This is a genomic window from Curtobacterium sp. MCBD17_030 (assembly GCF_003224255.1).
Lineage (GTDB): Bacteria > Actinomycetota > Actinomycetes > Actinomycetales > Microbacteriaceae > Curtobacterium.
The window spans coordinates 1-51,502 of record NZ_QKLI01000022.1 but is presented as its reverse complement, the minus strand read 5'-3'; the positions used below and the strand labels follow the sequence as shown (position 1 = coordinate 51,502).

Below are 51,502 nucleotides of genomic sequence, written 5' to 3'. Positions count from 1 at the left end.
CGCCGTGACGTCCGAGGGGCCACCGAGCGCCGGGTGCAGGTACGAGTACGGCTGCGCGCCCGCGGACCGCGGCAGCGACACGGGCAGCCGACCCGAGGGGTTCACCGCACCGGTGACGACGTCGGCGATCGCGAGTCCGCCGCCCTCGCCGGGGAAGAACGCCTGCAGGACGCCAGCCGGCCGCGGGCCTTCGCCGTCGAGCGCCCAGCTGATGGCGTACGGACGGCCGGTGAGGAGCACCAGGACGACGGGCGTGCCGGTGGCGACCACCGCCTCCACCAGTTCGCGCTGCACGCCGGGCAGGTCGAGCGACTCGGAGTCGTTGCCCTCGCCGACGGTGCCGCGGCCGAACAGGCCGGCCTGGTCGCCGACGACGACGACGGCGAGCTCGGCGTCGGTGGCGGCGGAGACGGCAGCGGCGATGCCGGTCCGGTCCTCCCCCTCGACCGCGCAGCCCTCGACGACCCGGACCGATGCTCCGGCGAAGGCGTCGGTCAGTGCCTCGGCGACCGTCGGGATCGAGAACCCGAGCGGCAGCCCGGGGTGGGCGGCCAGGACGTGGTTCGCGAACGAGTAGCAGCCCTGCAGCGCCTCGGCGCGGTCCGCGTTCGGGCCGATGACCGCGACGGTGCCGGGGGTCCGTCGGACCGGCAGGACGCCGTCGTTGCCGAGCAGCACGATCGACTCCTCCGCGAGGCGACGGGCGAGCGCCTGGTGTCGGGGCGAGTCGAGGTCGACGCCGGTGGGCGGTTCGTCCTCGTACGCCTCGGGGTCGAGCAGACCGAGTGCTTCCTTCTGCGCGAGTGCACGGAGGACGGCCCGGTCGACGTACGCCTCGTCGAGCTGCCCCGAGCGCACCCGCTCCACGAGCGGGCGCAGGTACGCGTCCCCGGTCGGCAGTTCGACGTCGATGCCGGCCTCGAGCGCCAGTGCAGCGGCCTCGCCGCGGTCGGCGGCGACGGCGTGCATCACCTCGAGGAACGCGATCGCGAAGTAGTCGGCCACGACGACGCCGTCGAACCCGAGCTGCTCGCGGAGCACCCCGGTCAGGTACTCGGGGCTGGCGGCCATCGGGACGCCGTCGGTCTCGGTGTAGGAGTTCATGACCGAGCGGGCGTTGCCGTCGAGTAGCGCCATCTCGAACGGTGGCAGGAACACGTCCCGGATCTCACGCGGCCCGGCCGAGACGGGCGCGTGGTTGCGTCCGGCGCGGGAGGCCGAGTAGCCGAGGAAGTGCTTCAGCGTGGCGTGCACGCCGGCGTCCTGCAGCCCCCGCACGTAGGCGGTGCCGACGGTGCCGACCAAGTACGGGTCCTCACCGATGCACTCGTCGACCCGGCCCCAACGGGGGTCGCGGACGACGTCGAGCACCGGCGCGAGCCCCTGGTGGATCCCGAGCTCACGCATCGAGTCGCCGATCGCGCGGCCGACCTGTTCGACGAGCTCCGGGTCGAACGAGGCGCCCCACGCGAGCGGGGTCGGGAAGGTCGCGGCCTTCCAGGCGGCCAGTCCGGTGAGGCACTCCTCGTGCACGAGCGCGGGGATGCCCAGCCGGGTCTCCCGCTTGAGGCGACGCTGCTCCTGCCAGAGCCACGCGGCTCGCTCCTCGGCGTCGACCGGGCGGGTGCCGTAGACGCGGGTGTAGTGCCCGATGCCGTCGCGGGTGACGTCTGGCAGGGTCGCCTGGGCGTCCTGCCCGGCCGCCATCTCGCCCTGCATGGGTGCCACGACGCCGTTCTGGTCGAGCCAGTAGCCGACGATCTGCGCCGCCTTCTCCTCGAGCGTCATCCGGGCGAGCAGGTCGCGGACGCGGTCGCTCACCTCGGGCACGGCCGGGAGGCCCGGGGCCGGGTCCGACAGGTCGGTGCGGACGGTGTCCACTGCCTGTCTCGGTTCGTTGGTGATCGTCATCCCTTGACCGCCCCGGTGAGGCCGCCGACGATCCGGCGCTGGAAGATCGTGAAGAAGATCAGCGCGGGGATCATCGACATCGACGTGAAGGCGAGCACCTTGGCGGTGTCGACGGAGTACTGCGACGAGAACGCCTGCACGCCGAGCGGCAGCGTGTAGCTGCCCTCGTTGTTGAGGATGAACAGCGGCAGGATGTAGCTGTTCCAGCTGGCGATGAACGCCAGGATCCCGACGGTGACGACGCCCGGCAGGGACAGCGGCACGATCATCCGGAAGAAGAACCCGAGGCGGCTGGCACCGTCGATGGACGCTGCCTCCTCGAGCTCGTCGGGGATGGCCCGGAGGAACGGCACCAGGATGATGACCGTCGTGGGCAGGGCGAAGGCGATCTGCGGCAGGATCACGCCGGCCAGGCTGTTCGTCAGACCGAGGTCCTTGATGAGCAGGTACAGCGGCGTGATCGCGACGGTGATCGGGAACATCAGGCCTGCGGCGAACAGGGCGTACAGGGCGCCGCGGCCCGCGAACCGGTAGCGGGCCAGGATGTAGCTGACCATCAGACCGAGCACGACGACACCGACGGTCGTCGCGATCGCACTGATCGCCGAGTTGCCGAGCTCCTGCCAGAAGATCGAACTGCCGAGGACCGAGCCGTAGTTGCCGAGCTCGAACGGGGCCGGCAAGCCGGCGGGGCTGGTGGTGATCTGCGAGTTCGTCCGGAAGCCGCCCAGCACGATGTACAGCACCGGGGCGAGGTTCGCGGCGACGAACAGGATCGCCACGACGTAGGTGAGCGGGTTGGCGCGACCGATGGCCGCGCTCGACCGGCGCTCCCGTGTCGCACGACGCCCGGGGGCGACGATGCTCGTGGTGGCCATCACTTCTTCCCTTCGGTGATCGCGCCCGCGGTGTCCCGGCGGAGCACGAATCGTTGGTAGATGAGCGCGACGGCCAGGGAGATGACGAACATCACGACGGCGACGGCGCTGCCGAAGCCGTAGTTCCCGGAGTTGCGGCCGTTGCCCACCATGTAGGTCGCCATGGTCGAGGTACCTGCGGTGGAGGCGATGTACTGCCCCCAGATGATGTAGACGAGGTCGAACAGCTGCAGCGACCCGATGATCGACAGGAACGCCCAGATGCGGATGGTCGGGCCGAGCAGCGGCAGCGTGATGCGCCGCTGGATCTGCCAGTAGCCGGCACCGTCGATCGCGGCGGCCTCGAAGAGCTCCTCGGGGATGCTCTGCAGGCCGGCGAGGAACAGGATCACCGCGAAGCCGATGTACTTCCACGAGATGATCAGCAGCAGCGTCCAGATCGCGATGTCCGGGTTGGACAGCCAGTCGGCACGCAGACCGCCGAGTCCGCTGGACTGGAGCATGTCGTTGACAGCGCCGTTCGACTGCAGCAGCAGGCTCCAGCCGGTGCCGACGATGACCTCGGAGATCACGTACGGCACGAAGACCAGGACGCGGATGAGTCCGCGGCCGTGCATCTTCTGGTTGAGGAGCAGCGCGAGGACGATCGCGATCGGGCCCTGCAGCACCAGCGACAGGACGACGATGAAGCCGTTGTGCATGAGGACCGACCGGAAGGCCTGGTCCTGGAAGATGATGACGTAGTTCTGCAGCCCGACGAAGTCGGTGGGCGGGCCGTAGCCCTGCCACTTGAAGAACCCGTAGTACGCGGCCATGCCGACGGGCAGGATCACGAACGTGACGAAGACGATGACGGCGGGTCCGGCGAGGACGGCGATCTCGGCGCGCTTCCGCCAGTCCGCGAGCCGCTTGGCGGGCCGACGCCCGGCGGGGCGCGGTGCGCTGGACGCACCGCTCCCCGCCGTCGTTGACCCCGAGGCGCGGTCCGACCCGGTGGTCGGGTTCGTGCCGAGCGAGGTGTCGAGGGTCATGGTCAGCCCTTGGCCGCAGCCTGGTTGGTGGTGGTGACGATGTCCTTGGCGGTGCCCTTGTCGGCGAGGACGTCGACGACGCTGGTGTTCAGCGCGTTGCCGACGTTCTGGCCGTAGAGGGTGTCGAGGTACTGCGACACGAACGGGGCGTCCTTGTACGCGGCGAGAGCGGACTTCAGGTACGACTCCGACACGACGGACTGAGCGTCCTGGTTGACGGGGATCGCCTGGAAGGCCTTGTAGTAGCCCTCCTGGTTGTCCTTCTCCACGATGAAGTTGAGGAAGTCGGTGCACGCCTTCTTCGGGGCCTGCGCGGTGCAGGAGTAGCCGTCGACGCCGCCCATCATCGACTTCGGGTCACCCTTGCCACCCTCGACCGCGGGGAACGGGAACCAGCCGAGGTCCGGCAGCGGCTTGGCGTCCGGGGTCAGCGAGGAGATCACACCCGGGTCCCACGCGCCCATGAGTTCCATGGCCGCCTTGTGGTTGGCGAGGAGACCGGCGGAGCTGCCGGCGCCCTGCTGTGCGGCGGTGGTGAGGAAGCCCTTGTTGAACGGCTTGGTGTCGTTGAAGGCCTCGAGGTCCTTGCCGGCCTTGGTCCAGCAGGCGTTGTCGAACTCCAGCGACTCCGCAGCGCCGGTCAGGGTCTTCTCGCTGCAGGCGCGGAGGGCGAAGTTGTAGTACCAGTGCGCGGCCGGCCAGGCGTCCTTCGCGCCGACGGCGACCGGGTCGACCCCGGAGTCCTTGAGCTTGGCGATGTCGTCGTTCAGCTCGTCCATCGTGGTGGGCGTGCCGTCGATGCCGGCCTTCTCGAACAGGTCCTTCGAGTACCAGATGCCCTCGGGCAGCACGGCGACGGGCATGGCGTAGGTGCCGTCCTTCGCGTCGTAGCCCGAGAAGGTGCCGGCGCTGATGGACTTCTTGGCGTCCGCGCTGATCGAGTCCTTGATGTCGAGCAGCTGCCCGGCGTTGATCATCGCGTTGAGCTTGCCGCCACCGCGCTGCAGGAACACGTCGGGGCCGTCGCCGGAGTTGAGCGCGGTCTGGAGCTTGCCGTCCAGGTCCTCGTTCTGGATGGCCTGGATCTTGATCGTGACGTTCGGGTTCTTCGCCTCGAACGCCTTGACCGTGTCCGCCCAGTAGGCCTTGCCCGGCCCGGTGGTGGAGTTGTGCCAGAAGGTCATCGTGACCTTGCCGTTGCCGTTGCCGTCGTCTGCGGCTCCGCCGCTCGAGCAGCCCGTGGCGAGCAGTGCGGTGCCGGCTGCGATGGCGATGGCCGCCGCGAACCTGTTCTTCCTCGTCATTGTGGAGTCCCTCGGTAGTCGTCGTTGACATGCGACCGCGAGGCCGCACGGAGAGCATGCCCGGCGCTCGATCGGCTTGTCAATCGATTTCGATAACGATTTCTGTCGGGTGCGCCACGCGGCACGAAGTTGGTTCATCGGGACGGAACCGGGCCCGGGGACGAGTACGGTGTCGTCGTGGATGCCATCGCCCGTCCTGCTCCCCTCCCGGGGCGGACCACCATCAGCGATGTCGCGCGAGCCGCCGGTGTCTCCGTCCCGACCGTGTCGAAGGTGATCAACGGCCGCGATGGTGTCGCCGCCGCCACGTCGCAGCGGGTGATGGCCGTGATCGAGTCCCTCGGGTACGAGAGTTCCCTGGTCGCACGCAGCCTGCGCCGCAGCCGTACCGACGTGATCGGCATCCTGGTCACCGAGTTCGAGCCGTTCTCCACCGAGTTGCTCAAGGGCATCTCGTCCGCTGCCGACGGCACCGGGTACGAGCTCCTCGCCTACGCCGGACTCGTCAGCGGAGAGGCCCGACCGGGCTGGGAGCGCCGGTCCCTGTCCCGCCTGGCCGGCACACTGATCGACGGCGCGATCGTCGTCACCCCCACCACCCTGATGGCGAGCACCCCCATCCCCGTCGTCTCGATCGACCCGCACACCGGCCCCGAGGGCCACGCCGCGATCGACTCGGACAACGTCGGCGGCGCCCGGGCCGCCACGGAGCACCTCATCGCGTTGGGTCACCGCCGGATCGCCCACATCCGCGGGCGTGCCGACCTGGCGTCGGCCGAACTCCGCGAGATCGGGTACCGCCAGTCGCTCGAGGCCGCGGGCATCCCCTTCGACCCCGACCTGGTGCGGGTCGGCGACTACCAGACCGCTGCCACCGCCGAGGTCGCCCGCGGACTGCTCGCACGCCACGACCGGCCGACCGCGGTCTTCGCGGCGAACGACAGCTCGGCCATCGGGGTGCTGCAGGTCGCCGGGGAACTCGGGCTCCGGGTGCCGCAGGACCTGTCCGTCGTGGGCTTCGACGACGTCCCCCAGGCTGCGAACGCCACTCCCCCGCTGACCACGGTCGCGCAGCCGCTGCACGACCTCGGCGCCGAGGCGCTCCGGATGCTGCTCGAGCTCCTCGGCGGCCGCGACGTCCCGGCGCACGTGCAGCTGCCGGCGTCGCTCGTGGTCCGGGCGAGCACGGCTGCGCCCCCACCCGGTTCCTGAGGCGCGAGGCGCTGGCGTCTCCGGAGACGCCGGCGTCTGCGCGAGACGCCGCCAACCGTCGGAGACGCCGCCGAACTCCGCGGCGTCTCGCGCACTCGGCGGCGTCTCGCGCAGACGGGGGCGTCTCGCACACCCGGCCACGCAGCCACCCTCGCGCGCGACCGCGGGACCTGATAAGTTCCCGCTCACAACAAATACGGGAGGCCGTCGATGGCGACGCACCAGGACACAGCACACCGGACCGGCGAGGCCCTCGTCACCGTGCTCGACGCAGACGGCACACCCCGGGCGGGAACCGAGGTCGTCGTGGAACAGCAGCGGCACGCGTTCGGGTTCGGCAACATCGGGTTCGACTTCGTCGGCCTCGCGAACGGTGACGCGCCCGACGAACACGACCCGGACGACGACCCCGGTACGCCCGAGCTCGCCGACCTCTGGCTCGACGTGTTCAACACCGCGACGCTGCCCTTCTACTGGGGCCGCTTCGAGCCGGAGCGCGGCCGCCCCGACACCGAGCGACTGCAGCGGACCGCCGCTTGGTTCCGAGACCGCGGTGTCGCGACGAAGGGACACCCGCTGGTTTGGCACACCGTGCAGCCGGACTGGTTGCTCGGGTTGGACACGGACGAGGTCGAGCGTCTCCAGCGGGAGCGGATCCGCCGCGAGGTGCGCGACTTCACCGGCCTCGTCGACACCTGGGACGCGATCAACGAGGTCGTGATCATGCCGCACTTCGCGAACGGCGACAACGGCATCACGCCCCTCGCCCTGGCCCGCGGCCGGCTCGCGATGATCCGGATGGCCGTCGACGAGGCCCGCGCCACCAACCCCGCCGTCACACTGCTGCTCAACGACTTCGACCTGTCGGACGCGTACGAGTGCCTGATCGAGGGCGTCCTCGAGGCCGGCATCCGCATCGACGCCATCGGGCTGCAGACCCACATGCACCAGGGGTACTGGGGCGAGGACACCATGCTCGCGATGGTCGACCGCTTCGCCCGGTACGCTCTGCCGCTGCACCTGACCGAGACCTCCCTCGTGTCCGGCGACCTGATGCCGGCGCACATCGTCGACCTCAACGACCACCGGGTGGACTCGTGGCCGTCGACGCCCGAGGGGGAAGCACGTCAGGCCGACGAACTCGAACGGCACTACCGCAGCCTGGTCGGGCACCCCGCCGTCGAGGCGATCACCTACTGGGGCATCACCGACCAGGGCGCCTGGCTCAACGCGCCGATCGGGCTCGTGCGGGCGGACGGCACGCCGAAGCCCGCCTACGACACACTCCGTCGGCTGGTGAAGGGCGAGTGGTGGACCGGGCCGACGACTCTTCGTACCGACGACCTCGGACGGGCGACGTTCCGCGGGTTCCGTGGCGACTACGCGGTCCGTGTCGGCAGCGCGGAGTCGACGCTGACGATCGGTCGGGACACGCCGACGGAGCTCCGGCTGACGAGGGGCTGACCGTCCCGCCGTGCGGGCGCGACCGCCGTCGGACGGGAGGCGCGTGAACGGTCGGGACGCGCCTCCCGTCCGGCAGATGGCCGGGTCTGACGCGCGACGACCCGCCGACTGCATGCGCCCCGCGCGCTACGGTGCTGTCATGCGCGCCACCGTGCGGGACGTGGCCGCCCTCGCCGGGGTGTCCCCCAAGACCGTCTCCAACGTCGTCAACGGCGGGGTCGTCGTGCGCCCGGAGACCCGTGCCCGGGTCGAAGCCGCGGTCATCGAACTCGGATACGTGCCGAACCTGTCCGCGCGGGGCCTGCGGAACGGCCGGACCGGCGCGATCGCCGTGACACTGCCGGAGCTCGCGAGTGCCTACTCGGCGGACCTCGCGCGGTGGTTCGTGGTCCTGGCGCACGACCGCGGCCTGGTCGTGCAGCTCGAACAGACCGCGACCGACCCGGAACGGGAACGCGACCTGGTCTCGCGGGCGCGGGCGCACCTGGTCGACGGTCTCGTCCTCAACCCGGTGTCGCTCGACGCCAGCACCCTCGCGAACACGGACGGCCTGCCGCCGACCGTCGTGATCGGCGAGGTCGAACCGGAGCACGTCGACCAGGTGCACGTCGACAGCCGGGCGGCTGCGCGCGAGGTCACGACGATGCTCCTCGACCGTGGGCACCGGCGGATCGCGATCGTCGGCGCCGAGCGTGGCGACGTCGTCACCGCCACCGCACGAACGCGGCAGCTCGGGCACGAGGACGCGCTGGCGGCACGGCGTGTCCCAGTCGACCCGGCGTTCCGGGTCCCGCTGCCGGAGTGGACGACGCCGGCCGCGGCACGGACGTTCGGCGAGTGGCTGGACCGGAACCCGCTGCCCGACGCGGTGTTCGCGTTCACGGACTCGATCGCGTTCGGGGTGCTGCACGTCCTGGCCAGCCGGGGCGTCCGGGTGCCGGAGCAGGTGAGCGTCGTCGGGTTCGACGACGTCGACCAGGCCGCCTTCGCGGTCCCCGCGCTGACGACGGTGTCGTTCGACAGGCGGGACTTCGCGGCGGCGGCACTCGACCTGCTCGAGCGCCGGATCGAGGACCGGGAGGCACCGGTCCGGACCGTCGTCGTGCCGCACCGGATCGTCGAGCGCGCGAGCGTCGCGACGCGGTGAGGACGGTCGCCGACGTCCGGACGGCAGGTGGCGCGGCGGGGTGCGGCCCGGCGAGGTGCCGCGATCCGCGCATCTCGGCGCTCGAGATGCGCGGATCGCGGCACCTCGGCGGAACGCGGGCAGCGAGTCGCGGCACCTCGGCGGAACGCGGCTGACGCCTACGTCCGCGTCACGGTCCGCCTCGGCTTCAACCGCTCGGGCGCGTCCGTCGCCGGCACCCACTCGCAGGTGAACGACCCGCGGTACCCGAAGAGGAACCCGAACAGCCGGTTGTGCACCTCGAGGTCGACGTGGAACGACCGGTCCTCGTCCGACCACCACTCGTGCAGGGTCGCCCGGCCGCTGAACAGCATCGGGAACCGGAACGAGAACGGCCCCTCGTGGAACCGTTGCGCATCGGAGGTCAGGACCAGCCCACCACGCTCGTCGACGGCCAGGTCGAGGTCGACCGCCAGGTGTTGGTGCGAGCCGAGGTAGTCGAGCACCCGACCGTCGACGAGCACCATCGTCGCGTCGAACCGTGCCGTGCGCCCGGACCGCACGGTGTAGGTCCGGACGAACGTGACGGTCTCACGGCCGAGGACGTCGCGGTAGGGGTAGTTCTCGATGGTGAACGGGACGTCGTTTCCGACGTCGGGTACCAGGATGTTCCGGAGCCGGCCGATCTGCAGGAACGGCACCGTCCACCACGGACCTCGGCGGATCGACTGCATGGTGCCGTGGCCGACGCAGGCCTCAGCGGCGTCGAGTCCGACACCGAACCGTCGCTGCATCATCGGGTGGAGCCGGTCGAAGTCGGCTCCGAGCGCTTCCTGGAACACCGAGGTCATGACGTTCCTCCGGGTCGGGCCAGCGTCACCAGGGTCTCCGGGGCGTCCCGCAGGGGGTCGGCTCGACGGGTCCCGCCGACCGGTGCGCGGCGCGTCCGGGAGGCCCGTGGCCGGTCCCTGCGCCACACCTGGAGGGCGCTGGTGGGCGGCCAGGCCTCCGGTTCGGCCCGCCCTCGAGCCAGACGCGGAGCCGGTCGAAACTCCACGCGGTCGCCCACCCGAGGAGCGGTCGGACGACGAGGTCGAGCGGTCCCCACCCGGAGTCGTAGTCGTACCCGGTGATGAACCGCGTCCGGCCGTCATCGGTCGGCACGTACCGCCAGTAGCCCCGCCCTGTGCGGATCGGGGAGAGTCGGTCGTCGGTGGCGAAGCGCAGCGCCGAGGTGCGCGTGCCGTCGTCACGCAGTCGCTCGCCGATGGAGATGCCAGTGCCGTGCACGTCGTGGAGGGCCGAGCGTCGGACGTAGGTGAAGCGAGCGGCTCCGTCCGTGTCGGCCGGCTCTGGCACGATCTCCGAGAACCGGACGTCCCAGCGGACGTGCTGCCGGGTGTCCTGCGTGGCGGCCCACACCGCGTCGACGTCGGCGTCGATCAGCGTCTCGAGGGAGATGCTCCGGCTGGCCACGGGGCTGAGCGTAGTGCCGGCCCGAGTGCCATCACCAGCGGCAGCGACGCCGTCAGTCGCCGTCCGCCGCCCGCAGCACGGCGGCCGCGGTGCGCCGGTCGGCGAGGATCCGGAAGTGGCCGCCGAGGTCCAGCCGCACGTTCTCCGCCCCGGCGAGCTCACTGCCGCCGGGGATGAGCGTGTCGAAGACCGCGTAGACCGAGGTGATCCGGGTGTTCGCGTCGAGCTCCCGCGCCAGGCCCGCGAGCACCGGGTCGGCGGCGCGGAACACCCGGAGGTGTCGGACGGGTGCCAGGACGGCGTACTTCGACCCGGCGAACGGCGTCGACACCGCCACCATCCGGTCGATGCGGCCGTGCGGGTCCAGTCGGGTCATGGCGTACTTGCCGATCAGGCCGCCCTTGCTGTGCGCGAGGACGAGCACCCGGTGCAGGTCGTGCTCGTCGAGGTAGGCCATCACCTCCTCCGCCGAGACGGGCACCGGCTTGAGGTTGTGCCGGAGGACGGTGAGCACGTGCACCGGGTGGCCGCGGTCGTGGAGCACGTCCATCAGGGGGCGCATGAAGTGCCACGTCTCGTAGACGCCGGGGATCACGACGACGGCCTGCCGGTCGCCGGAGCGGTAGTCGTCGGCGGTGGTGGGCCCGAGACTCCTGACCTGCCACACCGCGGCGTACGCCCAGTCGAGGAGCGCCCATCGCGCACGACGCACCAGTCCGACCCGGGCCGGGCTGGTCCCGGCGGTCGCGCCGGTCACAGCGGGACGCCGTCCCGGGTCGCTTCCAGGGTCTGGACGCGACGGAACTCGTCGACGAGACGGGCCACGGCGACGGGCTGGTGTTCCTGCACGTGGTGCGGCCCGGGGAGCTCGACGAGCGCGCCCGCGTCCGCGGCGGCCACGAGCCGCTCCACCCAGTCGTGCTTGGCGATGGGGTCCTGCTCGCCGCGGATCACGAGCACCGGCACGGTCAGGGCCCGGACGCTGTCGAGCATCCGGAAGTCGCGCATGGGCAGGAGTTCCCGGGCGTACTGCGGGATGCTCCGGACGTAGTCACCGAAGACGATGACGTTCATCCGGAGGCCCTCGATCGCGCAGTCGAGCAGGAGCTGCGCACCCAGACGCGGCAGCGAGCGCCGCCGGTCGTCGACGACCGGCCCGACCAGGACCACGGAGTTGACGACGTCGGGGTGGCGGAGCGCGGCGGCGACGGCGATCTGCGTGCCCATCGACTGCCCCATCACGACCAGGTCGCTGATGCCACGAGCGGTGACGGCCCGGACGACGAGGTCGGCGTACTCGTCCACCTGGAACCTGCGCCCGGCACGGGACAGTCCACCGAACCCGGGCAGGTCGACCGAGACGGTCCGGTGCGTCTGCGAGAGCAGTGCCTGCACCCGGAGGAACGACCGGTGGGACATGCCGATGCCGTGCACCATGACGATGGTCGGAGCGAGGGCGTCCCGGACACGTCCTGCCGGGGCGAGGGTGCGCAGACGCACGGGGTGTCCGTCGATCCGGACGGTCTCGACGAGAGCGTGCATCCCCTGAGACTAGGCGGCTCACCACCCGCTGCCTGTGAACGATCCGCAGCGGTGAGTCAGCACCGTCTTCGACTCCTGCAAGGTCGACGCGGTGCACTGCTCCCATGACCGACACGAACCCCTCCGGACGGCGCCCCGACGACTGGTCGGCTGCCCCGGCACCCCCGCTCCGGCACCGGCCGGACGGACCGCACCGCGACCGCCGTGGTTCTGGCCGATCGTGGCGGTGGCCGTCGGTCTCGCAGCACTGCTCGTCGGCGGCGGCGTCGGCTTCGCGGTCGGCCACGCGGTCGGCGGAGCGCACGGCGGCGCATCGTTCTCCGGCCCCGGCTTCGGCCCCCGCGGCCAGGACGGCCGCAACAGCCAGGACGACGACGGCAGCCAGAGCAACGGCAGCGGCCAAAGCAACGGCAGCGGCCAGACCAACGGCGACGACAGTGGGACGGACGGCAGCGGCAACTGACTCGGGCGCGGGCGCGGGCGCAGGCCCTGGTGCTCCGACTCCGGCCAGCGCGACGCTCGCGCCCATGCGCCTGCAGCTGATGATCCACCCGGCCGTGGCCGGCCATGGTCGGAGGCTGTTCGAGCCGACCGCCCCGCCCACGCGCCTCCGGCTGGTCGCGAACTCCGTGACGAGCAAGGGCAACGTCCTGAGCACCGACGGGCGGTACGCCGAGTCGGCGGACCGAGCCGCGCCTCCCGGCCGTCAGCCACAGGGGTGGACGGCAGGTGCGCGCGATCGGCGTACCCTTCTGGGTGGCCCAGACCGCACGAAACCGGAGCTCACCATGCCGCAGGACACCCGCCCACACGTCGTCATCGTCGGCGGTGGATTCGCCGGGATCGCCGCCATGCGTGAGCTGAAGGACGCTCCGGTCCGGGTCACGCTCGTCGACCGCCACGTCTACAACATGTTCCAGCCGCTCATGTACCAGGTGGCGACCGGCGGCCTGAACGCGGGCGACGTGACGTACTTCCTGCGCAGCCTGCGTGCCCGGCAGTCGAACGCCGACTTCCGCCACGGTCTGCTCACCGGGATCCGGCACGACGAGCGCATCGCCGAGATGTCCGACGGCGAGCACCTGCACTACGACTACCTGATCCTGGCCAACGGCGTGAACACGAGCTACTTCGGGACGCCCGGCGCCTACGAGTACGCGTACTCGATGTACTCCCGCTCGCAGGCACTCCGCATCCGCGACGAGCTGTTCACGCGCCTGGAGCAGGCCGCAGCGAAGCAGGGTCCGGACGAGATCCGCGTCGTCATCGTCGGGGGCGGTGCGACCGGTGTCGAGATGGCGGGGGCACTCGCGGAACTCCGCGACCAGGCGCTGGTCGGTGCGTACCCGGAGATCGAGCGCGGCAACATCTCGATCACGCTCGTGCACCGCAGTGGCGAGCTCCTCAAGCCGTTCGCCCCGCGACTGCGTCGGTACGCGGCGAAGATCCTGCTGAAGCGCGGCGTCGTCCTGCGGCTGAACTCCGGCGTCGAGGAGGTCATGCCCGACGGCGTCCGCCTGGCCGGCGGCGAGGTCATCCCCGCCTCGCAGGTGATCTGGGCGACGGGTGTGTCGGCACACAAGGAGGTCGGCAACTGGGGGCTGCCGCAGACCCACGGCGGCCGCATCCAGGTGAACGACGACCTCAGCGTCAAGGGCGTGGACCGTGTCTTCTCTGCCGGCGACATCGCCGCGCAGGACGACGCGCTCGCGCAGCTCGCGCAGCCGGCGCTGCAGGGCGGCAAGCACGTCGCCGAGCAGATCAAGCGCCGCCTGGCCGGCAAGCCGACCGAACGGTTCAAGTACTTCGACAAGGGCACGATGGCGACGATCGGCACGAACGCCGCGGTCGCCCAGCTGCGTGGCGGCATCACGATGGTCGGGCCCGTCGCCTGGGCGGCGTGGGTGTTCGTCCACATCACCAGCCTGCTCGGCAACGGCAACCGCATGTCGACGCTGACCCACTTCTTCGTCCGCTACGTGTGGTTCATGCGGAAGCGCTCGATCCCGATCGTCGGCGACGTCCGCCCGGTCCGCCCGAACGGCGACCGCGAGCCGGAGCCCTGGCAACTGCAGAAGGCCGAGTAGCCGCCACGAGGTGACAGACGTCACCACTGACAGACGGGAGGCTCCCCACCGGTCCGGTGGGGAGCCTCCCGTCTGTCGCGTGGTCCGGACGAGCCGCCTGACCCGTCAGGCCCCCGCTGCCGTGTACGCGCCCGCGGCGATGTCCTCGAGCAGCGTCGGCCCGGTCGGCTGCCAGCCGAGACGCTCCCGCGTGACGGCCGACGTCGCGGCCAGCTGCATGCCCAAGAAGGTGCCGACGAAGCCGAGACGGGCCGCTGCCTCGTCGGGGAGGATCGAGGTCACCGGCACGCCGAGGACGTCCCCGATGGCCTGCGCGATGTCGCGTGTCGGCACGGCATCCTCCGCGGTCACGTGCATCCGGGTGCCGGCGGGCGCGCTCTCCAGACCCAGCCGGACCAAGCGGGCCGCGTCGGTCCGGTGCACCGCCGCCCAGCCGTTCGAGCCGTCGCCGACCATGGCGGCGACACCGTGTCGGCGGGCCGCCTCGGCGAGCATCGCGATGAACCCGCGATCGCCGTCGCCGTGCACGGTCGGGGCGAAGCGGGCGATGACGGTGCGGACGCCCTGGTCGACGAAGTCGAGGGCGCGGTTCTCGCTGCCACCGCGCATCGACTTCGGACCGACGGCTGGGTTGGGGTCGGCCTCGGTCGCGGCCCGGTCACCGGCGAGTCGAGCGACGCCGGATGCGACGACGAGGGGCCGGTCGCTACCCACGAGGGCTCCGCCGAGGGTCTCGACAGCGGCTCGCTCCGCGGCGTCGGTCTCTTCGGGGTGCGCCCAGTCGTGCTTGTTGGCGAGGTGGACGACCCCGTCGGCGGCCTCGGCTCCGCGCCGGAGGGCCGCGAGGTCGTCGAGGTCGCCGCGCAGGACCTCGGCGCCCTTCGCCGCGACGGATGCGGCAGCAGCGTCGGACCGGACGAGCCCGGTGACGCGGTGACCGGCGGTGAGGAGCTCGTCGACGGTGGCGGAGCCGATCCATCCGGAGGCTCCAGTGACGAACACGTGCATGGTGATGCCCTTCTTGTTGATGTCAGTTGCTGACATCGGGAAACGGTACACCCGATGTCAGCGGCTGTCATCACCGTCATTGCTCGGTAGACTCCCGGCATGGCGAGATGGCAACCGGGGACGCGGGAGCGACTGCAGGCGACGGCGTTGCAGCTGTTCCTCGATCGCGGCTTCGAGACCACCACGGTCGCCGACATCGCCCGTGCCGCCGCGGTCACCGAGCGCACCTTCTTCCGGCACTTCGCCGACAAGCGCGAGGTCCTGTTCGCCGGACAGGACGACTTCCTGCAGATGTTCGTCGGCCCGATCCAGGAGGCCTCGGCCGACACTCCCCTGCTCGAACTCGTGGCGCGGGCGCTGGCGGGTGCCGGAGCGTTCTTCCCCGAGGACCGCCGCGAGTGGTCCCGCACACGCCAGCGGGTGATCGACGCCGAACCAGCGCTCGGCGAACGGGAGCTCGCGAAGCTGTCCGGCCTCGGCACCCGGCTCGCCGAGCTCCTCCGCGACCGCGGCGTCCCGGAGCCCGCCGCGACCCTCGTGGCCCAGTCCGGCGTGACCGTGTTCCACCTGGCGTTCGCGCAGTGGATCTCCCCGGACGAGACGCGGACGATGCCCGATCTGGCGACCGAACGGCTCGAGGCCCTGGCGAGCGCGTTGGGTCGACAGCACGCCTGAGCGCTGGGTGACCGGAGCGCACTGAGCCCGTTCTTGGACTCCCGGAGGACACTGGCGGGATGACCCGGACCGCAGCCCCGGCTCCGACCCAGACGACCGTCACCGAGGCGGGGACCCCGGCCGTCCCGACCCGGACGGCCCCACCCGCGCCGGTCGCCCACCGCGCCCTGGCCCTCGACGGCCTGCGCACGGTCGCGATCGTCATCGTGGTCCTCTACCACCTGCACGTGCCGCAGTTCGAGGGCGGGTGGATCGGCGTGACCGTCTTCTTCGTGCTCTCCGGCTACCTGATCACCACGCTGCTCCTCCGTGAACGTCGGAAGACCGGCACGGTGCGGCTCGGTGTGTTCTGGTGGAAGCGGCTGCTCCGGCTCTACCCGGCGCTCCTCGCACTCGTGGTCGCCGGGCTGCTGCTCTGGAACTGGGTCGGGGACTACAAGGGTGCTTCGTTCTCGGCGGGCGAGGCCGCGTTCATCGCCCTGACCTACACCGGCAACCTCTACCGGTCGTTCTGGGACACCACGCAGGGCGTCTTCGCGCACACGTGGAGCCTGTCGATGGAGGAGCAGTTCTACCTGGTCTGGCCGCCGGTGCTCGTGCTCCTGCTCGCCCTGGGACGACGCCGGCGCACGCTGCTCACCGGGCTGTCCGCCGTGGTCGTCGGCGCCTCGGCAGCGGCCTGGCTGAGCTACCGCACGCCCTCCGGTGGGTCCACCCCGAACGTGTACTTCTCGCCCGTGCTCGGCGTCGTCCCGCTCGCCACGGGGTGCCTGCTCGCACTGCTGCTCGACGACGAGCGCTTCCGTTCGTTCGCCTCGGGCCTCGCCGGACACGTCGGCACCTGGGCCGGTGCGACCATGGTCCTCGGCGTGCAGTTCTGGATCGACGACGACTGGACCGAGCACGCCTGGACCTTCGGGCTGCTCATGCCGGTCGCCGGGCTCTTCGCCGCGGTGCTCATCGGCGGACTGGTCTCGGTCCGCACCCCGGTGTCCGCGGTGCTCTCCTGGACCCCGGTCGCCTGGTTCGGCCGCCGGGTCTCGTACTCCGCGTACCTCTGGCACCCGCTCGTCATCGCGCTGCTCGGCACCTTCGCGATCGGCTGGTTCGGCGACGTCTGGCTCTTCGCCGCGGCGGTCGTGGTGTCGATCGGCGCGGCCTACGCGGTCGAGGTCCCGGTCGAGAAGCTCCGCGCCCGCACCCGGGAGGCCCGACGCCTGGTCACCGAGGACCGGGCCGCGCGGAGCGCCACCACGAGCTAACGCCGGCGACCGGCCTGGCGTCGGGTGTGGTCGTGCTCGATCGCCCGACGGACGAGCGCCTGCAACGCCGGGACGTCGACGGCGTCACCGGCGAAGTACTTGATCGCGCGGCGCTGGTTGCCGCCGAGCTCGTCGTTGAAGAGACCATCCGGGTCGTCCAGGGACGCGCCGTACATGAAGCCGAGCTTCACGGCCTCCTTGAAGACGTTGCCGACGACGAGGATGCCGTCGAGCTCCCACACCGGGGCACCGCGCCACTTCCACGTCTCCTCGATCGCCGGGTCGACGGCCAGCACCGCGGCACGGGCGTCGGCGAGGACCGCGCCGCGCCAGTCCGGGTGCGCCGCGATCATCGCGTCGATGTGCTGCGCGGGCGTCGAGCCGCCCGCGGGCGGCTCATCGGTCTGGGGCTCATCCGTGTCGGCCATGCGCACACGGTAGTGCCCCGGACGGATCGGTGACCGCGTCGTGCGTCCCGGTGGAACCACGGACGGGAGGCTCCCCACCGGACACGGCCGTCCCGCCGGGGACGCGGCGGGACGAACCGCCCCGCCGGGGACGCGGCGGGACGGCACTGCCCGGAGGGGGCCCAGGTGCCGACCGGCACCGGGCCTCCCGTCCGGTCGTGGTCCGGACCACAGCGGTCCGGACGGTTCAGCGGCGGGTGTCGCCGTCCTGGTCGAGCTCGATCTCCTCGTGCGCGACGTCCTCGGACACCTGCTGCTGCTCGGTGACCGTCTCGGTGCCGAGGCGGACGCGCTCGACCGGGACGGTCTCCTTGTCGACGACGACGCGCTCCTCGCTGAGCGTCACCTCGTGCTCCTCCTCGGACAGGTCCGGGCCGTCGGTCGCAGCACCGACGTTGCCGTCGGTGATCGGCTCGGTCTCGACGCGCAGTTCCTCGTGCTGCACCGGCACGGTGACGTTCTGCTGCTCCGTCACGACGTGCTTGCGGAGACGGGCGCGGCCCGTCTGGACGCGCTGCGTGCCGACGTCGAGGCGCTGCTCCGACCGGGTCATCGCGTCGTCCGTGTCCGGCCCCGACGTGTCGTGCCCCGCGGACGCGGTCGTGTCGTGTCCGGCGGACGCGGTCGTGTCGTTTCCGGCGGACTCGGTCGTGTCGGTCACGCCACGGTCGGTGTCCACGGTGTCGCGGCCGGTGACCGTGTCGCTGTCGGCGACGCCCGCCGCGTCCGCGGTGGTGTCGTACCCGGCCGCTCCGGCCACACGGTCATCGGTGGCGGGGAGGTCGCGACCGGCGGTGTCACCGGTGTGGTGCCCGCCAGCTGCGGCCGGGTCGGTCGGGGTCAGATCGGGGTCGACGCCGATCGTGCCGTCGTCCGCGCCGGTGCCGGTGCCGGTGCCGGTCGTGCCCGCGGCACCGCTGCCGAGGCCGTAGTGGTCGAAGATCCGGTCCTGCTCGCCGTCGCTCAGGTCGCCGTCGGCGTCGATGCGCGGGGCGTCCTTGATGCGGTCCTTGTCGTAGGCGACACGGAGTTCGTCGCCGGTCAGGTCGGCGCCCTCGAGGGGGACGAAGGACTCGGACGTGCCGAACAGCCCCGTCGAGACGCTGGCGAAGAGCGGGTGCCCGTCCTCGTTGTCGACGTAGACCTGCTTGACAGTGCCGACCTTCTGGCCGTCCGGGTCGATGACCTTGGCGCCGAAGACGCTGTTGATGGTGTTCGTGTCGATCATGGTCGTTCCTTCCGTTCGTGCTGTGGGGTTGCGGGCGTGTGAGTTCGTGGGGTGGTCGGAGCCGGACGTCAGCGACCGAGGCCGACGCGGTCCACCTTGCGGTGGTACCGCATGCCGGCCAGGCCACCGAGGACGGCGCCGACCAGGCTGATCACCGCGACCAGGACGACCGTGATGATGCCCGTGACGGTCAGGGTGCCCTCGTCGACGGGGATGCGCGGGAAGCTGTTGAGGTTCCCGAGCACGTTGAACTGGCTGCCGGCGACGGCGGTGACGATCGCCACCACGATCGCGATGACGACCGCCCAGATCCACACCGCGACACCCTGCTTGGCGCCGGAGAACCGTGCCATCCGGCCGGCGACGTATCCGCCTGCGACGTAGGCGACGAAGAGGATCACGGCGAGGGCGATGGCGCCGACGATGCCGACGACGTCGCCGTTCTTCGTGACGTCCTTCGCGGCACTGTCGACGTCACCGGCGTTCTGGCCGAGGCCGACGCCGGCGCCGACCGCGGTGAGGATCGCCGTGAGGATGACGGCGGTACCGGTGGCGGTGAGCCAGCCGAAGAACGCCGAGCCCCACTTGAAGCCGGCGAACTCGTCCTTCTCGCGCTCCAGGACGCTCTCTCGCTGGGTCGGTCCGCGGTCGGCGCGGGCGGCGCCGCCGACGGCCGTCGCCGCTGCCCCGTCGCGGGTCCCGTGGTTCCGGGCCCCGTCCGGTCCGTCCTGGTCGTGTGCCGGGACGGCGTGCGAGGCCTCGCCGTCGCGGTGCGCTCCCTCCGGGCCGGTGCCGTCGCTCGCTCCGGCGTGACGGACGGGCCGGGTGTCGTCGTCGGGTGTGCTCATGGCTGCCTCCTGGCGTGGTGCTCGTGCTGGTGTTCGATCCGCCCGGTACGGAACACCGGTGCGGGTGGGAGCGCGGGCAGACGAGGACGGCCGTGCGGTTCGCGGACAGTCCCGCGGATCAGGCCGGAGGAGCCTCCTGGACCGTGACGCCGCGGACGCTCGGGGTGACGGCCGCGACCACGGTGGCGACGACGATGAGCACCGCGCAGCCGAGCAGGGTCGGTGTGGTCCCGACGGTGTGCGCGACTGGTCCGACGAGCGCCTCGCCGAACGGCACGGCGACGACCGACCCGACGGCGTCGTACGAGTAGACCCGGGCCAGGACGTCCCGCGGCACGTTCGTCTGCAGGGACTGGTCCCAGGCGATCGAGAAGACCTCGATGGCGGCCCCGGCGACGGCGAACGACACGATCAACGCCGGGACGGAGGGGCGGAGCGCCAGGGCGAGGACCGGTACCGCCGCGACGACCATCAGCGCCACACCGATGCCGAGCGCGTGTCGGGGGTGCCACCGGAGGGCGATCACCGCGCCGACCGCCAGTCCGACCGACAGCGCGGCGACGACGAGCCCCCAGGCCGCCCGGCCGAACGAGGCGTCCGCGACGACGGGTCCGAGCACCGCGGTCGCCCCGACGAAGGCGGCGTTGAGCACGGCGAACTGCAGGACGACGATCCAGACCCAGCGGCGGCCGACGAACTCACGCCATCCTTCGCGGAGGTCCGCGACGACCGAGGTGCGCTCGGGCCGGTCGGCCACGGCACGCTCGCGCGGCAGTCGCATGCGCGCGAAGAGGACCCCGGCGACGGCGAAGCCCGCTGCGTCGACGGCGAGCCCCCACCCCGGTCCGACCACCGCGACGAGTCCGGCACCGGCCGAAGCTCCGAGGATGCTCCCGCCGTTGAGCCCGAGCCGGAGCAGGGCGTTCGCCGGCCGGAGCTGCGCTTCGGGCACCGTGTCCGGCACGAGCGCGCCCGCGGCGGGCAGGCTGACGGCCGCGACCGCCCCGTTCAGGACGCTCAGCACCACCAGTGACGGGATGCTCGCCGACCCGGTGATGACGAGCACGGCCACTGCGGCCTGCGTGACGGCGGCCGCGCACGACGTTCCGACCAGGACCATTTCGCGGGGCAACCGGTCCGCGATCACCCCGCCGAAGAGCAGGACCGCGACGTTCGCGACCGACCGCGCCGCCACGACGAGGCCCAGGTCCGCGGCGGACCCGGTGAGGTCGAGCACCGCGAACGCCAGGGCGATCGGGGCGACCGCGTTGCCGAGGATGCTCGTCGTCCGCGCTGCCAGGAGCCACCGGAAGGGCGCGGAACGCAGCGGACCGAACTTGTCGACCGTGGTGCTCACGAGCGGCGGAGGGGGAACAGGGCGGCCGTGACCGACACCGGACGCGTGCCGGGTGTCCGCGGCGGACGGGCAGCGGCGTGCAGGATCGCGGACGCCTGGCCGATGTGCTGCACCACACGACGCCAGGTCTCCGGGTCGACCCACAGTTCGGCGTCGGTCGAGACGCCGGGACCGTCGACCTGGTCGCGGGCGCGTCGGCGGAGCTCCTCGGCCACGGCGTCGAGGTACACCAGCCGGTCCTCGGCCGCCTCGGGGTCGAGCGGATGCACCTCGTGGGCGTCGAACGGCACCGAGGAGGCCTCGTGTCGGTAGCGCTTCGCCTCACCACCCCGCAGTCGGACGACCTCGACGACCCGGACGAGCCCGGCCCGCTCCAGGACCCGGAGGTGGTAGCTCGCGGTCGCCTGGGACAGCCCGAGCTCCCGTCCGGCCTCGGCGGCGCTCATCGCGACGCCCGTCAGCAGGGACAGCAGTCGCAGGCGGATGGGGTGCGCGGTCGCGCGGAGTTCGTCGATCGTGGACACGGAGGCATCGTGGCAGTCGGGGGTCGGCACCGTCAAAGGGCCCTTTGGGGGTCGGGATCCGCACTCCTGCCGGCGGCGGTCACGGTCGTGCGTAGGCTCACCCCGTGACCACGGACACCACGGACGTCCTCGTCGTCGGCGGCGGACCGGTCGGCCTGTTCCTCGGCGCGCTCCTCGCAGCACGCGGCACCGCGGTCCAGGTCTGGGAACGCCGGACCACCGACCCCGTCGGCTCCCGCGCCATCGGGATCCACCCGCCGTCCCTCGACACGTTCGCCGCGGTCGGCCTGGCCGGCCCCGTGCTCGAGGAGGCCGTCCTCGTCCGCACCGGTGTCGCCCGCAGTCGCGGTCGGGTCCTCGGCGCGCTGCCGTTCGCCCGCGTCTCGGACACGCACCCCTACGTGGCGACGCTCGACCAGCACCGCACCGAGACCCTGCTGCGCGGACGTCTCGACGCCAGCGCACCCGAGGCCCTCCGCACCGGCACCACGCTCGTCGACCTCGCCCGGCACGCCGACCACGTGGACGCGACCGGGACCGACCAGGACGGCCGCACCGTCACCGTCCGGGCCTCGTTCGTCGTCGGTGCCGACGGCGCCCGGAGCGTCGTCCGCGACCTGCTCGGCATCGGCACGACCGGTCGGGACTACCCGGATCGGTACGTGATGGGCGACTTCGCCGACCCCGAGGACCCGGACGCCCGCGCCACGGCGCTCGTCGACGTCGGGCCGGCCGGGGTCGTCGAGTCCTTCCCCCTGCCCCACGGTCGCCGGCGCTACGTCGCCCTGCTGCACGCCGACGACCCGCTCGTCGACCCGGCCGCCCCGGCAGCCGCAGCGGACGCACCGGAGGCGGGACAGGCCTCCCGGCTGGCGGCGATCGTCCGCGAACGGACCGGCGTCGCACCGGACCCGACCACCTGCTCGATGCTCAGCGCGTTCCGTGTGCGGCGCCGTACCGCGGAGCGTGTCGGCGTCGGCCGAGTGGTCCTGGTCGGCGACGCGGCCCACGAGATCAGCCCGATCGGCGGGCAGGGCATGAACCTCGGCTGGCTGGACGCCGCGGAACTCGCACCGTTGCTCGCCGACGCGGTGCGGACCGGCGAGGCCGGCCCGTGGCCGTCATACGCGCGCCGCCGCCAGGCCGCCGCCCGTCGAGCGGGTCGGCAGGCCGAGGCGAACATGGCCCTCGGACGTGCCGTCCCGGACGCGATCGGCATCGGCCGGGAGGCGCTGCTCCGGTCCGTCCTGGCCCTCCCGACCTCCGGTGCTCTCGCCCGGTTGTACGCGATGGCGTGGGCGTAGCCGGTCGGGTCGCCCGTGCCGTCGCTCAGCGGGCGGTGCGGTGCCGTCCGTACCGCTGGAACAGGGCCGCCCACCGAGGCAGGGTGCGCTGCTGGCCGGACACCACTGCCACCGCGGTGGGAGAGGGCGCGAACGCGAACCAGGGGCACACGGGGCACACGTGCAGCCACTCGTGGACGGCGAGACCGACGCCGTAGTACTGGTTCCGCGCGACGCGCAGCGGGCGGGAACACCGGGGACAGGACAGCTGCGCGCCGTCCCGTCCGAGCGCGGGGGTGGTCGTTCGTGTCACGTCGACAACTGGCATGGCCGGTCCTCTTCGATGTCCCGTCACGCACCGTTGCGTGACCGTGCGGTGAGCATACGACCGGACCCGCGGCGGTGCACGCCGGGGCGCGGTCCTGTCCGCAGAACGCGAGCGCCGGGCGCGCGCCGAGTCGGCCGCCCGGTCCGACCAGGGACGGACCGGGCTGGGCGCGACCGGGGTCAGGCGGTCACGGCGTGCGGGTACTCGGCCGCACGACCCTGGAACGCCAGGATCGCGTCGTTGCGGACCCGCCCGTCCTCGATCTCCACTGCACGACGGATGGTGTCGGACTCCGCCCAGGCCGACGGACCGGACATCACGGTCCGGAGGAACGGCATCAGCGCCTCGCTGATCTCCCACGTCGACGAGTTCCAGAGCAGCGACGGGCTGTGGTCCACGGCGTAGTAGTTCGTCGAGTCACCCACCGTGATCATCGGCTCGGCGAAGGAAGTGGAGCGAGCCCAGCTGAAGCCCATGCCCTCGTCGATCGACACGTCGACGATGAGACTCCCCGGCCGGAAGGCGTCGAGGTCCTCGGTGCGCAGGTACGTGAGCGGGGCGTTGGGGTCCTGGAGCGTGCAGTTCACGACGATGTCGTTCTCCGCCAGGTACGGCGCCAGCGGCACCGGGCCGTCGGGCGTCCGCACCGTGCTCGCGAAGGGCGTGTGGTCGTCGTGCTCGAACTGCAGGATGTCGACCGACGGGATCGGCGACCCGACCGCCGCGATGTCCCGGTTGGTCAGGACGCGGACGTCGTGGACGCCGTGCGCGTTCAGCGCGGTGACGGCTCCCCGCGCGGTGGCCCCGAACCCGATCACGACGGCGGTGAGACGTCGGCCGTAGTCCCCCGTGGAGCCGCAGAGCTGCAGGGCGTGGAGCACCGAGCAGTACCCGGCGAGCTCGTTGTTCTTGTGGAAGACGTGCAGGCCGAAGCCGCCGTCCTCCCGCCAGTGGTTCATCGCCTCCCAGGCGATCAGGGTCAGACGCTTGTCGATCGCGAGCTGCGTCAGGGCCTGGTCCTGCACACAGTGCGGCCAGCCCCAGAGCACCTGGCCGTCGCGGAGGTCGGCGAGGTCGGCGGCCAGGGGCTTCGGCAGGAGCACCACGTCGGACGTGGCGATGATCTCGTCACGGGTGGCCATCCCGGCGACGAGTGGCTCGAGGTCACGGTCGGGGACACCGAACCGGTCCCCGTACCCCCGCTCCAGCACCATCCGTGCGCGCAGGTCCGGGTCGATGCGGCCGAGGTGGGCAGGGTGGATCGGCAGGCGACGTTCGTCGGCCTTCCGGGAGACAGCCAGCACCCCGAGCCGGAGCAGGTGGGGGGTCGGCGTGGTTTCGGTCATGGTGCACTGTACGGCGCGCCCGGCCTGCGACTCACGCGACGAGTGCGGCGCCCGCGATCCCGAGTTCGACCACGAGCACGAGTGACGACGCGATGACGAGCCGGAACAGGGCGCGGGTCGGCGGACCGGTGAGCACGAGCCGCACCCCGACCGCCGCGAGCACGACCACGACGACGGCACCGATGACCGCGAGCAACGCACCGGCTCCGCGGACCGGGTCGTCCCCGCCGAGCTGCCCGAGCAGCACCAGGACGGCAGCGACGACGAGCGAACCGAACGCCACGATCCCGGACGCGTGCAGCCCCAGGCGATGCGGGAACCCCCGGACACCGGTGGCCGCGTCGTCGACCAGGTCGGGCAGGACGTTCGTGCAGTGGATCGCGACGCCGAACACCGCCCCGGTGGCGATCGCCCACGTCGCCGGCCACCCACCGTCGGGTCCGGCAGCGACCGCGACGACCGGCAGCAGCCCGAACGCGACGACGAACGGCGCGACCGAGGCCGCCGTCCGCTTCAGCCCCGCGTCGTAGGCCCACCCGGCCGCGACGAGGACCACGTGAGCGACGGCGGCGACCGGACCGAGGAACAGCGAGAGCACGACGGCGACACCGGCGGTCGCGAACGCGGCGGTCCGGACCGTGGTGACGGCGACGAGCCCGCGGGCGACGGGTTTGTCACTCCGCCCGACGGCCCGGTCGCGGTCGGCGTCGATCCAGTCGTTGGCGAGCCCGATCGACAGCTGCCCGGCGACCACGGCGAGCGCCACCAGGACGACGACCCGGAACGGGTTCCCGACCGCGGTGGCGATGACCGCCGCCAGGACGGTGACGGTGACGGTGGGACCCGGGTGCGAGGACGCGAACAGCAGGCGGATGGTGGAGGGCCTGCGCGGAGAGGTCACCCGGCCAGCGTACGGAAGCGGTGGACGGCCGGTCCCGCTCCGTGGACATCCTGGATGGTGTCCGGCCCGACGCGGCCTAGGTTCCGAGCAGCGTCGACCCCGGCGCGGGAGGAACGACCATGACCACCACCACGAACACCCCGCCCGGCCGCACGGGCTTCCTGCGTCGGATGACGTTCGCCTGCGCCTGGGGTGAGGGCCTGGACGGCTTCGACCTCGGTGTCATCAGCGTCGCGCTCCCCGCGATCACCGTCGCGCTCGGGCTGGACCCCGTGCTCGCCGGGCTGATCGGGGCCAGCTCGCTGATCGGGATCTTCATCGGGGCGCCCCTCGCCGGGTGGCTGACCGACCGGTTCGGGCGGAGGCGGGTCTTCACGATCGACGTGCTCGCGTTCATCGTGCTCGGACTCGCGCAGGCGTTCGTCGCCGACGGGTGGCAACTGTTCGTCGTCCGGGTGCTGCTCGGGGTCGCGATCGGTGCCGAGTACGCGATCGGGGCCGCGATGCTCGCCGAGTTCGCGCCGGCGGCGGACCGCGGGCGACGTCTCTCCGGGCTGCTCGTCTGCTGGTACGGCGGGTACCTGATCGCCGTCGTCACCGCGTACGTGATGATCGACGCGTTCGACCTCAGCTGGCGGTGGGTGCTCGTCACGAGCGCCCTGCCCGCGGTGGTCACCGCGATCGCCCGGATCGGGTTCCCGGAGTCGCCGCGGTGGCTGCTGTCCCGCGGCCGGGTGGACGAGGCACGCGCGATCGTCACGGCGCACCTGGGCGGTGAGGCGTACTTCCGCGAGGAGCAGTACGCGGCCGAGGAGCAGCGCGCGGGCGGCTACCGGGTGCTGTTCTCGAAGGACAACCGGCAGCGGCTGGCGTTCATCTCGCTGTTCTGGGCGTGCAACGTCGCCCCGTACTTCGCGATCTTCACGTTCGCGCCGACGGTGCTCGACGCCCTGCGCCTGCAGAACGAGGCCGCGGGCACCATCACGGTCAACGCGATGGCTGCGGTCGGTGCGTTCGTCGGCATGCTCACGATCGAACGGCTCGGCCGTCGTCGCCAGCTCATCCCGCCGTTCTGGATCATGGCGGTCGCCCTGGCCGTGGTCGGGGTCTGGGGGTCGGCACCGGCCGTCGTGGTGGTGCTCTGCTTCGCGGTGTTCTCCTTCATGAACGCCGCCCAGGGCAACCTGACGGCGGTCTACCCGATCGAGGTGCTGCCGACCGAGGTCCGCTCCACCGGGGTCGGTTTCGCCGCCGCCTGCAGTCGGATCGGTGCTGCTGCCGGCACGTTCCTGCTGCCGGTTGGGATCTCGTCGATCGGCATCGGCGCGTGCATGCTCATCGCGGCGGCGGTGTGCGTCGCCGGCGGGATCCTGTCGCAGCTCATGGCACCGGAGACGACGGGTCGCGGTCTGCACGAGACGAGTACGCAGCCGCTGCGCCAGCAGGTGCCGACGGGTCGGTGACGGTCGGCTCGGTGACGGACGGCTCGGCGGCCGCGACCGGGGCTGCGACCGCCCCGGTGCGGCGGCGACGCCGTGCCCCGAGCAGACCGGAGGCCAGCGCGATCCCGGCGAGCACGACGAGCCCGCCGACCGGTTCGTTCCACCGCAGCGGCTCGCCGAGCACCAGGACGCCGAGCGCGACGCCGACGACCGGTGTCAGGTAGGTCACGGTGGAGGCGCGCCCCGCGCCCCATGCGCCGACCAACCGGGTGTTCCATGCGTAGGCCAGCCCGGTGCCGACGGCACCGAGCGCGACCATGGCGCCCACGACCCTCCAGTCCAGTTGCACCGGACCCGTGGCGACGACGGGCGCGACGACGAGCATCAGCCCGGCGGCCAGGGTGAGCTGCACCGTCGCGACAGTGGTCGGGTCGTACCCGCCGCCGACGCCGAAGCGGCGGAGCCACGCCAGGCCGACGCCGTAGGAGGCGGTCATGCCGAGCAACGCGACCTGCCCGGGGACACTCGCCAGCACCTGCGGATCGCCGAGGACGTCCCACGGTCCGACCAGGACCAGCACCCCGACGATGCCCAGGAGGATCCCGCCGACCTGCCGGCGGGTGAGCCGCTCGGTGGGGACCAGCACGGCCAACGCCAGCAGCGTCATGATCGGCGTCGTCGCGTTGTAGATGCTCGCGAGTCCCGACGGCACGGTCTGCTCCGCCCACGCCATCAGCGACGACGGCACCGCGTTGAGGAACACCGCGACGACGAGCAGGTGCCCCCAGACGCGCTTCTCGCGCGGCCAACGACGGCGTGTGACCAGGAGCACCACGACGAGCGTCAACGCACCGAGCACGGTGCGGACGGTGGCCACCTGCTGCGGTGCCAGACCGTCGAGCCCGATCTTCGCGAAGAAGAAGCTCGAGCCCCAGGTCAGGGCGACGAGCACGTAGAGGAGGGCGTTCATGTGGACTAGTCTCGGCACAGCACGCACATGCGGCAAACGCATGGACCTCATGTCGACATGAAGGACACGCATGACCGTCTCGCTCCCGCAACTCCGCGCCTTCGTCGCCACCGTGGACGCCGGCTCGTTCACCACGGCGGCCGTGGTGCTCGGGGTCGGCCAGTCCGCCGTCTCCCACGCCGTGGCCGGGTTGGAACGCGAGGTCGGCGGTCCCGTGGTCCGCCGCGGCACGGCCGCCGTCCCGACCCCGCTGGGCGACCGTCTGCTGGCCCACGCCCGCAGCGTGCTCGCCTCCGTCGACGCCCTGGAGGCAGTGGTCCGGCCCGCCACGGCCCGCGGCACCGTGCGCCTGGCCGCCGTGCCGACCGTGTGCCAGGGACTGCTCCCACGGCTCCGGGAACTCTGGTCGGTGACGCTGCCGGACGTCGACGTGCAGGTCTACGAGGGCGACGACGACGAAATGCCGGAGTGGCTCGAGGCCGGCACCGTCGACGCTGCCGTGCTCGTCGACCCGGTCACCGTCCCCGATGGCGGGGTCGTCGTGGCGACGGACGAGATGGCCGCCGTGGTCCGGCGCGACCACCCGCTCGCCGGAGCCGAGGCGCTGACGCTCGACGACCTCCACGACGACGGCCTGGTCGCCGGCGGCGGGGGTTGCGAGCACCAGATCCAGCGGATGCACGAGATCGCCGGGCAGCCTTTCCGGTACGCCCACCGCGTCCGGGAGATGAGCACCATGTTCGGGATGATCGAGCGCGGCGAAGGGGTGTCGATCGTGCCGACGCTCGGCCGCGTGATGCTGCCCGCCGGGCTCGTGATGCTGCCGGTGGCACCGCGGTACGAGCGGACCCTGGTGCTGTCCGGACCGTCGTCCCGGCCGTGGCACCCCTTGGCGCGGGCGCTCGTCGACGCGGTGTGAGCGGCATCCACGTCGACCCCGTCACCAGGCGCGCTCGGCAGGATGGGGTGATGTCGGAGACCTACGTCAAGACCTTCACCAGCCCGGACGAGGCCGCTGCCGAGGCGGCCGGACTGGAGTGGCTCGCCGAGGCGGAGGACGCCGGCGGCACCCGCGTCGCCCGGGTCCTGGCTCGTCCGCGCCCGACGGTGCTCGAACTCGAGTTCGTCTCCGACACGGCACCGTCGACCGCCCAGGCGGAGCGCTTCGGCCGCTCACTCGCCCACACCCACGCTGCCGGCGCGTCACACTGGGGAGCACCGTCACCCGGGTTCCCGGCGAACGGGCCGCTGCGGATGGGCCGCTCGCGGACACCGTTCGTCCCCGCGTCCGAGGCACCGGAGCGCTGGGGCGAGTTCTTCGCCGAGTACCGGATCCGTGACTACGTGCAGCGCATCGTCGACGCGGGCGGCTACGACCGGTCCGAGGCCGCGGTGTTCGAGCGCGTGTGCGACCGCCTGGAGGACGGCACGCTCGGCTCGCCGCAGCCCGCGCTGGTCGGGGACGGGCCCGCCCGGCTGCACGGTGACCTGTGGGCCGGGAACGTGCTGTGGCCGCGGGATGCGTCCGAGCCGACGGGCGCGGTGCTCATCGACGCGAACCCGCACGGCGGGCACGCCGAGACGGACCTGGCGTTGCTCGCACTGTTCGGGTTGCCCCGGCTGCAGACCGTCCTGGCCGCGTACGACGCCGAGTCGCGCCTGGCGCCCGGGTGGCAGGAGCGCGTCGAGCTGCACCAGCTCGCACCCCTGCTGTTGCACGTCCTGCTGTTCGGCGGCTCCTACACGGACGCGGCGCTTCGGGCAGCTCGCCGCTACGCCTGACACCGCGGTCGTCGGGCTCGCCGTCGTCGGGCTCGCCGTCGATCTCGCCTACGCTGGTCGGCGGTACCTCGCTGCAGGAGTCCTCGCGGCGACCGAACGGCCCCCTCGCGCTCACCAGCGACGCGAACGGCGGAGCCGCCCATGACCCGCGTGTTCCGCTGCGCGACCGAGCCACACCGATGAAAGGCACATCGCCGCCATGCCCGCTCCCCAGCACGCCCTCGACCTCAAGCAACCCGCACCGCTCAAGCGCGGAGCCCTGCGCGTCACTCCGCTCGGCGGACTCGGTGACGTCGGTCGGAACATGACGCTCTTCGAACACCGCGGCAAGTTGCTCGTCGTGGACTGCGGTGTGCTGTTCCCGGAAGAGACGCAGCCGGGCATCGACGTGATCCTCCCGGACTTCACCGCCGTGCGGGACCGCCTCGACCAGGTGGACGGCATCGTCCTCACGCACGGGCACGAGGACCACATCGGTGGGGTGCCGTACCTGCTGAAGGAACGCCCGGACATCCCGGTGATCGGCTCCAAGCTCACCCTCGCGTTCATCACCGCGAAGCTGCAGGAGCACGGCATCACCCCGGTGACGCACGAGGTCGCGGCGGGCGACCGGCACGCCGCCGGACCGTTCGACCTGGAGTTCGTCGCCGTCAACCACTCCATCCCGGACGGCCTGGCGGTCGCCATCCGCACCAGTGCCGGCACGGTGCTGCACACGGGTGACTTCAAGATGGACCAGTTCCCGCTGGACCACCGTCTGACCGACCTCAACGCCTTCGCCCGCCTCGGGGACGAAGGGGTCGACCTGTTCATGACGGACTCGACCAACGCCGAGGTCCCCGGCTTCACGACGGCCGAGCAGGAGATCGGTCCGGCGATCGACCGCGTGTTCCGCGAAGCACCGAAGCGCATCGTCGTGTCGAGCTTCGCCAGCCACGTGCACCGGATCCAGCAGGTCCTCGACGCCGCGAAGCGCCACGGCCGGAAGGTCGCCTTCGTCGGCCGGTCCATGGTCCGGAACATGGGCATCGCCGCCGACCTCGGCTACCTGCACATCCCGGACGGCCTGGTGGTCGACCTCAAGCAGCTCGGGAAGCTCCCCGACCACAAGAGCGTCCTGATCTGCACCGGTTCCCAGGGCGAGCCGATGGCCGCGCTGTCGCGGATGGCACGTCGCGAGCACATCATCAAGGTCGGCGAGGGCGACACGATCCTGCTGGCGAGCTCCCTGATCCCGGGCAACGAGAACGCGATCTACGGCGTCATCAACGGCCTCATCCGCTGGGGTGCCACGGTCGTGCACAAGGGCAACGCGAAGGTGCACGTGTCCGGTCACGCCAGCGCCGGCGAGCTGGTGTACTGCTACAACCTCGTCAAGCCGAAGAACGTCCTGCCCGTGCACGGCGAGTGGCGTCACCTCGTGGCGAACGCCGAGCTGGCGGTGCGGACCGGTGTCCCGGAGGACCGTGTCCTCGTCGTCGAGGACGGCGTCGTGGTCGACCTCGATCGTGGCAAGGCCCGCATCGCGGGGCGCATCCCGGCCCCGTACGTCTTCGTCGACGGATCGACCATCGGCGTGGCGACCGAGGCGGCGCTGAAGGACCGCCTGTCGCTCGCGGAAGAGGGCCACATCACGGTGCTCGGCATCTTCGACGAGGGCACGCAGCGGCTCGTCGACCCGGTCGAGTTCCTGCCGAAGGGCTTCGTCGAGGAAGCCGGCTGGATGACCCACGCCGAGCAGGTCGCGTCGAAGGCGATCGCCGAAGCCACCCGGCGCGGACACATCGACGGCGCCGCGGCGGAACACGCCATCGCCGAGGGGCTCGAGCGGTGGTTCCTCCGTCGACACCGCCGCACTCCGGTCATCACGGCGGTCGTCGTCGACGCCGACTGAGGTCGCTGGCCGGACGGCCCACGGCTGACAACACCGGACCCCGTCGAGCGGTTGCGCCGCCGGGGTCCGGTGCCGACCCGACTCCGCTCACCGGGGCTCTCACCGGTGGCGGGTCGGGTCGTTGACTTTCGGTTTACAGCGCTGTAAACATGGGCTGGCGCAATGGAGCGCGAGAGGGAGTGACCATGGTCATGAGCAGCACAACGGCACGGACGGCGCTGAGCCGCCGCGGGTTCCTGGCGGGCGCGGTCGGCGGACTCGGCCTCGGGACACTGGCGCTCGCCGGGTGTTCGGCCCCTTCCGCCGCCGGCACCGCTGCGGGTGGGACGACCCTGCGCTTCTACGAGCAGAAGCAGGAGGTCATCGCCTACTTCGACGACCTGCTCCGCCGCTTCGAGCGGGAGAACTCCGGCGTGCGCGTCGTGCACGACAGCACCGGCGCCATCGCCCCACAGTTCGTCCGCGGGGAGCCGGCAGACGTCGGATGCTTCAACGACAACCTCGAACTCGCGCGCTACATCGAGCGTGGCGTGCTCCGTGACCTGAGCGACCTGCCGTCGGCGGGCCGGGTCCGGGAGAGCATCGACGGCCTGACGAACCAGTACGCGAAGTACGAGGACCGCACGAGCGTGCTGCCGTTCTCGCTCGCGGCGGCCGGGGTCATCTACAACAAGCGGATCTTCGCCGAGCAGGGCCTGCCCGTGCCGACCACCTGGGACGAGTTCGTGGACGTCTGCACGGCGCTGCAGAAGGCCGACATCACCCCGGTGTACGCGACCGACCGGGACACCTGGACCCTCTGGCAGGGCCTGTTCGACTACTCGGTCGGGAGCCTCGTCGACACCGGCTCGTTCTTCCGGAAGATGAAGGCTCTCGGGACCGACGTCGGGCCGGATGCCGAGGTGTCGTTCGAGAAGGACTTCGCCCTGCCCATGGAGCGCGCGAAGACGATCTCGTCGTTCTTCAACCCCGACCACGCCACCCGCTCCTACGCGGATGGCAACCTCGCCTTCGGGCAGGGCAAGGCCGCGATGTACCTGCAGGGACCGTGGGCCCTCGGTCAGATCGCCCTGGTGGACGAGGAACTGCCGGTCGGCACGTTCGCCCTGCCCGTCTCGAACGACCCGGGCGACCGCAAGGCCCGGGTCAACATCGACCTCGGATTGTGGATCCCCACCACGACCCCGCACCTCGACCTGGCGCAGGAGCTCGTCGAGTTCCTCATGCAGCCGGACGTCATCAACGCCTACAACCGCGACAACCTGGCGTTCTCGACCACCGAGAACGCTCCCCCGCAGACCGACGAGCGACTCGAGGGGCTCCAGCAGTACGTCGACGACGGCGCCTTCTACCAGGGTGCCGGCACCTTCATCCCCACCTCCATCCCGCTCGGCAACTACCTGCAGACGGCCATCCGCGGCGGGGACTTCGACTCGATGCTGCGGCGGCTCGACACCGACTGGCGACGCCTCGCCGGACGCTCGGCGACGGTCTGACCGGCGCGACCAGCACCCGTCGGACCGAACCCGGAACCCAGGAGCGATCATGACCATGCAGACCCCACTGACCCCCGAGACGCAGGACCCGCGTCCCGGTCCCGCCACGGCAGCGACCCGGGTGCACCGACGCGTCGGCTCGCTGCACCGCACCGAGGGCATGTACTACCTGTTCCTCGTCCCCGCGCTCGTGCTGTTCACGGCGTTCGTCGTCGCCCCGGCGTGCGTGGGCATCTTCTACAGCTTCACCGACTACCTCGGGTTCGGGCAGTGGCACTTCCTGGGTCTGGCGAACTACCGCGCACTCGTGTCCGACCCGGCGATCCTCGGGTCCTACGGGTTCACGCTCGGCTTCGCGGTCGTGACGGTCATCGTCACCCAGGTGATCGCACTGACGCTCGCCGTCGCCCTGTCGAAGCGCGTCCGCTTCGCCGCCGGCCTGCGGTCGGTGTTCGTCATCCCGATGGTGGTGTCCGGGATCGTCGTCGCCTACGTCTTCAACTACATGTTCTCGAACACGCTGCCGGCGTTCGCCACCTCCGTCGGCTTCGGCCCGCTCGAGCAGAGCATCCTCGGTGACCCGAACCTGGCGTGGCTCGCCATCGTCGTGGTCTCCGCCTGGCAGACGATCCCCGGCGCCCTGCTCATCTACACGGCGGGACTGACCTCGATCCCGTCGGACGTCTACGAGGCCAGCTCGCTCGACGGCGCCGGCACGTGGAAGCAGCTGCGGTCGATCACCCTGCCGCTCATCAGCGGGTTCATCGTGATCAACACGGTGCTCGGCGTGAAGGGCTACCTCGGCGCCTACGACGTCATCGTCGGCCTGACCAACGGCGGACCCGGTTCCGCGACGAGCAGTGTCGCGATGACGATCTTCACCGGCTTCACCAGCGGCGACTACGCCTACCAGATGGCCAACGCGACCGTCTTCTTCATCATCACCGTCCTCATCTCGGTCCTGCAGCTCGCAGTGACGCGCGGAAGGAACCTCCGACTCGCATGAGCGCCATCGACACCCGGTCCCCCGCGACCGCAGCCGCCCGCACCACCCCCGGTCAACCGCGTCGCCGCCGGCTCGACCGGGTGAACTGGCCGCTGACGGTCATCCTGGCGATCGCCTCGCTGAGCGTCCTCATCCCGCTGTACGTCACCGTCGCGATGGCGTTCAAGACGAGCGCGCAGGCCGTGGACGGGAACGCCCTGTCCCTGCCGCTGCCGTTCAACCCGGCGAGCTTCGCCGAGGCGTGGCAGCTCACGCGCTTCCCGATCTCGTTCTCGGTGTCGCTCGGCGTCGCCGCGCTCACCGTCGTCGCGACCCTGCTGCTCAGCTCGTTCGCGTCGTACGCGATCGTGCGGAACTGGCACCGCCGGTTCTTCCGCTGGTCGTTCGTCTACCTGCTCGCCGCGATGTTCCTGCCGTTCCCGGTGGTCGCCCTGCCGCAGATCAAGCTCACCGCGATGATCTCGCTGGACAACCCCGTCGGCGTCGCGATCCTGCACGCCATGTTCCAACTGTCGTTCAGTGTGCTGCTGTACTCGGCGTTCCTCCGGTCCATCCCCGTCGAGCTGGAGGAGAGCGCCCGCATCGACGGCGCCTCCACGTGGCAGATCTTCTGGCGCGTCATCCTGCCGCTGCTCGGGCCGATGAACGCCACCGTCGGCATCTTCGCGTTCCTCGCCAGCTGGAACGACTTCATGATGCCGTCGCTCATCACCGCCGACCCCGGACTGCAGACGTTGCCCGTCGTGCAGAACATCTTCCAGAGCCAGTTCGGCACGAACTACAACGTCGCCTTCGCCTCGTACCTGATGGCGATGGCACCGACGATCGTCGTCTACCTGTTCGCGCAGCGCTGGGTGATCAGCGGCGTGACGCAGGGCGCCGTCAAGAGCTGAGCCGAGCCTCCAGACCGACCCCGGCCCGACCGGCCGAGACAGGACCACCACCCGTGACCACGTCGCCACTGCCCACCATCCGCCCGTTCCCCGGTTCCGACCCGGTCGCGTCCCCGGACGCGACCGTCACCGGCGACCACTGGCGGGTCACCGTCCTCCGCGACGGGCTGTTCCGGGTCGAGTGGAGCGAGGACGGCGGGTTCGAGGACCGCGCCTCGACCTTCGCGATCCGGCGACGGCTGGACGTCCCCGAGTACACCGTCATCCGCCGCGGCGAGGGGGTCGAGGTGACGACCGACCGCGCCACCCTGCGCTACGACGGTCGGCCCTTCTCCTCGGCCGGCCTGGTCGTCGAGACCTCCGGCCCCGACGCCAACCGGTGGCGGTACGGACAGGAGGCCCGTGACCTGGGTGGCACCGGACGCACCCTCGACGACGTGGACGGGCGGATGCCGCTCGAGTCCGGCATCCTGGCGCGCGACGGCATCGTCATGCTCGACGACAGCGAGTCGTTCCTGTTCGAGGACGACGGCTGGGTCGGCAGCCGGATCCCCGGCCGCCGGGACGTCAGCGTGTTCGCGTACGGGCGCGACTACGGCGAGGCACTGCGTGCCTTCCACGCCGTCTCCGGTGCGCCGACGCTGATGCCACGCTGGGCGCTCGGCAACTGGTGGAGCCGGTACCACCCGTACTCGGACAGCTCCTACCTGGCGCTGCTCGACCGGTTCGACGAGGAACGCCTGCCGTTCTCCGTCGCGGTGATCGACATGGACTGGCACCGGGTCGACTCCGTGCCGGCGCGCTTCGGCAACGGCTGGACCGGGTACTCGTGGGAGCCGTCGCTGTTCCCCGATCCGCAGGGCTTCCTCGCCGAACTCCACCGGCGTGGGATGCGCACCACGCTGAACCTGCACCCCGCCGACGGGGTCCGGGCCTTCGAGGACGCCTACCCCGCGATGGCCGAGGCGCTCGGCGTCGACCCCGACACCGAGCAGACGATCGGCTTCGACCCCACCGACCCGGACTTCCTCCGGGCGTACTTCGAGGTCCTGCACCGTCCGCTCGAGGAACAGGGCGTCGACTTCTGGTGGATCGACTGGCAGCAGGGCCGGACGTCCTCCGTCCCGGGGGTGGACCCGCTCTGGGTGCTCAACCACTTCCACCTGTTGGACTCGGCCCGCGATGGTGGTGCCGGCATGACGTTCTCCCGCTACGCCGGCCCCGGCAGCCACCGGTACGCCGTCGGCTTCTCCGGGGACGCCGTCGTCTCGTGGGCGTCGCTGGCGTTCCAGCCGGAGTTCACCGCGACCGCCGCGAACATCGGGTACCCCTGGTGGAGCCACGACATCGGCGGCCACACCCGCGGTGTCCGGGACGACGAACTCGCCACCCGGTGGGTGCAGTTCGGGGTGTTCTCCCCCGTCATGCGGCTGCACTCGGCGAACAACCCGTTCATCCGCAAGGAGCCCTGGGTGTTCCCCGCCGAGCCGCGGGCCGCGATGGGTGACGCGCTGCGCTTCCGGCACCGACTCGTGCCGTACCTGCACACGATGAACCACCTCGCCGCCGCCGGCACACCGCTCGTCCGACCGATGTACCACCTGGAACCGCACCGGGACGAGGCCTACCGCGTCCCGAACGAGTACGCCTTCGGCACCGAGCTCGTCGTCGCGCCGATCGTCGAACCGCGCGACCCCGTGACCCTGCGCGGTCGCGCCCGGGCCTGGCTGCCGGCGGGGACCTGGACGGACGTCTTCACGGGCACCACCTACGCCGGCGACCGGTTCGTGGACCTGCACCGGAGCCTCGAGACCATCCCCGTGCTGCTCCGTGCCGGCGGGATCCTGCCGCTCGCCGCACCGGACGAGGTCGACGCGACCGTCAACCCGGCAGCCCTCGAGGTGCTCGTCGCGCCCGGGGCCTCCGGGTCGTTCACGCTCGTGGAGGACCGCGAGGGGCCCGAGGACCCGGACGGCGGCGTCTGCCGGACGACGCTGACCTGGGACCGGAGCACGGCCTCCTTCCGGATCGACCCGGCGGACGGCGACGTCGACAGCGTGCCCGTCCGGCGACGGTGGCGGATCACGTTCCTCGGCTCGCCCGCGGACGGGCAAGAGGTGCAGGTCGTCGCGGCCGACCGCTTCTCCGTGGACCTGGACGTCGTGACGGACGAGGGTGCGACGCTCACCCTCGCCGGCGCGCCGACCGTCGGAGTCGACGCCCGGGACGCCGCCCGGCAGCTGCTGGAGAGCGCCCAGGCGGGGAACGCCGAGAAGCTCACCGCGTGGGAGGTCGTGGACCGGGACGTCCCGCGATCCGACCGACTCGTGGAGCTGGAGACCGTCGGGCTGCCCGACTCGCTCCGGAGCGCGCTCGTGGAGCTGCTCGGGAGCGTGCACCCGGAGGGACGCTGACGGTCCGACCGCAACGCGCGACCTCGGCGGCATCTCGCAGCGGTACTCCGTTGCGGGACGCCGCCGACGTTGCGTTCCGCGGTGGGTTCAGCCGCACCGCCTAGCCTGGGCCGATGACGGACGAGCAGGCGGGCACCCCGGTCCTCGCGTTCTTCGACGTGGACAACACCCTGATCCACGGCGCGAGCGCGTTCCACCTGGTGCGCGGGCTCCGTGCCGCCGGACTCATCACGATGCGGGACATCGTCAGCGCCGGGTGGAAGCACGCGCGCTTCAAGGTCCGCGGCGAGAACGACCGGCACCTGGCCTCCGCCCAGACCCGCGGGCTCGAGGTGATCACGGGCATCACCGTCGCCGACATGGCAAAGCTGTCCGACGACGTCTACGTCCGCCACACCGCTGCGACGGTGTGGCCGGAGACCGCCGCACTCGCGCAGGAGCACCTGGCGAAGGGCCACGAGGTGTGGCTCGTGACCGCGACACCGACGTTCCTGGCAGAGGTGATCGCCCGCAGCCTCGGGCTCACCGGTGCGCTCGGCAGCGTCTTCGAGACCAGTGACGGCGCCTACACCGGCCGCCTCGAGGGTGCGTTCCTGCACGGCGAGCACAAGGCCGTCGCTGCCCGTCGGCTGCTCACCGACACCGGGGCCGACCCCGCCGCGTGCTGGGCGTACTCCGACTCCCGCCACGACATCCCGCTGCTGTCGCTCGTCGGGCACCCGGTCGTGGTGAACCCGGACCAGGGGCTCGCCGCGCATGCTCGTGCCTCCGGCTGGCCGTCCATGCGACTGCAGCGGGCGAGCATCCGGGAGGCCCGTCGCCGGGTCCGACGGGACGCCGCGACCGCAGGCGGTACGCCCGGCACCTGAGCCCGTCGAGCGGGTCCGATCGCCGACCGGTAGCGGTCAGTCGACCGACCCGTCGGGGTACGGTGCGCTCTCCCCCACCAGGATCCGGTGCCCGACGGTCACGGCGCGCCCCTCCCCGGGACGCCCGGCGATCCGCTCCTGCAGGCGGTCCAGGGCGGCCTCGGCGAGCGCCACGGTGTCCGGCGCGACCGACGTCAGGCTCGGGACCAGACTGGCGGCGAGGCCGATCGCGTCCCACCCGACGACGGCGATGTCCCGCGGTGCTTCGAGTCCGCGCAGGCGCATCGCCCGGAGCGCACCGACGGCAGCGAGGTCGTCACGGCACAGCAGCCCGTCGATGGACAGGCCGGCGTCGAGCGCCTGCCCGAACGCGTGCTCGGCCCCGCGGGCGTCGCCGACCTCGCGCGCGACGCAGAGCGACGCGTCGAACGGCAGGCCGGCCGCGGTCAGGCCGTCGCGGTACCCCTCCAGGCGGAAGGCGGAGGTGCGGGACTGCTCGCCGACCTCGTGTCCGAGGAACCCGATGCGCCGACGTCCGAGGGCGGCGAGGTGGGCGACGGCCTCGGACGCCGCGAGCACGTTGTCGATCGCCACGAGGTCGCTTCCCGGTGGCCGGACGTCCTCGCCGAGGAACACGACGGCGGTGTCCCCGCGGGCGCTGTCGATCTCGGTCGGCGTGAGGACCTGGGGGTGGATGACGACCCCGTCGACGACGCCGGCTTCGCGTCCGCGGACGGCGGAGAGCTCGCCGCCGGGTGCACCCGCCGTCTCCTCGAGCAGGAGCTGGTAGCCGCGGTCGGCGCAGACGCGCGAGAAGACGTGCGCGAGTTCGGCGAAGTACGGTCGCCGGAGGTCGGGGAACGCGAAGGCGAGCATGTTCGTGCGACCGGTCGCCAGGCTGCGGCCGGAGACGTTCGGCCGGTAGCCGAGGGCGTCGATCGACTGCTGCACCCGGGTCCGCATGGCGTCGCTGACGTGCCGGTAGCCGCGCACCACGTTGGACACGGTCTTCATCGAGACGCCGGCGTGCTCCGCGACGTCCTGCAACGTGACCTGGCCCACGCGCTCACCGTACCGCGGCCGTGCGACGTGCACCCGCCGCGACCCGGGTCGTTGACGGCTGGTTTACAGCGCTGTAAATTGCTCGACCATGAGCACCGTCGCTTCTCCGGCCCCCGTCGTCGTCCCCGACGTCCCCCTCGCGAGCCGACAGGACGGTCGCTACCCCCGGCCACAGATGCTGCGGCACCACTGGACCGACCTCAGCGGCACCTGGTCCTTCCGACACGACGACGCGGACACCGGAGCGGACTCGGGATGGACCACGGGCCTCCCGGACCCGCTCGAGATCACGGTGCCGTTCCCGCCCGAGTCGACGGCCTCCGGCATCGGCGACCCGGGGTTCCACCCCGTCGTCTGGTACGCCCGGACCATCCGCCGGGCAGAACTCGACGCCGCGGGTCACGGGCCCGAGCGGCCGCGCCTACTGCTGCACTTCGGCGCCGTCGACCACCGGGCGCAGGTCTGGATCGACGGCCGGTTCGTCGGCGAGCACGAGGGCGGCCACACCCCGTTCTCGTTCGACGTCACCGCGCTGCTGGCCGAGGCCGGCGAGGACGCCGGTCCGACCGAGCACCTCCTCGTCGTCCGCGCCGAGGACGACCCCCTCGACGTGACGCAGCCGCGCGGCAAGCAGGACTGGCACGAGGACGCGCACGCCATCTGGTACCGACGCACGACCGGCATCTGGCAGCCGGTCTGGCTGGAGGCCGTGCCCACCACCGCGATCAGCACCCTCCGGTGGACCCCGGCCGGACCCACGGCCGTTGACCTGACCGTCCGGTTCCGTGGGCGCGTCCCCGCCGGCGCCCGCCTCCGCGTCGCCCTGCGGTTCGACGAGCGCGACGAGGACCTCGGCACCACCGACTTCGACGCCACCGCCAGCCGCCCCACCCTCGACGTCACCGTGCCCGTCGCCCGGCAGCGGAACGGCCAGGCCGAGGACGAGCTCACCTGGTCCCCGGAGCACCCGCGCCTCGTCGACGCCGTGCTCACCCTGGTCAACGACGCCGGTCAGGTGCTCGACAGGGTCTCGAGCTACCTCGGGATGCGCAGCGTCGGTGTCGGCGGCGGGCGGTTCCTGCTGAACCGCCAGCCGTACCCGGTGCGGAGCGTCCTCGACCAGGCGTTCTGGCCGGAGTCACACCTGGCCGCCCCGCACCCGCTCGCACACCGGCAGGAGGTCGAGCTCATCAAGGCCCTGGGCTTCAACGCGGCCCGGATGCACCAGAAGATCGAGGACCCCCGGTTCCTGCACTGGGCCGACCGGCTGGGCATCCTGGTCTGGGGTGAGGCACCGGCCGCGTACGAGTTCTCCCCCACCGCCGTCCGGCTGCTGACCGCCGAGTGGACGGCCGCCGTCGAACGGGACGCCTCGCACCCGTCGATCGTCACCTGGGTGCCGTTCAACGAGTCGTGGGGCATCCAGCACGTCGTCTCCGACCCGGCGCAGCAGGCGTACGCCCGGGCACTCGTCGACCTGACCCGGGCCCTCGACCCGTCGCGACCGGTGATCGGCAACGACGGGTGGGAGCAGCAGGACACCGACGTCGTGACGATCCACGACTACGAGGGCGACGGCGACGTCCTGGCCCGCACCTACGCCGACGACGCGGCCCGGACGCGTGCACTGGACGGGCTCGCGCCGTCCGGCCACCCGCAGTTCGTCGGCGGCGCGCTCGACCGCGGACAGCCGGTGATGCTCACCGAGTTCGGCGGGGTCCGGCACCAGTCCGGTGGTCGACGCGAGGAGGGCTGGGGCTACACGACCGCCGTCGACGGGGACGACTGGGTCGGCCGCATCACCGCGCTGCACGACGCCGTCCGGGCCAGCACCTTCCTGGCGGGGTCCTGCTGGACGCAGCTGACCGACACCATGCAGGAGACGAACGGGCTGCTCAACGCGGACCGGTCACCGAAGGTCCCGATCGAGCAGATCCGCCGGGCGGTCACCGGGGAGTGACGGGAGGGCCGCCACGTCACGGCACATCCGCATGTGTCGACTCCCAGGAGCACGAGCGACGATCTCCTGTGCCGTGCACGGCCACGAGGGACCCTCCCTCCGTCGCAGCAGGTCGCGGACCACCCCTGCGCAACGGATCGGACACCCATGGCTCTCTCGAACCTCCCGTACGACGACCGAGCGATCGTGGACGGCATCAAGGGCGTCGCCGTCCACGCCGAGCAGATCAGTCAGGTCGCGGTGAACTTCATCGCGGACGACCTCAGTGACGGCACGACCGCGACGGTCACCGCCACGATGACCTGGGTCATCAGCTCAGCAGACGCCGTCCGACTGCTGGACGCAGCACGGCCGACGGGTCCGCTCCCCCAGACACACGACACGCGCACTCCGGATGGTTTCGCCGTCGGTGATCCCGAGCACGACATGGGTCCGCTGTGGTCGGACGCCGACTAGCGAGCCGGGCCGCACCACCGACCGGACCGAGCACCACCACCTGAGAGAAGAGCCCCATGGGTTACTTGACCTACGACGGTCAGACTGCCGAGATCCAGATGGACGACCGGACCCTCGCGCACCTCCAGATCGTCATCATCAGCAAGTTGCGACGCCAGGAGAGTTTCGCGTTCTCCTGGAAGGAGCCCGTCGCGAAAGGAGACGGTCGCAGCACCATCTGGATCTTCCCGACCGTCAGCCTGCGGTTCAAGTTCGAGGGCAGCAGGCCTCCGGCGGTGAACGAGGCGTGGATCGACGTCCTGAAACGGTCGATCAACAGCAACGGTGGGCTCCAGATCGTACCCGAACCGATCGGTTCAGCCGCTGCTCCCGGAAGTGCCACGGCGACCCGACCGTGACCGCGACGGTCACCTCCGGAGTGTGGTCCGCGGGTACTCCCCGTGGGCGATCCGGTAGGCGGCGGAGAACCGACCGAGGTGCGCGAAGCCCCACCGACGTGCAACGTCCTGCACCGTCGTCGTCGAGGACTCCAGTTGCAGCAGCTCCCGCCGGACCTGGTCGAGCCGCACGTGCTGCAGGTACCGCATCGGTGTCTGGCCGAGGCCGCGTTGGAACGCCTCCTGGATCGCACGCACGCTGAGACCCGCGGCGTCCGCGATGTCGGCGACGGTCATCGGGTCGGCGACGTGCTCGTGGATGTACTCGACGGCTGCGCGGAGGCGGGCTCGCCGGGGCAGGAGCACCTCGGGAGGCAGAGCGAGCACCGTCGGCGGGTACATCCGGAGGAACGCTGCCGCGGTGCCGCGGGTGAGGGTGTGCCAGAGCAGCGTGTCGACGCCGCCGACCTTCAGCTCACGGGAGAGCAGCGCGAGACTGTTGCGCCACCGGGCCACGGCACCCGGGTCGAGCGTGCGGAGATGATCGAGGCCCAGATCGGCGACCTGCCCGGTGTGGAACAGTTCATCGGCGACGGCGTGCACCAGCCGCTTCGACATGTGCGCGACGCGCTGGTCGTACTCCTCGTACTCGAAGACGAACTCCCGTGCAGTCGGGAACAGCATCGGCACGTCCCCGGACATCGGTACCCGGTCCTGGAGCACGTCCGGGACGCCGCGCCCGGCGGTCAGCCACTGGACGATGTACTCGTCGGAAGCCGGGATGGTGCCGCGGATGCGCCCGCTGATCTGAGAGCGACGAAGGGTCACATCGGCGTCACCGATGGCGGAGTACCGGTAGCTGAAGGGCCGTTCCGTCGCCCGCGCAGCCCATCCCCGACCGGAGTACAGGCCACTGAGGTCGAGGACCGCCGCGTCGGGCGCGTCCCCGGCGGCCTCGATGCGGACGGCAACGGGCGTCTCGGTCCTGGTCGAGGAGCGAGTGGAACGATCATCGATGGAGGTCATCCCGGGTCCTCTCGGTCACGTGCCGCTCGGACGCCGAACGCACATCATGGACGATAGGCGAGCAGATGCCCCTCGAACAGGGCTTGACGGTGGCGGCTCGTACGGGTAAGCGAGACCGTCGACCGCGCCGATGGTCAGATGATGCGCTTCATCGAGAAGTCGTACTCGGGAGCGAGCCCTCGGCTGACCCACTCCACGTCGGCCCGGGCGAGCGCGCCCTCGCCCCAGCGGAGGCGTGCAGACGCATCAGCGTACGAGTGCATCCCCCGGTGCCCTTCGGGACGCTGACACCGCCGCGTCGCCGCGCGTGATGAACACTGTTGCCTGACGATGAAGACGTGGCCGTTGCCCCACACATCTCCATCATCGTCACGCCCGATCACCGTCGGAAGCGGTCCGCGCAACCCGGATCAGCCAGCGGAGCACCGGCTGGTGGGACGCCGCGACGGTCGCTACTGTCGTCTCGTGCACCCGATCCACCTGCACCACGACGAACCCGACACGCTGAGCCCTGCCACGGCGGCAGCGTTCGATGCGGACGTCCCCGGCGTGGCCGTCGCGCCGAGCGGCGAGTTCCTGCCCGGTGCCGCGCTGCCGTCGACCGTGGTGCACGAGACGGAACGCGAACGCGACGAGCGCAGCCCGGTCTCGTAGCGCGCGCACCACGTGCGGGACCCAGCGGAGGGGCGGTCCGCCTGGTTCCACTGACGACCGGGAGCCCCCTCCTCCGCAGGTCAGCCCAGTCCGCTGACCGACAGCACCGCGACCCGCTCGCGCCCACGCGCTCCGGCACTGGCGAACGGTGCGCCGCGGACCAACTGGGTCTGGACGACGTCGACGGTGTTGCACATCAGGTCGCGGAACGGCGGTATCCACTGCTGCTCGCGGTGGTTCCTGGACGTCGCCGGCGCGAGACCGGGATGTGTCTCGTGCCGGGTCATGACGCCTCCCCGGTCTGCGGTGCTCGGTGCGCGCCCATGACGCCTCCCTGGTCTCCGCACCACACCCTGTCGCGGTGCTGCTCGTGACCGAACGGTACGTCGGGATCCGCACGGCGAGCACGCCGGTCCGGCCATCCGCGGATCGCGCACACAGTGGCCGCGCACGGCGGATGGCACCGGCACTGGCACTGGCACGGATCGGACGAGACCCGCTCAGCTGGCCGTCGTCGATCCGTTCCCGGTCGCTTCGTAGTGCCGAGCGCCACCGGTGACCCCCGCGAAGCGGAACGGCGCCGCCGTCACCCGGGGACGCTCGACGTCCTCGCTCGTCGCGGCACCGGCAGCGTGCAACTCGCGGTAGGCCTCGACCGACAGCGGCACCCGGGCCGCCAACAACTCGGTGACCCGTCGGTCCCGGCGGTGGTCGCGGTAGCCGTCGCGCACGACGCCCGTCATGAGCTCGCCGACGCTGCCGGAACCGTAGCTGAACATGCCGATGCGGGCACCGGCCAGGTCGTCGTCCAGGTCGAGCAGGGCACCGAGGGCGATCCAGAGCGACGCCGTGTACGTGTTGCCGGTCTGGCGGTTGTAGGTGAAACCGACGGCGAGCTCGGTCTCCTCGAACGGGACGTCGACGTGCTGTGCGAGCTTCCGGTGCGCCTTGATCGCCATCTTCGTGAACGGCTGGTGGTGGACGAAGCGGTCGATCGCCTCGATGCCGGGGCCACCTCGCGAGGCCAGGTCGTCCCAGGCCCCGATGAAGGCGTCGACGTACGCGGTGACTGACAGTCGGCCGTCGACCAGCGCGGTGGAGCGGTCGTTCGGCCGCCAGAAGTCGTCGACGTCCGCCGTGAACAGGCCGGACTGCGGCTCGAGTTCGATCAGGTCCGGGTCGGCGGCGATGAGCATGGCGACCGCACCGGCACCCTGCGTCGGCTCGGCGGCGGTCTCCACGTCGTAGCGGGCGACGTCGGCGGCGATGACGAGCACGCGCTCGCGCGGGTCGCGTGCGATGATGCCGAGGGCCATCTGCACCGCGGCGGTCCCGCCGTAGCAGGCCTGCTTCAGCTCGACGACGCGGACGTTGCGCGGCAGACCGAGCAGTCCGTGCACGTACACACCGGCGGCCTTCGACTGGTCGACGCCGGACTCGGTGGCGAACAGCACGGTCCGGATGCCGTCGACCCCGTGGCGGTCCAGCACCTCCTTCGCGGCGGCGGCACCCATCGTGACGATGTCCTCGTCCGGGGCGGGCACGCTGAACGCGTCCTGCCCGATGCCGACGTGGTACTTCGCCGGATCGACACCGTTCACGGCGGCGAGGTCGTCGAGGTCGAGCACGTGGTGCCCCGTCGCGATGGCGAGGTCGTGGATGCCCAGTGCGAGTGGGTGCCGGGCGGTCATGCCGAGGCTCCTTCGGGTCGGTGTCCGCGGCGTTCCATGGCGACGTGGGCCGCCATCAGCTCGCCCGGGTTCGTCTGGGCGGCGAGCAGCGAGAGTTCCCCGCACAGCACGGTGGCGGCGCAGAGTGCGGCCAGACGGCGGGCGTTGGCACCGGGCTCGCGGTCCTCCCGGCAGCCGAGGCGCACCAGGGCGTCCTCCACCACCGGCAGGTCATTGCCCTTGCCGTTGCCGACGGTGCCGACGATCAGGTGCGGCAGCGAGCACGAGAAGTACAGGTCGTCGCCGCGGGCCTGGGCGAGCGTGATGCCCTGGGAGCCCTCGACGATGTTCGCGGCGTCCTGTCCGGTGGCCAGGTAGAAGCCGAGCAGCATGTTGGCGTAGTGCGCGTTCGCCGAGCGCAGCGCCCCGGCGATGGTGGAGCCGACCAGGTTCTTCGCGGTGTTCAGCTCGACGATCCGCTCCGTGGACGAGCGCAGGCGCTTCTCCACGATCTCGCCCGGGATCACGATCTCGGCGATGGTGTTCCGGCCACGACCGCGGATGCCGTTCACCGCGGTCGCCTTCTTGTCGGAGCAGAAGTTGCCGGAGATCGACACGTACCGCAGCTCCGGCTCCCACGCCAGGATCGCGGGCAGCAGCGTGTCCGCGGCCTGCGTCACCATGTTGTGCCCGGACGCGTCGCCGGTGGTGAACGCGAAGCGCAGGAACAGCAGGTCCCCGACGATCTCCGGGTGCACCTCGATGAGCTTCGCGAACCGGCTCTGCCCGACGACGATGGCCTCGAGTTCGGCCTGGCGCGCCAGGATCCGGCCGGCGGAGATGTGCGCGGCGGCGGCGCTGGCGGCACGGACGACGACCGACCGGGTCATCCGCTCGTCGACGACCGTCGAGACGATGCCGCCCTCGATCATGCGGGAGATCCGGGCGCCACGGCCGACGGACGGCCAGAGCGGCGATTCGTACGTGGCGAGGGGCACCTCGTGCTCACCCTCGACGGCGTTGCCGCTGACGCGGATCGGTCCGACCCACTTCGTGGGGATCGGGGTCTGCAGGTCGGTCATCGCGTGGTCCCTTCCTCGGGTTGCACCGCGACGCTGAGGTGCCTGATGTCGTGCGCCTCCCAGGCGCGGAAGATGTCGGCCGTGTCACTGTCCGCGGGGACGAGTGCGATGCCGCAGTCGCCGCCGCCGGCGCCGGAGGGCTTCGCCGCACCACCGGCGGCCTCGACGACGTCGCAGAGGGTCGCCAGCCGCGGGGTCTCGATCTGCGACCCGACGGACGTCCCGAGGTCCTGCAGCAGCCCGCGCGCGCGTCGGAGCGCACCGAGCGCGCGATCCGCGTCGCCGGTCCGGAGGCCCGTGGTCAGGTCGTCCACGCAGGCCCGGCTGGCATCGAGGAACGCCGCGTAGTCGCCGTCACGGTGTCGGCGGACGACGCCGACGAGCTTGGTGGTGGACGCCGGAGAACCGGTCCAGCCGACCAGGAGGCGCAGGTCGGTCGGGGCGGGCAGGTGCTCGACGTCGAAGCCGGCCCAGGCCTCGTCGTCGTCGAGGATCGACGAGACCGAGCGCTCGTCGAGCAGGCCGGCCAGGACCTCACGGTCGGGCGCGCTGTAGCGGAGCCAGCCGCCGAACGTGCTCGCGGCCAGGTCACCGCCGGACGCACGCGGTGCGACACGGATCGTCGCGAGCAGCGCCACCATGAAGCGTCGGCGCTGCGAGAGTCCGAGGCCGTAGAAGCGGTCGAGGGCTCCGACGGTCGCCACGGTCACCGCGGCGGAGGACCCCAGACCGAACTTCCGACCGCTGGCGTCGTCGAGCTGGCTCTCGATGCGCAGGTCGTGGAACCGCGGCGCGATCCCGAGCTCCGCGCGGAGCTTCTCGACCAGGTCGATCGTCGCCATCACGTAGTCGTAGGGGTGGTGCTCGCGGTCGAGCGCCAGGCCGTCCTCGGCCCGGGTCCAGGTCAGCGGGAGGTTGCCGTACTCCTCGGAGTGCACGCTGCCGGCACCGTGGCCCTCGCTCACGCGTGCGGTGATCGCTCGGTCGAGGGCGATGAGCACCGACGGCTGTCCGGGCTCGACGACGGCGTACTCGCCCGCCACGAACAGCTTGCCGTGGGCTCGGAACTCGATCACGCGGTGCTCTCCTCTGCCTCGGGGTTCTCCCCCGTGCCTTCGGAGCGGACCAGCCCTGCGGCTGGTCCGGTGCCGGACTCGATGACCGCTCCGAACCCGTGCAGGGACGCGGCCACGCGGGCACGGTCCTCCGGACGGCAGAGCACGACGACGTTCGGGCCGGCGTCGGCGGTGGCGTAGGCCTCGAGGCCGTCGGCCCGCAGCGCGGCGACGGCGTCGAAGACCGCGACGCTGCGGCTGTTCAGGTAGCGGATCGGGGGGAACGCGCCCTCGATCGTGGCGTGCATGCGCAGCGCGTTGCTCTCGGTGAGCTCGCCGATCCGGGTGAAGTCACCGGCCGCGCACGCAGCGAGCATGTCCTGCACGGTCTCGGTCGTCGAGGTCACCCAGGCCGGGTAGAACGGCGACGTCGCGATCGTCCGGCGCATGGCCTCGCGCGAGCCGATCTCCTTCGGGCCGTCGTCGATCGTGACGACCACCATGGCCATCGGCGGCGCGGGGACGGTCTCGGCGAACGAGGCCTGGTCGTCGCCGGCGTGCCACACCGACACCCCGCCGGGGACCGACCGGGTGGCCGAACCGGAGCCGCGTCGGGCGAGCCGTGAGAGGTCGCGCGGTGACAGGTCGAGGCCGTACGCGTCAGCGGCGGCGACCGCGAGGGCGGCGAAGCCCGAGGCGCTCGAGGCCAGTCCGGCGCCGGTGGGCACGGTGTTCTCCGAGACGACGACGGCGCGGGCGTCGGATCCGGCCAGGTCGCGCACCAGGTCCAGGAAGCGCTCGACCCGCACCAGTGCGCCGTCGTCGACGACGCGGCCGTTCAGCGTGAAGGCGTCGTGCTCCCGCTGGTCGGCCAGGGTCACCGAGGTCGTGGTGGGGAAGACGTCGAGGCCCATCGAGACGCTGCCGGTGGCCGGCAGCGCGAGGTCGGCGTCCGCCTTGCCCCAGTACTTCACGAGCGCGATGTTGGGGTGCGCGACGGCGGTGGAGGTCATCAGGCACGGGCTCCGATCGAGGTGGTCCAGGTGGCGGTCGCGCCGGCGCTGCGCAGTGCGGTCGCGATGCGGACGGCGTGCTCGTCGTCGGCGGCGAGCGTCAGGACGCATCCGCCGCGGCCACCGCCGGTGAGCTTCGCGCCCAGGGCGTCCGCCTTCCGTGCGGCGCCGACGAGCCGGTCGAGGTCCGCACTCGACACGTCGAGGGTGGTGAGCAGTTCGTGCGCGGCGTCCATGGTGGCACCCAGGGCCTGGGCGTCGCCGTCGCCGAGTGTCCCCCGCGCGGTCGTGGCGAGCGAGCCGATCCGGTCCAGGACGGCGTCGACCGCGGCGGGGGCGCGGTCGTGGCGGCCGCGGACGGCGGCGACGGCTTCGCGGGTGTGGCCCGGCACGCCGGTGTCGGCGACGACGAAGACGAACCGGCCGGTGACCTGCACGGGCTCGATGACGCCGTCCGCGAACCAGACCGGCTCCGTGGCCACGACCCCGCGCGCGTCGAGTCCCGACGGGCGGCCGTGGGCGACGCGCTCGCACTCCTGGATGAGCTCGTGGTGGGTGTCCGTGTCGAGCGCGACGCCGAACACGTCCGCGACGGCAGCGGTCACGGCGGCGGCGACGGCCGCGCTCGAGCCCATCCCTCGCGCGGTGGGGACCTGGCTGTCGACGAGCACGTGGAGCGGGGTGCCCTCGGCGTCGGCGTGGCTGTGCCGGGCCAGGTGTCGGAGCGTCGCGGTGACCGCGGTGACGGTCGGGAGCACGGCGGCGGGCGCGAGTCCGAGCGGCCCGGTGTGTACCGTCGACTCGAGCGTGTGCTCATCAGCGGCCGGCAGCGGGCTCGCGGTGGCGGTCACCCGGACGTCGGTCACCGGCAGGACGAGGGCGGGTGCGCCGTAGACCACGGCGTGTTCGCCGATCAGGATCGTCTTGCCGTGGGACACCGAGGAGCCGACTCGCGGGATCGCTGGGGTCGTCGTCGGTGCGGAGGCTGGGTCGTTGCTGGTCATCGTCGGTCCGGCCAGCCTAACCGGCCCCGGCGACGCCCGCCCTGCCTGGACATCCACCCCACTCGGTTGTGCGCAACCCGATGGCGTGCAACAGTGGTGGACATGCCGGTGACCGACGAGATGGTGTGCTTCTCCCTCTACGCAGCGACCCGGGCGACGACCCAGGCGTACCGCACGCTGCTCGAGCCGTGGGGCCTCACCTACCCGCAGTACCTGGTCCTCGTGACCCTGTGGGTCGAGGGTGACCAGACGGTCTCGAGCCTGGGCGACCACCTGCAGCTCGACTCCGGCACGCTCTCCCCGCTCCTCAAGCGGATGGAGCAGGCCGACCTGGTCCATCGTGAACGCCGCAGCACCGACGAGCGAGTCGTGGCCGTCACGCCCGGGGAGCGCGGGCTCGCCCTGCGCACCGAACTCGCCCACGTGCCGGCGCGCATCGCCGCCGGCACCGGCCTCGCCGACGAGCAGTCGGCCACCGAACTCATCGCGACCCTGCACCGCCTCACCGAGACGATGCACCGAGCGGCGGCAGCGCCCGCCCCGGTCGCGGACTGACCAGACAGACCCACGAAGGAAGGAACCCCACATGGACGTCCTCTACACCGCAGAAGCCCTCTCCACCGGAGAAGGCCGCAACGGCAAGGTCCAGATCAGCAACAGCACGCTCGAGCTGGACATGGCCATCCCCGAGGAGATGGGCGGCTCCGGCGCCGGCGTCAACCCCGAGCAGCTCTTCGCCGCCGGGTACGCCGCGTGCTTCCACTCCGCGCTGCAGGGCGTGGCCCGTGCGCAGAAGGTCAAGGTCACGGACTCCTCCGTCGGCGGTCGCGTCCAGATCGGCCCGAACGGCCAGGGCGGCTTCCAGCTCGCCGTCATGCTCGAGGTCGTCATCCCGGGCATGGACCACGACCAGGCCCAGGCCCTTGCGGACGCCGCACACCAGGTGTGCCCGTACTCGAACGCGACGCGCGGCAACATCGACGTCACGATCACCGTCTCGGAGGACTGAACCGATGGCAGACCAGAACACGATGCGCGCCGTCGTCCACCCGGAGTTCGGCGAGCCCGCCGACGTCCTGACCGTCGAGCAGCGTCCCGTCCCCACCCCGGGCGTCGGCCAGGTCCTGGTCCGGACCGTGCTCTCCCCGATCCACAACCACGACCTGTGGACGATCCGCGGCACCTACGGCTTCAAGCCCGACCTGCCCGCCCAGTCCGGCACCGAGGCGCTCGGCGTCGTCGAGTCCCTGGGCGAGGGCGTCACGAACCTGACCGTCGGCCAGCGGGTCGCCGGTGGCACGTTCGGTGTCTGGGCGGAGTACTACGTCGCCGACGCGGCCGGGCTCATCCCGGTGCCGGACGCGATGCCCGACGAGTCCGCCGCCCAGCTCGTCTCGATGCCGTTCAGCGCGATCAGCCTGCTGCACTCGCTCGACCTGCACGAGGGTGACTGGCTCATCCAGAACGCGGCGAACGGTGCCGTCGGCCGCATGGTCGCGCAGCTCGGTGCCGCGCGCGGCATCAACGTCATCGGCCTGGTGCGTCGCGCCGCCGGTGTCGACGAGCTCCGCGAGCAGGGCATCGAGCGCATCGTCGCCACCGACGCGGACGACTGGCGCGACCAGGTGACCGCCATCACCGGCGGTGCCCCGGTCCTCGCCGGCGTCGAGTCGGTCGGCGGGACGGCCGCGGGCGACATCGCCTCGGTCCTCGGCGACGAGGCCACCCTCGTCGTCTTCGGCGCGATGGCCTCCCCCACGCTCGAGATCCCGTCCGGCAAGGTCATCTTCGGCCAGCTCACCGTGAAGGGCTTCTGGGGCAGCGTCGTCAGCCGCACGATGCCGTCCGACACGAAGCAGCAGCTGTTCGGCGAACTCATCACGCGCGTGCTCGACGGGTCGCTGACGCTGCCCGTGTCCGAGACCTTCGCGTTCGAGGACGCTCGCGACGCCGCCCGCGCGAGCGACACCGCGGGCCGGGTCGGCAAGGTGCTCCTGCGCCCGTAGGACGCGACCCCACGACGGACGGGAGGCCCGGTACCAGTGAACTGGTCCCTGTTTGTTGGACTGTGAATTCAGGTTATGCCGCGAGGGCATGGGCTCGGTATTGGACCGGGCTC

General features: G+C 71.7%; 51 protein-coding genes. 24 read left to right on the top strand and 27 right to left on the bottom strand.

Annotated features, from left to right (window positions below):
* The 4 genes from DEI89_RS15220 to DEI89_RS15205 form a co-directional block, all read right to left on the bottom strand.
* The coding region (locus tag DEI89_RS15220) for a glycoside hydrolase family 3 protein (RefSeq protein ID WP_110904900.1) at window positions 1–1,911 on the bottom strand (1,911 nt) is incomplete at its 3' end.
* Window positions 1,908–2,789 (bottom strand): carbohydrate ABC transporter permease, encoded by an 882-nt coding sequence (locus tag DEI89_RS15215; RefSeq protein ID WP_110904899.1) that lies wholly within the window; start codon window positions 2,787–2,789, stop codon window positions 1,908–1,910. The genes DEI89_RS15220 and DEI89_RS15215, both read right to left, overlap by 4 nt.
* Window positions 2,789–3,820: a carbohydrate ABC transporter permease gene (locus DEI89_RS15210; RefSeq protein WP_110904898.1), complete on the bottom strand. Its 1,032-nt coding sequence runs from the start codon at window positions 3,818–3,820 to the stop codon at window positions 2,789–2,791. Before DEI89_RS15210 ends, DEI89_RS15215 begins: the two co-directional genes overlap by 1 nt.
* Before the next feature lie 2 nt (window positions 3,821–3,822).
* Entirely contained in the window at window positions 3,823–5,124 is a 1,302-nt protein-coding gene (locus tag DEI89_RS15205) for an ABC transporter substrate-binding protein (RefSeq protein WP_110904897.1), read from the bottom strand.
* Window positions 5,125–5,301: 177 nt separating this feature from the next.
* Here DEI89_RS15205 and DEI89_RS15200 point away from each other — a divergent pair, with 177 nt between their 5' ends.
* The 3 genes from DEI89_RS15200 (at window position 5,302) to DEI89_RS15190 (ending at window position 8,947) form a co-directional block, all read left to right on the top strand.
* Entirely contained in the window at window positions 5,302–6,336 is a 1,035-nt protein-coding gene (locus DEI89_RS15200; protein ID WP_258366355.1) for a LacI family DNA-binding transcriptional regulator, read from the top strand.
* Window positions 6,337–6,546: 210 nt separating this feature from the next.
* Complete coding sequence (locus tag DEI89_RS15195; protein WP_110904896.1) at window positions 6,547–7,800, top strand: endo-1,4-beta-xylanase; 1,254 nt, start codon at window positions 6,547–6,549, stop codon at window positions 7,798–7,800.
* 139 nt (window positions 7,801–7,939) lie between these two features.
* Window positions 7,940–8,947 (top strand): LacI family DNA-binding transcriptional regulator, encoded by a 1,008-nt coding sequence (locus DEI89_RS15190; RefSeq protein ID WP_110904909.1) that lies wholly within the window; start codon window positions 7,940–7,942, stop codon window positions 8,945–8,947.
* Window positions 8,948–9,105: 158 nt separating this feature from the next.
* Here DEI89_RS15190 and DEI89_RS15185 read toward each other — a convergent pair whose 3' ends face one another.
* Genes DEI89_RS15185 through DEI89_RS15170 form a run of 4 tightly spaced genes read right to left on the bottom strand, consistent with a single transcriptional unit; the run spans window position 9,106 to window position 11,944 of the window.
* The gene (locus tag DEI89_RS15185) at window positions 9,106–9,777 is read right to left on the bottom strand and encodes a DUF4166 domain-containing protein (protein WP_110904895.1); all 672 of its coding nucleotides are present in this window, start codon (window positions 9,775–9,777) and stop codon (window positions 9,106–9,108) included.
* 25 nt (window positions 9,778–9,802) lie between these two features.
* Complete coding sequence (locus DEI89_RS15180) at window positions 9,803–10,402, bottom strand: SRPBCC family protein (RefSeq protein ID WP_220034549.1); 600 nt, start codon at window positions 10,400–10,402, stop codon at window positions 9,803–9,805.
* Between the two features lie 52 nt (window positions 10,403–10,454).
* On the bottom strand, window positions 10,455–11,159 hold the full coding sequence (locus tag DEI89_RS15175; protein WP_258368965.1) for a triacylglycerol lipase: 705 nt from the start codon (window positions 11,157–11,159) through the stop codon (window positions 10,455–10,457).
* Complete coding sequence (locus DEI89_RS15170) at window positions 11,156–11,944, bottom strand: alpha/beta fold hydrolase (RefSeq protein WP_110904894.1); 789 nt, start codon at window positions 11,942–11,944, stop codon at window positions 11,156–11,158. Before DEI89_RS15170 ends, DEI89_RS15175 begins: the two co-directional genes overlap by 4 nt.
* A 91-nt stretch (window positions 11,945–12,035) precedes the next feature.
* Between DEI89_RS15170 and DEI89_RS15165 the strand changes: the two genes are divergently transcribed.
* Together DEI89_RS15165 and DEI89_RS15160 are read left to right on the top strand one after the other, a co-directional pair.
* Window positions 12,036–12,407: a hypothetical protein gene (locus DEI89_RS15165; RefSeq protein WP_110904893.1), complete on the top strand. Its 372-nt coding sequence runs from the start codon at window positions 12,036–12,038 to the stop codon at window positions 12,405–12,407.
* 325 nt (window positions 12,408–12,732) lie between these two features.
* Window positions 12,733–14,031 (top strand): NAD(P)/FAD-dependent oxidoreductase, encoded by a 1,299-nt coding sequence (locus DEI89_RS15160; protein ID WP_110904906.1) that lies wholly within the window; start codon window positions 12,733–12,735, stop codon window positions 14,029–14,031.
* 105 nt (window positions 14,032–14,136) lie between these two features.
* On the opposite strand, the gene DEI89_RS15155 is transcribed toward DEI89_RS15160, so the two are convergent.
* Window positions 14,137–15,075: an SDR family oxidoreductase gene (locus tag DEI89_RS15155; protein WP_258366312.1), complete on the bottom strand. Its 939-nt coding sequence runs from the start codon at window positions 15,073–15,075 to the stop codon at window positions 14,137–14,139.
* Between the two features lie 63 nt (window positions 15,076–15,138).
* Here DEI89_RS15155 and DEI89_RS15150 point away from each other — a divergent pair, with 63 nt between their 5' ends.
* Both DEI89_RS15150 and DEI89_RS15145 read left to right on the top strand, forming a co-directional pair.
* The gene (locus DEI89_RS15150; protein ID WP_110904892.1) at window positions 15,139–15,714 is read left to right on the top strand and encodes a TetR family transcriptional regulator; all 576 of its coding nucleotides are present in this window, start codon (window positions 15,139–15,141) and stop codon (window positions 15,712–15,714) included.
* 59 nt (window positions 15,715–15,773) lie between these two features.
* Window positions 15,774–16,976, top strand: a complete 1,203-nt coding sequence (locus DEI89_RS15145; protein ID WP_110904891.1) for an acyltransferase — start codon at window positions 15,774–15,776, stop codon at window positions 16,974–16,976.
* Here the strand turns inward: DEI89_RS15145 and DEI89_RS15140 are convergent.
* From DEI89_RS15140 to DEI89_RS15120, 5 genes are all read right to left on the bottom strand, one after another.
* A complete protein-coding gene (locus tag DEI89_RS15140) occupies window positions 16,973–17,404 on the bottom strand; it encodes a DUF1801 domain-containing protein (protein WP_110904890.1) in 432 nt (143 codons plus the stop codon). The genes DEI89_RS15145 and DEI89_RS15140 overlap by 4 nt on opposite strands.
* Window positions 17,405–17,630: 226 nt before the next feature.
* Window positions 17,631–18,671 (bottom strand): DUF2382 domain-containing protein, encoded by a 1,041-nt coding sequence (locus tag DEI89_RS15135; RefSeq protein WP_110904889.1) that lies wholly within the window; start codon window positions 18,669–18,671, stop codon window positions 17,631–17,633.
* A 68-nt stretch (window positions 18,672–18,739) separates the two neighbouring features.
* Window positions 18,740–19,519 (bottom strand): hypothetical protein, encoded by a 780-nt coding sequence (locus tag DEI89_RS15130; RefSeq protein ID WP_181421689.1) that lies wholly within the window; start codon window positions 19,517–19,519, stop codon window positions 18,740–18,742.
* Window positions 19,520–19,637: 118 nt separating this feature from the next.
* Complete coding sequence (locus tag DEI89_RS15125; RefSeq protein WP_110904888.1) at window positions 19,638–20,876, bottom strand: MFS transporter; 1,239 nt, start codon at window positions 20,874–20,876, stop codon at window positions 19,638–19,640.
* Entirely contained in the window at window positions 20,873–21,400 is a 528-nt protein-coding gene (locus DEI89_RS15120) for a helix-turn-helix domain-containing protein (protein WP_110904887.1), read from the bottom strand. Before DEI89_RS15120 ends, DEI89_RS15125 begins: the two co-directional genes overlap by 4 nt.
* A 104-nt stretch (window positions 21,401–21,504) precedes the next feature.
* Between DEI89_RS15120 and DEI89_RS15115 the strand changes: the two genes are divergently transcribed.
* Complete coding sequence (locus DEI89_RS15115) at window positions 21,505–22,704, top strand: NAD(P)/FAD-dependent oxidoreductase (RefSeq protein ID WP_110904886.1); 1,200 nt, start codon at window positions 21,505–21,507, stop codon at window positions 22,702–22,704.
* A 25-nt stretch (window positions 22,705–22,729) separates the two neighbouring features.
* Here the strand turns inward: DEI89_RS15115 and DEI89_RS15110 are convergent, their stop codons facing one another.
* From DEI89_RS15110 to DEI89_RS15100, 3 genes are all read right to left on the bottom strand, one after another.
* Window positions 22,730–22,996 (bottom strand): hypothetical protein, encoded by a 267-nt coding sequence (locus DEI89_RS15110; RefSeq protein ID WP_110904885.1) that lies wholly within the window; start codon window positions 22,994–22,996, stop codon window positions 22,730–22,732.
* A gap of 194 nt (window positions 22,997–23,190) precedes the next feature.
* Window positions 23,191–24,357, bottom strand: a complete 1,167-nt coding sequence (locus tag DEI89_RS15105) for a N(5)-(carboxyethyl)ornithine synthase (protein WP_110904884.1) — start codon at window positions 24,355–24,357, stop codon at window positions 23,191–23,193.
* Between the two features lie 31 nt (window positions 24,358–24,388).
* Window positions 24,389–25,258: a UbiA family prenyltransferase gene (locus DEI89_RS15100; RefSeq protein ID WP_110904883.1), complete on the bottom strand. Its 870-nt coding sequence runs from the start codon at window positions 25,256–25,258 to the stop codon at window positions 24,389–24,391.
* Between the two features lie 119 nt (window positions 25,259–25,377).
* Here DEI89_RS15100 and DEI89_RS15095 point away from each other — a divergent pair, with 119 nt between their 5' ends.
* Window positions 25,378–26,721: an MFS transporter gene (locus DEI89_RS15095; protein ID WP_110904882.1), complete on the top strand. Its 1,344-nt coding sequence runs from the start codon at window positions 25,378–25,380 to the stop codon at window positions 26,719–26,721.
* Here DEI89_RS15095 and DEI89_RS15090 read toward each other — a convergent pair.
* Window positions 26,639–27,670, bottom strand: coding sequence for a DMT family transporter (locus DEI89_RS15090; protein ID WP_110904881.1), 1,032 nt, complete (start codon window positions 27,668–27,670; stop codon window positions 26,639–26,641). The two genes, DEI89_RS15095 and DEI89_RS15090, sit on opposite strands and share 83 nt — an antisense overlap.
* A 70-nt stretch (window positions 27,671–27,740) precedes the next feature.
* Here DEI89_RS15090 and DEI89_RS15085 point away from each other — a divergent pair, with 70 nt between their 5' ends.
* The 8 genes from DEI89_RS15085 (at window position 27,741) to DEI89_RS15050 (ending at window position 38,024) form a co-directional block, all read left to right on the top strand.
* A complete protein-coding gene (locus DEI89_RS15085; protein WP_110904880.1) occupies window positions 27,741–28,589 on the top strand; it encodes a LysR family transcriptional regulator in 849 nt (282 codons plus the stop codon).
* Window positions 28,590–28,639: 50 nt separating this feature from the next.
* Window positions 28,640–29,452 (top strand): fructosamine kinase family protein, encoded by an 813-nt coding sequence (locus tag DEI89_RS15080; RefSeq protein ID WP_110904879.1) that lies wholly within the window; start codon window positions 28,640–28,642, stop codon window positions 29,450–29,452.
* Window positions 29,453–29,651: 199 nt separating this feature from the next.
* Entirely contained in the window at window positions 29,652–31,346 is a 1,695-nt protein-coding gene (locus DEI89_RS15075) for a ribonuclease J (protein WP_110904878.1), read from the top strand.
* Between the two features lie 191 nt (window positions 31,347–31,537).
* Window positions 31,538–32,842, top strand: coding sequence for an ABC transporter substrate-binding protein (locus DEI89_RS15070; protein WP_258368962.1), 1,305 nt, complete (start codon window positions 31,538–31,540; stop codon window positions 32,840–32,842).
* 49 nt (window positions 32,843–32,891) lie between these two features.
* A complete protein-coding gene (locus tag DEI89_RS15065) occupies window positions 32,892–33,848 on the top strand; it encodes a carbohydrate ABC transporter permease (protein WP_110904877.1) in 957 nt (318 codons plus the stop codon).
* The gene (locus DEI89_RS15060; RefSeq protein ID WP_110904876.1) at window positions 33,845–34,741 is read left to right on the top strand and encodes a carbohydrate ABC transporter permease; all 897 of its coding nucleotides are present in this window, start codon (window positions 33,845–33,847) and stop codon (window positions 34,739–34,741) included. Before DEI89_RS15065 ends, DEI89_RS15060 begins: the two co-directional genes overlap by 4 nt.
* Window positions 34,742–34,794: 53 nt before the next feature.
* On the top strand, window positions 34,795–37,155 hold the full coding sequence (locus DEI89_RS15055; protein WP_110904875.1) for a glycoside hydrolase family 31 protein: 2,361 nt from the start codon (window positions 34,795–34,797) through the stop codon (window positions 37,153–37,155).
* Window positions 37,156–37,268: 113 nt separating this feature from the next.
* Window positions 37,269–38,024, top strand: coding sequence for an HAD family phosphatase (locus DEI89_RS15050; RefSeq protein WP_110904874.1), 756 nt, complete (start codon window positions 37,269–37,271; stop codon window positions 38,022–38,024).
* 36 nt (window positions 38,025–38,060) lie between these two features.
* Here the strand turns inward: DEI89_RS15050 and DEI89_RS15045 are convergent, their stop codons facing one another.
* Window positions 38,061–39,086, bottom strand: coding sequence for a LacI family DNA-binding transcriptional regulator (locus tag DEI89_RS15045; RefSeq protein ID WP_110904903.1), 1,026 nt, complete (start codon window positions 39,084–39,086; stop codon window positions 38,061–38,063).
* A gap of 88 nt (window positions 39,087–39,174) precedes the next feature.
* Between DEI89_RS15045 and DEI89_RS15040 the strand changes: the two genes are divergently transcribed.
* The 3 genes from DEI89_RS15040 (at window position 39,175) to DEI89_RS15030 (ending at window position 41,900) form a co-directional block, all read left to right on the top strand.
* Window positions 39,175–41,046 (top strand): sugar-binding domain-containing protein, encoded by a 1,872-nt coding sequence (locus tag DEI89_RS15040; protein WP_110904873.1) that lies wholly within the window; start codon window positions 39,175–39,177, stop codon window positions 41,044–41,046.
* A gap of 147 nt (window positions 41,047–41,193) precedes the next feature.
* The gene (locus DEI89_RS15035) at window positions 41,194–41,502 is read left to right on the top strand and encodes a hypothetical protein (protein WP_110904872.1); all 309 of its coding nucleotides are present in this window, start codon (window positions 41,194–41,196) and stop codon (window positions 41,500–41,502) included.
* A 56-nt stretch (window positions 41,503–41,558) separates the two neighbouring features.
* Window positions 41,559–41,900 carry an ATP-dependent DNA ligase gene (locus DEI89_RS15030; RefSeq protein ID WP_110904871.1) on the top strand — a complete coding sequence of 114 codons (342 nt, stop codon included), beginning with the start codon at window positions 41,559–41,561 and terminating at the stop codon, window positions 41,898–41,900.
* A 9-nt stretch (window positions 41,901–41,909) separates the two neighbouring features.
* Here the strand turns inward: DEI89_RS15030 and DEI89_RS15025 are convergent, their stop codons facing one another.
* On the bottom strand, window positions 41,910–42,905 hold the full coding sequence (locus tag DEI89_RS15025) for an AraC family transcriptional regulator (RefSeq protein WP_110904870.1): 996 nt from the start codon (window positions 42,903–42,905) through the stop codon (window positions 41,910–41,912).
* A 134-nt stretch (window positions 42,906–43,039) separates the two neighbouring features.
* Window positions 43,040–43,168 (bottom strand): hypothetical protein, encoded by a 129-nt coding sequence (locus DEI89_RS18180; RefSeq protein WP_258366314.1) that lies wholly within the window; start codon window positions 43,166–43,168, stop codon window positions 43,040–43,042.
* Between the two features lie 202 nt (window positions 43,169–43,370).
* Between DEI89_RS18180 and DEI89_RS15020 the strand changes: the two genes are divergently transcribed.
* Window positions 43,371–43,559, top strand: coding sequence for a hypothetical protein (locus tag DEI89_RS15020; RefSeq protein WP_146236823.1), 189 nt, complete (start codon window positions 43,371–43,373; stop codon window positions 43,557–43,559).
* Between the two features lie 80 nt (window positions 43,560–43,639).
* Here DEI89_RS15020 and DEI89_RS15015 read toward each other — a convergent pair whose 3' ends face one another.
* The 6 genes from DEI89_RS15015 to mvk form a co-directional block, all read right to left on the bottom strand.
* Complete coding sequence (locus DEI89_RS15015; protein ID WP_110904868.1) at window positions 43,640–43,846, bottom strand: hypothetical protein; 207 nt, start codon at window positions 43,844–43,846, stop codon at window positions 43,640–43,642.
* 213 nt (window positions 43,847–44,059) lie between these two features.
* Entirely contained in the window at window positions 44,060–45,250 is a 1,191-nt protein-coding gene (locus DEI89_RS15010) for a hydroxymethylglutaryl-CoA synthase (RefSeq protein ID WP_110904867.1), read from the bottom strand.
* On the bottom strand, window positions 45,247–46,311 hold the full coding sequence (locus DEI89_RS15005) for a hydroxymethylglutaryl-CoA reductase (RefSeq protein ID WP_110904866.1): 1,065 nt from the start codon (window positions 46,309–46,311) through the stop codon (window positions 45,247–45,249). The genes DEI89_RS15010 and DEI89_RS15005 overlap by 4 nt, the downstream gene beginning before the upstream one ends.
* Window positions 46,308–47,387, bottom strand: a complete 1,080-nt coding sequence (locus tag DEI89_RS15000) for a phosphomevalonate kinase (protein WP_110904865.1) — start codon at window positions 47,385–47,387, stop codon at window positions 46,308–46,310. The genes DEI89_RS15005 and DEI89_RS15000 overlap by 4 nt, the downstream gene beginning before the upstream one ends.
* Window positions 47,384–48,379: a diphosphomevalonate decarboxylase gene (gene mvaD, locus DEI89_RS14995; protein WP_110904864.1), complete on the bottom strand. Its 996-nt coding sequence runs from the start codon at window positions 48,377–48,379 to the stop codon at window positions 47,384–47,386. The genes DEI89_RS15000 and mvaD overlap by 4 nt, the downstream gene beginning before the upstream one ends.
* Window positions 48,379–49,383: a mevalonate kinase gene (mvk, locus tag DEI89_RS14990; RefSeq protein WP_110904863.1), complete on the bottom strand. Its 1,005-nt coding sequence runs from the start codon at window positions 49,381–49,383 to the stop codon at window positions 48,379–48,381. The genes mvaD and mvk overlap by 1 nt, the downstream gene beginning before the upstream one ends.
* 102 nt (window positions 49,384–49,485) lie before the next feature.
* Between mvk and DEI89_RS14985 the strand changes: the two genes are divergently transcribed.
* Genes DEI89_RS14985 through DEI89_RS14975 form a run of 3 tightly spaced genes read left to right on the top strand, consistent with a single transcriptional unit; the run spans window position 49,486 to window position 51,389 of the window.
* The gene (locus tag DEI89_RS14985; RefSeq protein WP_220034548.1) at window positions 49,486–49,938 is read left to right on the top strand and encodes a MarR family winged helix-turn-helix transcriptional regulator; all 453 of its coding nucleotides are present in this window, start codon (window positions 49,486–49,488) and stop codon (window positions 49,936–49,938) included.
* A gap of 31 nt (window positions 49,939–49,969) precedes the next feature.
* Window positions 49,970–50,392, top strand: coding sequence for an organic hydroperoxide resistance protein (locus DEI89_RS14980; protein WP_110904862.1), 423 nt, complete (start codon window positions 49,970–49,972; stop codon window positions 50,390–50,392).
* A gap of 22 nt (window positions 50,393–50,414) precedes the next feature.
* Entirely contained in the window at window positions 50,415–51,389 is a 975-nt protein-coding gene (locus tag DEI89_RS14975) for a zinc-binding dehydrogenase (RefSeq protein WP_110904901.1), read from the top strand.
* The last annotated feature ends 113 nt before the right edge of the window (window positions 51,390–51,502 follow it).

Excerpts from the sequence above, each read along its gene's own strand:
- DEI89_RS15140 (WP_110904890.1), bottom strand. The coding sequence starts at position 17,404 with ATGGCCGACACGGATGAGCCCCAGACCGATGAGCCGCCCGCGGGCGGC.
- DEI89_RS15190 (WP_110904909.1), top strand. The coding sequence starts at position 7,940 with ATGCGCGCCACCGTGCGGGACGTGGCCGCCCTCGCCGGGGTGTCCCCC.
- DEI89_RS14975 (WP_110904901.1), top strand. The coding sequence starts at position 50,415 with ATGCGCGCCGTCGTCCACCCGGAGTTCGGCGAGCCCGCCGACGTCCTG.
- DEI89_RS15080 (WP_110904879.1), top strand. The coding sequence starts at position 28,640 with ATGTCGGAGACCTACGTCAAGACCTTCACCAGCCCGGACGAGGCCGCT.
- DEI89_RS15025 (WP_110904870.1), bottom strand. The coding sequence starts at position 42,905 with ATGACCTCCATCGATGATCGTTCCACTCGCTCCTCGACCAGGACCGAG.
- DEI89_RS15040 (WP_110904873.1), top strand. The coding sequence starts at position 39,175 with ATGAGCACCGTCGCTTCTCCGGCCCCCGTCGTCGTCCCCGACGTCCCC.
- DEI89_RS15135 (WP_110904889.1), bottom strand. The coding sequence starts at position 18,671 with ATGATCGACACGAACACCATCAACAGCGTCTTCGGCGCCAAGGTCATC.
- DEI89_RS15155 (WP_258366312.1), bottom strand. The coding sequence starts at position 15,075 with ATGTCAGCAACTGACATCAACAAGAAGGGCATCACCATGCACGTGTTC.
- DEI89_RS15195 (WP_110904896.1), top strand. The coding sequence starts at position 6,547 with ATGGCGACGCACCAGGACACAGCACACCGGACCGGCGAGGCCCTCGTC.
- DEI89_RS15050 (WP_110904874.1), top strand. The coding sequence starts at position 37,269 with ATGACGGACGAGCAGGCGGGCACCCCGGTCCTCGCGTTCTTCGACGTG.
- DEI89_RS15005 (WP_110904866.1), bottom strand. The coding sequence starts at position 46,311 with ATGACCGACCTGCAGACCCCGATCCCCACGAAGTGGGTCGGACCGATC.
- DEI89_RS15060 (WP_110904876.1), top strand. The coding sequence starts at position 33,845 with ATGAGCGCCATCGACACCCGGTCCCCCGCGACCGCAGCCGCCCGCACC.
- DEI89_RS14980 (WP_110904862.1), top strand. The coding sequence starts at position 49,970 with ATGGACGTCCTCTACACCGCAGAAGCCCTCTCCACCGGAGAAGGCCGC.
- mvaD (WP_110904864.1), bottom strand. The coding sequence starts at position 48,379 with ATGACCTCCACCGCCGTCGCGCACCCCAACATCGCGCTCGTGAAGTAC.
- DEI89_RS15205 (WP_110904897.1), bottom strand. The coding sequence starts at position 5,124 with ATGACGAGGAAGAACAGGTTCGCGGCGGCCATCGCCATCGCAGCCGGC.
- DEI89_RS15035 (WP_110904872.1), top strand. The coding sequence starts at position 41,194 with ATGGCTCTCTCGAACCTCCCGTACGACGACCGAGCGATCGTGGACGGC.
- DEI89_RS15070 (WP_258368962.1), top strand. The coding sequence starts at position 31,538 with ATGAGCAGCACAACGGCACGGACGGCGCTGAGCCGCCGCGGGTTCCTG.
- DEI89_RS15065 (WP_110904877.1), top strand. The coding sequence starts at position 32,892 with ATGACCATGCAGACCCCACTGACCCCCGAGACGCAGGACCCGCGTCCC.
- DEI89_RS15145 (WP_110904891.1), top strand. The coding sequence starts at position 15,774 with ATGACCCGGACCGCAGCCCCGGCTCCGACCCAGACGACCGTCACCGAG.
- DEI89_RS15015 (WP_110904868.1), bottom strand. The coding sequence starts at position 43,846 with ATGACCCGGCACGAGACACATCCCGGTCTCGCGCCGGCGACGTCCAGG.
- DEI89_RS15170 (WP_110904894.1), bottom strand. The coding sequence starts at position 11,944 with ATGCACGCTCTCGTCGAGACCGTCCGGATCGACGGACACCCCGTGCGT.
- DEI89_RS15105 (WP_110904884.1), bottom strand. The coding sequence starts at position 24,357 with ATGACCGAAACCACGCCGACCCCCCACCTGCTCCGGCTCGGGGTGCTG.
- DEI89_RS15095 (WP_110904882.1), top strand. The coding sequence starts at position 25,378 with ATGACCACCACCACGAACACCCCGCCCGGCCGCACGGGCTTCCTGCGT.
- DEI89_RS15030 (WP_110904871.1), top strand. The coding sequence starts at position 41,559 with ATGGGTTACTTGACCTACGACGGTCAGACTGCCGAGATCCAGATGGAC.
- DEI89_RS15130 (WP_181421689.1), bottom strand. The coding sequence starts at position 19,519 with ATGAGCACACCCGACGACGACACCCGGCCCGTCCGTCACGCCGGAGCG.
- DEI89_RS15210 (WP_110904898.1), bottom strand. The coding sequence starts at position 3,820 with ATGACCCTCGACACCTCGCTCGGCACGAACCCGACCACCGGGTCGGAC.
- DEI89_RS18180 (WP_258366314.1), bottom strand. The coding sequence starts at position 43,168 with ATGCACTCGTACGCTGATGCGTCTGCACGCCTCCGCTGGGGCGAGGGC.
- DEI89_RS15215 (WP_110904899.1), bottom strand. The coding sequence starts at position 2,789 with ATGGCCACCACGAGCATCGTCGCCCCCGGGCGTCGTGCGACACGGGAG.
- DEI89_RS15075 (WP_110904878.1), top strand. The coding sequence starts at position 29,652 with ATGCCCGCTCCCCAGCACGCCCTCGACCTCAAGCAACCCGCACCGCTC.
- DEI89_RS15150 (WP_110904892.1), top strand. The coding sequence starts at position 15,139 with ATGGCGAGATGGCAACCGGGGACGCGGGAGCGACTGCAGGCGACGGCG.
- mvk (WP_110904863.1), bottom strand. The coding sequence starts at position 49,383 with ATGACCAGCAACGACCCAGCCTCCGCACCGACGACGACCCCAGCGATC.
- DEI89_RS15085 (WP_110904880.1), top strand. The coding sequence starts at position 27,741 with ATGACCGTCTCGCTCCCGCAACTCCGCGCCTTCGTCGCCACCGTGGAC.
- DEI89_RS15160 (WP_110904906.1), top strand. The coding sequence starts at position 12,733 with ATGCCGCAGGACACCCGCCCACACGTCGTCATCGTCGGCGGTGGATTC.
- DEI89_RS15010 (WP_110904867.1), bottom strand. The coding sequence starts at position 45,250 with ATGACCGCCCGGCACCCACTCGCACTGGGCATCCACGACCTCGCCATC.
- DEI89_RS15185 (WP_110904895.1), bottom strand. The coding sequence starts at position 9,777 with ATGACCTCGGTGTTCCAGGAAGCGCTCGGAGCCGACTTCGACCGGCTC.
- DEI89_RS15090 (WP_110904881.1), bottom strand. The coding sequence starts at position 27,670 with ATGAACGCCCTCCTCTACGTGCTCGTCGCCCTGACCTGGGGCTCGAGC.
- DEI89_RS14985 (WP_220034548.1), top strand. The coding sequence starts at position 49,486 with ATGCCGGTGACCGACGAGATGGTGTGCTTCTCCCTCTACGCAGCGACC.